The sequence below is a fragment of the Nocardiopsis potens DSM 45234 genome (genome assembly GCF_000341105.1).
GTDB classification, from domain to species: Bacteria; Actinomycetota; Actinomycetes; order Streptosporangiales; family Streptosporangiaceae; genus Nocardiopsis_A; species Nocardiopsis_A potens.
This window is the reverse complement of the sequence record NZ_ANBB01000071.1, coordinates 1-47,222: the sequence shown is the minus strand read 5'-3', so window position 1 is coordinate 47,222 and position 47,222 is coordinate 1. Positions and strand designations below refer to the sequence as shown.

38 protein-coding genes and 1 tRNA gene are annotated in these 47,222 nt (G+C 75.5%); 15 read left to right on the top strand and 24 right to left on the bottom strand.

Features of this window, described 5'->3' with window-relative positions:
- Positions 1–123 precede the first annotated feature (123 nt).
- The 10 genes from D459_RS0127215 to D459_RS0127170 all read right to left on the bottom strand — a co-directional run bounded on the left by D459_RS0127215 (position 124) and on the right by D459_RS0127170 (position 13,119).
- Positions 124–1,752, bottom strand: a complete 1,629-nt coding sequence (locus D459_RS0127215) for an RDD family protein (protein ID WP_017596157.1) — start codon at positions 1,750–1,752, stop codon at positions 124–126.
- Positions 1,753–1,754: 2 nt separating this feature from the next.
- Positions 1,755–3,302, bottom strand: a complete 1,548-nt coding sequence (locus tag D459_RS0127210) for an ATP-binding protein (RefSeq protein ID WP_017596156.1) — start codon at positions 3,300–3,302, stop codon at positions 1,755–1,757.
- Positions 3,303–3,555: 253 nt separating this feature from the next.
- Positions 3,556–4,506 (bottom strand): phosphatidylinositol-specific phospholipase C, encoded by a 951-nt coding sequence (locus D459_RS0127205; RefSeq protein ID WP_017596155.1) that lies wholly within the window; start codon positions 4,504–4,506, stop codon positions 3,556–3,558.
- 179 nt (positions 4,507–4,685) lie between these two features.
- Positions 4,686–5,834, bottom strand: coding sequence for a zinc-binding dehydrogenase (locus D459_RS0127200; RefSeq protein ID WP_017596154.1), 1,149 nt, complete (start codon positions 5,832–5,834; stop codon positions 4,686–4,688).
- Between the two features lie 53 nt (positions 5,835–5,887).
- Entirely contained in the window at positions 5,888–6,196 is a 309-nt protein-coding gene (locus tag D459_RS0127195) for a putative quinol monooxygenase (protein WP_017596153.1), read from the bottom strand.
- A gap of 37 nt (positions 6,197–6,233) precedes the next feature.
- Positions 6,234–6,902 carry a glycerol-3-phosphate responsive antiterminator gene (locus D459_RS33030; RefSeq protein ID WP_017596152.1) on the bottom strand — a complete coding sequence of 223 codons (669 nt, stop codon included), beginning with the start codon at positions 6,900–6,902 and terminating at the stop codon, positions 6,234–6,236.
- Positions 6,903–6,927: 25 nt separating this feature from the next.
- Positions 6,928–8,463, bottom strand: coding sequence for an FAD-binding oxidoreductase (locus D459_RS0127185; RefSeq protein ID WP_017596151.1), 1,536 nt, complete (start codon positions 8,461–8,463; stop codon positions 6,928–6,930).
- Positions 8,460–10,127 (bottom strand): glycerol-3-phosphate dehydrogenase/oxidase, encoded by a 1,668-nt coding sequence (locus tag D459_RS0127180; protein WP_017596150.1) that lies wholly within the window; start codon positions 10,125–10,127, stop codon positions 8,460–8,462. Before D459_RS0127180 ends, D459_RS0127185 begins: the two co-directional genes overlap by 4 nt.
- Before the next feature lie 6 nt (positions 10,128–10,133).
- Positions 10,134–11,657 (bottom strand): FGGY family carbohydrate kinase, encoded by a 1,524-nt coding sequence (locus D459_RS0127175; protein WP_017596149.1) that lies wholly within the window; start codon positions 11,655–11,657, stop codon positions 10,134–10,136.
- A gap of 46 nt (positions 11,658–11,703) precedes the next feature.
- The gene (locus D459_RS0127170) at positions 11,704–13,119 is read right to left on the bottom strand and encodes an MFS transporter (RefSeq protein ID WP_017596148.1); all 1,416 of its coding nucleotides are present in this window, start codon (positions 13,117–13,119) and stop codon (positions 11,704–11,706) included.
- A 352-nt stretch (positions 13,120–13,471) separates the two neighbouring features.
- On the opposite strand from D459_RS0127170, the gene D459_RS0127165 reads away from it, so the two are divergent.
- Together D459_RS0127165 and D459_RS33935 are read left to right on the top strand one after the other, a co-directional pair.
- A complete protein-coding gene (locus D459_RS0127165) occupies positions 13,472–14,116 on the top strand; it encodes an RDD family protein (RefSeq protein ID WP_017596147.1) in 645 nt (214 codons plus the stop codon).
- Positions 14,117–14,156: 40 nt separating this feature from the next.
- Positions 14,157–14,744 (top strand): RDD family protein, encoded by a 588-nt coding sequence (locus tag D459_RS33935; RefSeq protein WP_017596146.1) that lies wholly within the window; start codon positions 14,157–14,159, stop codon positions 14,742–14,744.
- Between the two features lie 57 nt (positions 14,745–14,801).
- Here D459_RS33935 and D459_RS0127155 read toward each other — a convergent pair whose 3' ends face one another.
- Positions 14,802–16,007 (bottom strand): DUF418 domain-containing protein, encoded by a 1,206-nt coding sequence (locus D459_RS0127155; RefSeq protein WP_017596145.1) that lies wholly within the window; start codon positions 16,005–16,007, stop codon positions 14,802–14,804.
- Positions 16,008–16,174: 167 nt separating this feature from the next.
- Between D459_RS0127155 and D459_RS0127150 the strand changes: the two genes are divergently transcribed.
- Both D459_RS0127150 and D459_RS0127145 read left to right on the top strand, forming a co-directional pair.
- Positions 16,175–16,933, top strand: a complete 759-nt coding sequence (locus D459_RS0127150; RefSeq protein WP_017596144.1) for a TetR/AcrR family transcriptional regulator — start codon at positions 16,175–16,177, stop codon at positions 16,931–16,933.
- A 1,632-nt stretch (positions 16,934–18,565) separates the two neighbouring features.
- Positions 18,566–19,507 (top strand): AraC family transcriptional regulator, encoded by a 942-nt coding sequence (locus D459_RS0127145; RefSeq protein WP_017596143.1) that lies wholly within the window; start codon positions 18,566–18,568, stop codon positions 19,505–19,507.
- A gap of 327 nt (positions 19,508–19,834) precedes the next feature.
- On the opposite strand, the gene D459_RS0127140 is transcribed toward D459_RS0127145, so the two are convergent.
- Positions 19,835–20,683, bottom strand: a complete 849-nt coding sequence (locus D459_RS0127140) for an NAD(P)H-binding protein (protein WP_017596142.1) — start codon at positions 20,681–20,683, stop codon at positions 19,835–19,837.
- A 477-nt stretch (positions 20,684–21,160) separates the two neighbouring features.
- Here D459_RS0127140 and D459_RS0127130 point away from each other — a divergent pair, with 477 nt between their 5' ends.
- Positions 21,161–21,613 carry a hypothetical protein gene (locus tag D459_RS0127130; protein WP_017596141.1) on the top strand — a complete coding sequence of 151 codons (453 nt, stop codon included), beginning with the start codon at positions 21,161–21,163 and terminating at the stop codon, positions 21,611–21,613.
- Between the two features lie 30 nt (positions 21,614–21,643).
- On the opposite strand, the gene D459_RS0127125 is transcribed toward D459_RS0127130, so the two are convergent.
- Positions 21,644–23,065: a YcaO-like family protein gene (locus tag D459_RS0127125; RefSeq protein ID WP_017596140.1), complete on the bottom strand. Its 1,422-nt coding sequence runs from the start codon at positions 23,063–23,065 to the stop codon at positions 21,644–21,646.
- A gap of 265 nt (positions 23,066–23,330) precedes the next feature.
- Between D459_RS0127125 and D459_RS0127115 the strand changes: the two genes are divergently transcribed.
- On the top strand, positions 23,331–24,272 hold the full coding sequence (locus D459_RS0127115) for an SAM-dependent methyltransferase (RefSeq protein ID WP_017596138.1): 942 nt from the start codon (positions 23,331–23,333) through the stop codon (positions 24,270–24,272).
- Positions 24,273–24,744: 472 nt separating this feature from the next.
- On the opposite strand, the gene D459_RS0127110 is transcribed toward D459_RS0127115, so the two are convergent.
- The 3 genes from D459_RS0127110 to cysS form a co-directional block, all read right to left on the bottom strand.
- Positions 24,745–24,817 (bottom strand) — tRNA-Thr (locus tag D459_RS0127110).
- Between the two features lie 41 nt (positions 24,818–24,858).
- Positions 24,859–25,827 carry a 23S rRNA (guanosine(2251)-2'-O)-methyltransferase RlmB gene (rlmB, locus tag D459_RS0127105; protein ID WP_017596137.1) on the bottom strand — a complete coding sequence of 323 codons (969 nt, stop codon included), beginning with the start codon at positions 25,825–25,827 and terminating at the stop codon, positions 24,859–24,861.
- A gap of 167 nt (positions 25,828–25,994) precedes the next feature.
- Positions 25,995–27,395, bottom strand: coding sequence for a cysteine--tRNA ligase (gene cysS / locus D459_RS0127100; protein ID WP_026120799.1), 1,401 nt, complete (start codon positions 27,393–27,395; stop codon positions 25,995–25,997).
- 154 nt (positions 27,396–27,549) lie between these two features.
- On the opposite strand from cysS, the gene D459_RS0127095 reads away from it, so the two are divergent.
- On the top strand, positions 27,550–29,226 hold the full coding sequence (locus tag D459_RS0127095; protein ID WP_152523128.1) for a DUF2637 domain-containing protein: 1,677 nt from the start codon (positions 27,550–27,552) through the stop codon (positions 29,224–29,226).
- A gap of 206 nt (positions 29,227–29,432) precedes the next feature.
- Here D459_RS0127095 and ispF read toward each other — a convergent pair whose 3' ends face one another.
- The 3 genes from ispF to phoU form a co-directional block, all read right to left on the bottom strand.
- Positions 29,433–29,903 carry a 2-C-methyl-D-erythritol 2,4-cyclodiphosphate synthase gene (gene ispF, locus D459_RS0127090; RefSeq protein WP_193790299.1) on the bottom strand — a complete coding sequence of 157 codons (471 nt, stop codon included), beginning with the start codon at positions 29,901–29,903 and terminating at the stop codon, positions 29,433–29,435.
- A 36-nt stretch (positions 29,904–29,939) separates the two neighbouring features.
- On the bottom strand, positions 29,940–30,422 hold the full coding sequence (locus D459_RS0127085; RefSeq protein ID WP_017596134.1) for a CarD family transcriptional regulator: 483 nt from the start codon (positions 30,420–30,422) through the stop codon (positions 29,940–29,942).
- 418 nt (positions 30,423–30,840) lie between these two features.
- Positions 30,841–31,503 carry a phosphate signaling complex protein PhoU gene (gene phoU / locus D459_RS0127080; RefSeq protein WP_017596133.1) on the bottom strand — a complete coding sequence of 221 codons (663 nt, stop codon included), beginning with the start codon at positions 31,501–31,503 and terminating at the stop codon, positions 30,841–30,843.
- A gap of 123 nt (positions 31,504–31,626) precedes the next feature.
- Between phoU and D459_RS0127075 the strand changes: the two genes are divergently transcribed.
- Both D459_RS0127075 and D459_RS0127070 read left to right on the top strand, forming a co-directional pair.
- Complete coding sequence (locus D459_RS0127075; RefSeq protein ID WP_051065558.1) at positions 31,627–32,862, top strand: sensor histidine kinase; 1,236 nt, start codon at positions 31,627–31,629, stop codon at positions 32,860–32,862.
- Positions 32,859–33,551, top strand: a complete 693-nt coding sequence (locus D459_RS0127070) for a response regulator transcription factor (protein ID WP_017596131.1) — start codon at positions 32,859–32,861, stop codon at positions 33,549–33,551. Before D459_RS0127075 ends, D459_RS0127070 begins: the two co-directional genes overlap by 4 nt.
- Before the next feature lie 92 nt (positions 33,552–33,643).
- Here D459_RS0127070 and dtd read toward each other — a convergent pair whose 3' ends face one another.
- Both dtd and D459_RS0127060 read right to left on the bottom strand, forming a co-directional pair.
- Positions 33,644–34,069 carry a D-aminoacyl-tRNA deacylase gene (dtd, locus tag D459_RS0127065; protein WP_017596130.1) on the bottom strand — a complete coding sequence of 142 codons (426 nt, stop codon included), beginning with the start codon at positions 34,067–34,069 and terminating at the stop codon, positions 33,644–33,646.
- A 35-nt stretch (positions 34,070–34,104) separates the two neighbouring features.
- Complete coding sequence (locus D459_RS0127060) at positions 34,105–35,952, bottom strand: DUF2207 domain-containing protein (protein ID WP_017596129.1); 1,848 nt, start codon at positions 35,950–35,952, stop codon at positions 34,105–34,107.
- A 186-nt stretch (positions 35,953–36,138) separates the two neighbouring features.
- Here D459_RS0127060 and D459_RS0127055 point away from each other — a divergent pair, with 186 nt between their 5' ends.
- Positions 36,139–37,104: a neutral zinc metallopeptidase gene (locus D459_RS0127055; RefSeq protein WP_152523127.1), complete on the top strand. Its 966-nt coding sequence runs from the start codon at positions 36,139–36,141 to the stop codon at positions 37,102–37,104.
- A gap of 16 nt (positions 37,105–37,120) precedes the next feature.
- Entirely contained in the window at positions 37,121–38,035 is a 915-nt protein-coding gene (locus tag D459_RS0127050; protein ID WP_017596127.1) for a neutral zinc metallopeptidase, read from the top strand.
- A 2,522-nt stretch (positions 38,036–40,557) separates the two neighbouring features.
- On the opposite strand, the gene D459_RS34775 is transcribed toward D459_RS0127050, so the two are convergent.
- The 3 genes from D459_RS34775 to D459_RS0127030 all read right to left on the bottom strand — a co-directional run bounded on the left by D459_RS34775 (position 40,558) and on the right by D459_RS0127030 (position 42,278).
- Positions 40,558–40,848, bottom strand: a complete 291-nt coding sequence (locus tag D459_RS34775) for a DUF2516 family protein (protein WP_081620727.1) — start codon at positions 40,846–40,848, stop codon at positions 40,558–40,560.
- Between the two features lie 124 nt (positions 40,849–40,972).
- Positions 40,973–41,911, bottom strand: coding sequence for a M56 family metallopeptidase (locus D459_RS0127035; RefSeq protein WP_017596124.1), 939 nt, complete (start codon positions 41,909–41,911; stop codon positions 40,973–40,975).
- Positions 41,912–41,915: 4 nt separating this feature from the next.
- Positions 41,916–42,278 (bottom strand): BlaI/MecI/CopY family transcriptional regulator, encoded by a 363-nt coding sequence (locus D459_RS0127030; RefSeq protein WP_081620726.1) that lies wholly within the window; start codon positions 42,276–42,278, stop codon positions 41,916–41,918.
- Between the two features lie 294 nt (positions 42,279–42,572).
- On the opposite strand from D459_RS0127030, the gene D459_RS0127025 reads away from it, so the two are divergent.
- The 4 genes from D459_RS0127025 to D459_RS0127010 all read left to right on the top strand — a co-directional run bounded on the left by D459_RS0127025 (position 42,573) and on the right by D459_RS0127010 (position 46,365).
- A complete protein-coding gene (locus D459_RS0127025) occupies positions 42,573–43,088 on the top strand; it encodes an O-acetyl-ADP-ribose deacetylase (protein ID WP_017596122.1) in 516 nt (171 codons plus the stop codon).
- Positions 43,089–43,219: 131 nt separating this feature from the next.
- The gene (locus D459_RS0127020) at positions 43,220–44,215 is read left to right on the top strand and encodes an alpha/beta hydrolase (protein WP_020380355.1); all 996 of its coding nucleotides are present in this window, start codon (positions 43,220–43,222) and stop codon (positions 44,213–44,215) included.
- A 228-nt stretch (positions 44,216–44,443) separates the two neighbouring features.
- Positions 44,444–45,739, top strand: a complete 1,296-nt coding sequence (gene mshA, locus D459_RS0127015; protein WP_026120795.1) for a D-inositol-3-phosphate glycosyltransferase — start codon at positions 44,444–44,446, stop codon at positions 45,737–45,739.
- Positions 45,740–45,786: 47 nt separating this feature from the next.
- Positions 45,787–46,365, top strand: a complete 579-nt coding sequence (locus D459_RS0127010) for a YbjN domain-containing protein (RefSeq protein WP_081620725.1) — start codon at positions 45,787–45,789, stop codon at positions 46,363–46,365.
- Positions 46,366–47,222 lie beyond the last annotated feature (857 nt).

Sequence of the window (47,222 nt, the reverse complement as noted above, 5' to 3'; positions counted from 1 at the left end):
GCTCCGCGAGACGCCGCACCCGGGGGACCGCCTCCGCCCCGCCCCTTCCTCCGCCGTCGCCGCAGGCTTCGACCTCCTCTCCCCGGCCTCCCGGGCTGGGAGGGCGGAGTGGGGAGGGGCGGTTCAGGGGTGCCCGGGCGGCCGGTGGCCCTGCACGGGGGCCGGTGGGGAGGTGGGGTGGGCGCGGACCACCCAGGTCTTGGCCAGGTCGTCTTTGAGGCCGCGGTAGTGCGGGCGGTCGCGCTGCATGATGAGGGCCTCGGCGGCGTAGCCGAGGACGGGGATCAGGCCGAGGAGGAAGTGGAGGGCGGAGCGGGCGGCGGCGCGGCCCGGGGTCGGGGGGAGGCCGGTGGCCGGGTCGATGATCCGCAGGCCGGAGACCAGTTTGCCGGGGGTGCCGCCGAGGCGGGTGACGGGCAGCCAGTGGTAGCAGAACAGCACCGCCGCGACCAGGCCCAGCACCGTGAAGGTGCCGATCATGAAGGCGTCCATGTCGTCGCCGAGCGCGCCCAGGGTGATCACCGTGTTGACCAGCATGCCGACGAAGTAGACCGCGAAGGCGAGCATCCCGCAGACCACCGAGTCCAGCAGCAGCGCCGCCAGGCGCAGCCCCGGCCGGACCCCGGCGCGGGCGTGCGGCGGGATCGGGGCCGGGCCCGCCCGCGGAGGCCGCCCCTCCGGGTTCTCGCCCGCCTCGAACCGGGCCAGCGCGTCCTGGTCCACGATCCTGACCAGCACCGCGTGCGCGATCAGCGCCACCGGGAAGAGCAGCCCCGGGATCCACGCGTGGGAGAGCGGCGTCCAGCCGATGGCCGCCACCGACAGCGCCGTCGCGAGCAGGCTCACCGCCCACGCCCGGCCGCAGCGCCGGTTCAGCAGGAAGCCGCGGACCTGGGCCGGGACCCGCCAGGCGGTGACGAGGGCGAAGCCGAGGCCCGCCGTGGCGACCCCCGCGAAGACCATCCGCAGCACGCCCCCGGCCTCCGGCTCCGCGCCCGCGGGGGCCAGCGCGAGCAGCGAGATCAGCCCGAGGACGACCGACCCCCAGACCATCCGGGCGGTGAACAGGCGGCATTCGCCGTAGGCCGCGCGCAGCACGGTGAAGTTCCCCGGGTCCGCGGCGAGCGCGGAGCGCGCCAGGCGCAGCGCCTTGACCGGGCGGTGCCGCTGCGACTCCACCACCGCCAGCTGGGTCAGCGCCCAGCTGTAGTCCGGGGAGAGCCGGACCGCCTCGTGCAGGTGGCGCCGGGCGGCGGCGCGGTCGTTGAGCCACCGGTGGACCAGCCCGACCTGGCCCTGGACCCACGCCTCCTCGGGGGCCAGCGCGACCGCCTGCGCCGCGGCGGCGCGGGCCTCGGCGGCGGCCCGGTCGGCCTCGGGGAGCCGCCTGCGGCTCCGGTCGGCCAGGGCGAGCGCGACCAGCGCGTGCCCGCGGGCGTACTCCGGGGCGAGCCGGACCGCGGCCAGCGCCGGCTCCAGCGCCTCGTACGACCGGCCGCCCTGGGAGAGGGCGAGCGCGAGCAGGTAGTGCGGTGCGGCGCCGTCCGCCCCCGCGGCCAGCGCACGGTGCACCGCCTCCACCGCGCCGCCGGAGTCGCCGGCGCTGAGGTGGGCCTTGCCCTTGACCAGCCACAGCTCGGCGCTCTCCGGGTCGCCAGCCAGCGCCTTCCCGATGATCTCCAGGGCCTCTTCCGGCCGCTTCATCTCGATCCGGGCCTCGGCCCGCTCGACGGCCTCCGCGACCGGCCCCACCGCTACCTCCGGCTCCGCCGCTGGGCGCGCAGGTAGGCGCCGAGTTCGTCGTAGGCGCTGTCGCCGGAGAACTCCACCACGTTGCGGGCGGTCTCCAGCCAGGGCCCGGTGGACGGGCGCACCTCGGCCAGCACCGCCTGGAAGTCCTCCATGGTGATCGGGCGGACGGTGCCGGTGCGCGCGGAGTCCAGCATGGCCCGCTCCGCGGCGCTGTCCACCAGGTGGGCGACGTCGGCGCCGGAGAAGCCCTCGGTGTGCTTGGCGATCTTCCCGGGGTCGATGCCGGCGCCGGGCCGGTCCGTCATCGCCGAGGCGATCAGCGCGGCCCGCGCCTTGCGGTCCGGCGGCGGCACGAACAGCATCCGGTCCAGCCGGCCGGGCCGCTTGAGGGCGCTGTCGATGTCCCAGGGGTGGTTGGTGGCGGCGAGGAAGAACACGCCGTCGTTGTCGTCCTCCACCGAGTCCAGCTCGGTGAGGAGCTGGGTGACCAGCGGCCGCAGCATCGCCGAGGCGTTGCCGCGCCGGCCGCCCAGCGCGTCCAGCTCGTCGAGGAAGACCACCGACGGCCGGTACTGCCGGGCCTGCCGGAACAGCGCCTGGATGTTCTGCTCGGCGCGGCCCATCCGGGTGTCGGCGATGTCGGCGACCGACGCGGAGAGGAACCGGGCGCCGATCTCTCCGGCGACCGCCCTGGCCATGAAGGTCTTGCCGCACCCGGGCGGGCCGTACAGCAGCAGGCCGCCGCGGAGGCTCTTGGCGTAGGCCTTGCGCAGCCGCTCGTTGCGCATCGGCATCAGGAAGGCGGCGTTGATCCGGTCCTTGACCTTGTCCATCCCGGCGACGTCGGCGAGCGTGGTGCGCACCGGCTCCGGCGGGAAGTCCTCGGAGGCCAGCGGCGGCGCGAACCCGTCCCGCCAGGGGGCGGAGTCGGGGGCGGGGGCGCGGTCCGGGACCGGTTCCTCCCGGTCGCCGTCCCGCTCCAGCAGGGCCGTCCCGCCCCGGCCGGAGTCGGCGAAGCCGAACCCGGGCCCGGCGGCGGGCTCCGCCCCCGGCTCCTCCTCCACCGGCCGGCCCGGCGCAGCGGGGACGGGGGCGGGAGGCGCTGCCTGCTGCGCAGGTGCCACCGGCGGCTGCACGGGAGCGGGCGGCGCGGCCTGCTCCGCAGGCGCCACGGGCGGCTGCGCAGGGGCAGGCCGGCCGGCTGCGTCCGGCCGTTCCGGCTCACCCGCCGGGGCCGGAGGGGGCGCCGGGGCGGGCGCCATCGGAGGCGCCGCCGGCGGTCCGGGCCGGGCCTCGGGGGCGGCAGGGGGCGCGGGCGCAGGAGCGGCCGGGGCCGCCGCCGGGGCGCCCAGGGCGCGGCCCATCAGGGCTTTGGCCTGCTCGGACTGCGGGTCCTGCTGGAGCGAGGTGGCGATGTGCGGGATGGCGGCCGTGGTGTCCCCGGCGTCCAGCAGCAGCTCGGCCAGGTGCAGCCGGAGCACCGGATCCGAGGGGGACGCCTCGACGGCCGCGGAGATGCTTGCGATCAGCTGCGCGCGGGACGGATCCACGGACGGGCCTTTCTTCGGCGTGCGCCTTCGCCGCGTGCGGAACACCGCCGGTGCGCTCGGCGGAGGCTCACGGGGAGAGCGGGGGACGGGGGTGGCGGGGTCGCAGTCTAGCCAACCGGGCGGACAGGGCGCTCTCCGCCCGCCCCGCCCGAACCCCTCGCCAAGCCCCCCGATGATCTTGACGTTGCGGCCCTATCAGAGCGCTCTGTTAGGGCCGCAACGTCAAGATCATCGCGAGGGAAGGGGGCCGGCCTCAGCCCGGGTTGCGGGCCAGGACCTCGTCGATCAGCGGCTGGTCGGGGAAGTCCATCATCACCGTGCCCGCCCGCTCGGGGCCGGCGCCGGCGAAGTACTCCCGGGCGTGATCGTTGACGCCGCGGAAGCCCGGGCCGCCGGTGGCCACCTCGCGCGGGTTGGCCCACGGCGCCCCGCTCCCGCTCAGGTGGTTGATGTAGAGCACCCCGGGGTCCCCGCCCGCGGTCCGCTCGAAGTGCGCGCGGGCCTTCTCCCACTTGGCGGGGATGTCGAAGAGGGTGGGCACCCGGTAGTCGTCCTGGATGTCGGTGGCCGGCCCGCCCCAGCGCGGCCCGTACGCCTTGCCGGCGTCGAAGTCCTGCAGGATGACGATCTTCCCGCGCACCTCGCCCAGGTCGGGCAGGTCGGACCCGCCGTCCGGGCGCCACAGCCGCTCGCCCAGCAGCGGCGCGGTGTCCGGGTCCGACTCGATGTAGTGGTCGAGGGTCTCCTCGTAGCTGCGGGTGTTCTCCGCCGGGGTGTGCTCCTCCTTGAGCCGCATCAGCACGGTCTCGGTCGGGTGCTCCGCCAGGAACTCCGCGGTGGTGCGGACCACGTCGGTGAAGTTGAGGTGCATGTACTCGGCCCCGTGGTGGATGGGGAACGCGTCCCGGTAGTGCCGGGTCCGCACGTCCAGGGCACGCACCCCCGATTCCAGCTGGGCGCCGAGGTCCATGTCCTGGGTGCGCGACCAGACCGTCCCGCGCCACGCCCCGGTGTCGTGCGTGCCCGGGATGGACAGCTCGGAGACGCCCGCCGAGTCGGGGACCGCGGCCATCCAGTCCGCCCGCGCCGGGGCGGCCTGCTCGGCGGCGGCCGGGAGAGGTGCGCCGAGCAGCAGGACCGCGGCGGCGGCCGGCCCGGCGATCAGCGTGCGCGGGGAGAGGCTGCGCAGGGAGGGGCGGGGCATGGGGGATGTCCCTTCGACGAGCCGGGGGCGCTTGCCAGGGCAGTGCGATCCTGGCACACCCGGCGACCCCGGGTAAGGCCCAGACCCCGGCCCTCCTGGTGCGGTGCACACCGCCGGCCCGGGGTGAGACCCATCCCCCGGCCCTCCCCCGGCCCTCCCCCGGCCCCTCCCGGGCGCCGCTACATCAGCACGACCTGGCGGACCGCCTCGCCGGAGGCCAGCCGGTCGAACCCGGCGTTGACCTCGTCCAGGGCGAGCCGGCCGGACAGCAGCTCGGTGACGGGCAGCAGCCCCCGGCGGTACAGCGCGATGTAGGCCGGTATGTCGCGCGCGGGGACGCCGGACCCCAGGTAGCTGCCGCGCAGGGTGCGCTCCTGGGCGGCCAGGGTCACCGCGGGGATGGACAGCGTCCGGTCCGGGTGCGGGAGGCCGACGGTGACCGTGGTGCCGCCCGGCCGGGTGGCCGCGTACGCCTGGGCGAGCACGGCCGCGCTGCCGGTGGTGTCGATGACCTTGTCCGCGCCGCCGCCGGTGAGCTCGCGGACCGCCTCCACCGCGCCGTCGCCGCCGGCGAGCACGTCGGTCGCGCCGATCCGGCCGGCCAGCCCGCGCTTGCCCGGCACCGGGTCGACCCCGACGATCTGCGCCGCCCCGGCGACCTTCCCCCCCAGCAGCGCGGAGAGGCCGACGCCGCCGAGGCCGAACACCGCGACCCGCTCCCCCGGGCGCACCTCGGCCGAGCGGAGCGCCGCGCCGACGCCGGTGAGCACCGCGCACCCGAACAGCGCAGCCGTCTCGAACGGCAGGTCGGCGTCGACCCGCACCGCGGAGTCGGCGGAGACCACGGTGTACTCGGCGAACGCCGACACCCCCAGGTGGTGGGCGGGTTCGGCGCCCGCCCCGTCCACCCAGCGGCGCCCGCCGCCGACCAGGTCGCCGGCGGCGTTCGCGGCGGCGGCCCGCTCGCACAGCGCGGCCCGCCCCTCCGTGCACCGGGGGCACGCGCCGCACGGCGCCACGAAGAACAGCACCACCCGGTCGCCCTCGGCGAACCTGCCGGAGGTCCCCGGCCCCAGGGCGGCGACCTCCCCGGCCGCCTCGTGCCCCAGCACCATCGGCACCGGGCGGGGGCGCGCCCCGTCGATCACCGACAGGTCCGAGTGGCACAGGCCCGCCGCCCGCACCCGGACCAGCAGTTCGCCCGGACCGGGGGCGCGCAGCCCCACCTCGCGGACGCTGATCGGCCGCGTCTCCGCGTAGGGCCCCTCGGCGCCGCAGCGCTCCAGGACCGCGGCCCGCACGGTGCGCTCCGCCGCTCCGCCGCTCATCGGCGCCTCCCCTTCTCCTTCTCCTCGTTCCGTTCCGCGCGGGCCCGCACCGGTCAGACCGGGCCCTCGTAGGCGGTGACCGTCCGGTCGGCCAGCAGCGGGAGGATCCGCCCGGCGCCGATCCTGCGGAAGTGCTCGCTGTCCCGGTGCGCCTGGAACGCGGCGGCGTCGGTGTAGTGCTCGACGATGAGGATGCGGTCGGGCCGCTCCGCGTCGCGGTGGAACCGGTAACCCAGGTTCCCGGGTTCGGCCCGGGAGGCCTCGGCCAGTTCGGCGAGGAGCGCGAGGACCTCTTCGGTCCGGCCCTCCTCGGGGAGGTACTCGGCCAGGACCAGGTGGTGGCGGCCGGGGGTGTCGTTCATCGGTGTCCTCTGTCCGATCGGTGGTCCGGGGTGCCGGTCAGGCCCCCTGCTCGCGGTGGTTCGCCGCCTGGGCGGCCCGGGCCGCGGCCGCCCTGATCTCCGCGGCCGGCGCGTCCCACAGCGGCCGGTCGCTGGTGGCGGCGGCCTTCGCGCCCAGTGACAGGGCGAGGCTGACGTCCGCGGCGCGCTGCACGAAGCCGGCCGCGATGAACGGCGACAGCTCGGCCCGGGCGGCCCGGTCGATGCGGGGCAGCACCGGCCAGGGCATCAGCTCGTGCAGGTCGGGTTTGCTCATCGCGGTCGAGGTGAGGCTGCGCGGCAGGTTGGACCGGTCGGTGACGAACACCTTCTGCATGGTCACCTGCCCCAGCGCCTTGGCCCGCTCCACCAGCGAGGTGCGGGTGCTGACGATGCCGGGGACCCGCAGCGCGCCCAGGTACTCCAGGGCGCCCTTGTCCTGGGCGAGCCCCCGGCAGGAGTCGACGTTGAGGAAGAAGAACTTGCCGCCGCCGAGGAGTTCGGCGACGACGCCGGCGAGGTCCTTGAGCTCGACGGAGGCGACGATGGCGACCTGGGAGGCCGCCGCGTTGAACGCGGGGACCGGTTCGGCCCCCACCACCGAGGCGACCACCGGGCTGCGCTGCAGCGCCTCGCGCAGCCGGGCGATGTTGGCGGCGCGGGTGCGCCGCCCGGACGTGTCGGCCATGGTTCCTCTTCCCCGTTCACACTGGTTACAGGCCGAGTTTGCCCGGGTTGAGCAGGTCGTGCGGGTCCAGGGCCCGCTTGACCGCCTGGAGCACCCCGAACCCGCCGCCCAGCGCCTCGGCCATGTAGGGGGAGCGGAGCAGGCCGACGCCGTGGTGGTGGCTGAGCCCGGCGCCGGCGTCCAGCAGCACCCGGTTGGCGGCGTCCCAGGCGGCGCGGTACCACTCGGCGCGGTCCTCCGGCCGCACGTCGCCGCGGAGCGAGAAGTACAGGCAGGCGCCGTCGAGGTAGGCGTGCGACTGGTGCGCGGAGGCGGCGAGGGTGCCGGGGACGGCGTCGATGGCTGCGACCACGTCGTCGTAGATCTTCGGCAGGTCGCGCCAGCGGCCGACCATCTCCAGGGTGTCGGCGACGAACCCGGGGCCGTGGGTGAAGCCCTCGCCGCTCTTCCCGGTGAGGTAGCGGGTGTCCAGCCAGCGCTCCAGGCAGGCGTCGCCGTCCAGGGCGGTGCCGAGCCCGGCGCAGGCCCGCTCGCTCACCGCGATGCCGGCGTCCACCAGCTCCGGGGCGCCCTCGTCCGCGATGAGCAGCACGTTGGTGTCGGGGAGGTCGAACTGGACGCCGCTCTCCAGCCGGTCGTAGAGGCGGAGCACCGCCGGGGAGGCCCCGGACTGCAGGATGCGGCGGCAGGCCTCCAGACCGTCGGCGAAGGTCGCGAACCCGTAGGCGGCGGCCCGGCCGTACTCGGGCAGCCGGTGCACCCGGAGCCGGGCGCGGGTGATCACGCCGAGGGTGCCCTCCGAGCCGATGAGCAGCTGCATCAGGTCGGGGCCGAGCGCGGACCGGACGTGCCCGCCGAGGGAGACCTCGCGCCCGTCGGGCAGCACCGCGTCCAGGCCCAGGACCATGTCCTCGATCTTGCCGTAGCGGGTGGACAGCTGGCCGGCGCCGCGGCAGGCGATCCAGCCGCCGACGGTGCTGATCGCGTACGAGGACGGCCAGTGCCCGAGGGTGACGCCGTACCGCTGCTGGATCGCCGCTTCGAAGACGTCGCCGAACACCCCGGCCTCCACCTCGACGACCTGGGACTCCTCGTCGTAGTCGAGGATCCGGTCCAGGCCGCACAGGTCCAGGACGATGCCGCCGCGCACCGGCAGGGCGGCGCCGGTGACGTTGCTCCGCCCCGCCGAGGGGGTCACCGGGACGCGGTGCGCGGCCGCGATCCGCACCACTTCGGCGACCTGGGCGGCCTCGGTGGCCTTGACGATGACGGCGTCCGGGGTGGCGGGCCGGCCGCCGGTCTCGCCGATCATGCTGCCGGCCCACCAGTCGCGGGTGTTGAGCACCGCGTCGTCCCGGCCGGTGAGCACCTCGGCGCCGGTGGCGCGGAGTTCGGCGACGGCCTCGCCGGGGACCTCGGCCGGCGCGGTCTGGAAGTAGGCCTCCCCCTCGGCGGGGGCGAGGCCCCGGCCGTAGCGCGGCGGGGTGGGCGCCCCCACCGTGTAGTCGCCCCGGTTGAACGGGCGGGCGGCTGCGTCTCTGCTGAGCATCTGCTCGGTCACTCTCCCATCAGGATGCGGCGCTCTCTGGCGACCGCGGACGTGTACTGCTCGACCTGTGCGGCGGCCTCCTCCTCGGTGAGGCCCAGTTCGCGCCGGCAGATCCGGCCGACCTCCGCGGCGGCGTCCGCGGAGGCGTCCCGGGCCATCAGCCGGGCCCGGGTGCGGCGGGACAGCACGTCGTCCACGCTCCGGGCCATCTCGTGCCGGAGCGCGTGGACGACCTCGGCCTTGAGGTAGGGCAGGCCCTCGACGACCGGTTCGCCCAGGGCGGGGTCCTCGGCGATGAGGTCGGTGACGAACCGGGCCTCGGTGCCGTAGCGCTCGCCGAGGTGGGCGGCGAGGCCGCCGGAGGCGACCACGGCCTCGGCGTCGTAGCCGGCGGCGCCCAGCAGGCTGAGGTCCCGGGTGCGGCAGCGCCCTTTCCGGCCGAGGACCCGCTCGACCCGGTCCACGGTCTGCTCGGCCATGTGCCGGGCGGTGGTGAGCTTGCCGCCGACGACGGTGACCAGGCCGTCCCGGTCGACCCGGATCTCGTGGTTCCGCTTGACCTCGACGGTCTTGCCGCCGGGCGGCGCGACCAGCGGGCGCAGGCCGGCGTAGCTGCCCACCACGTCCTCGGCCTCCAGGTCGGTGTCGAGCGCCGACCGCGCCCCCTCCAGCAGGAAGTCCAGCTCCTCCCGGGTGCAGTGCACGTCGTCGAGGTCGCCGTCGTAGTCCTCGTCGGTGGTGCCCAGGTAGGAGACGTTCCCCCAGCGGGTGATGGTGGCGCGGCGGCTGCGCCCGGGGACCGGGATGGTCACCGTGCAGTCGTTGCGGATCTTCGACCAGGGCACCACCACGTGCACGCCCTTGGCCGGGCGGATCGCGGGCACCGCGGTGCCCGCGCCCGCCCCGGACCAGTCGCGCAGCCACACGCCGGTGGCGTTGACCACCGCCTTGGCGCGCACCTCGACCTCGTCGCCGCCGATGTGCGCGATCACCCCGCGGGCGCGGCCGCCGGAGCGGGTCACCTCGGTGACCCGGGCGCCGTTGAGCACGGTGGCGCCGTAGAAGGCGGCGGTGCGGACCACGCCGAGGGTGAGCCGGGCGTCGTCGGCGCGGGCGTCGAAGTAGAGCAGGCCGCCGCGGACCTCGGCGGGTTTGAAGGTGGGGCAGTGCGCCAGCACCTCGCCGCGGCTCAGCTTCTGGTGCAGCACCCCCTCGCGCCAGCCGCCGGCCAGGTCGTAGGTCCACAGCAGGCTCTCGAAGGCGGTGGCGAGCCGCTTGTCGAAGACCCCGTCGCGCTCCAGCACCGGGAAGAGGAACGGCAGCCGCTGCACGAGATGGCCCGCGTTGCGGCGGAGCCGCTGGCGCTCCAGCAGCGAGTGCCGGACCAGCGGCAGGTTGCCCTGCTCGATGTAGCGCAGGCCGCCGTGGATCATCTTGGAGGACTTGGAGGAGGTGCCGGCGGCGAAGTCGTCCTTCTCCAGCAGGGCGGTGCGCAGGCCCCGGGTGGCGGCGTCCAGCGCGGTGTAGGCGCCGGTGACGCCGCCGCCGACCACGACCACGTCGTAGGCGGTGTCCCGGAGCGCGGCCGCCTGGTCGGCGCGGTCCAGCCGGGGCGGCCTGCCGTAGGAGAGCCGGCTGCGCTGGGCCTTCGGCTTTCGGGCGGGGAAGCGGAGCATCGTGGGTCATCGTCCAATCTGATGGCGGTCCAGCAGGTCCAGCTCGGCGCGGATGCGCCGGGTCCAGGCGGCTCTGCGCCCGGCCCGCTCGTCGGCGCCGATGCCGGGCTCGAAGAGTTCGCCCTCGCCGCGGGCGGCGGCGGCCTGCGTCAGGGAGTCCCAGAACAGCCCGCGCGAGCCCGCCAGGTAGGCGGCCCCGCGCAGGCTCGCGGTGCCGGCGTCGCGGGCCCGCTCCATGGGGGCGCCGACCAGGTCGGCCTGCATCTGCAGCAGCGGCCGGCTCGCCGACAGCCCGCCGCCGACCCGCATCGCGGTGATCGGGGCGCCGGCCGTCTCCGCGACCGCCGCCGCGCTGTCCGCGACGGAGTGCGCGATGCCCTCCAGGAGGGCGCGGGCGATGTGCGCCGGGGTGGTGGAGATGGTCAGCCCGGTGAGGGCCGCCCCCAGCCCGGGCGCCATGACGGGGGTGCGCAGCCCGGCCAGGGTGGGCCGGAAGGCCGCCCCTCCGGTGTCGGGGACGGTCTCCGCCAGCTCGCTGACCTCGCGGGCCGAGGAGAACCCGGCGAAGGTGGAGCAGGCCCAGTCCAGTGCCGACCCGGAGGTGGCCGAGAACGACTCGACGGTGTAGACCGAGCGCCCCCGGGTCCGCCACCCGACCAGGGTGAGGGCGCCGTCGACCCGCCCGGTGCCGGCCGGGACCTCCTCGCCCGCGGCCACGTCGACGAAGCTGCCGGTGCCGTGCACGCACATCGCCCGCCCGGCCTCCAGGCAGCCCAGGCCGATCATCGCGGCGTGCTGGTCGCCGAGGACCGCGAGGACCGGGACCTCCCCGGTGCCGTCGCCGAGGAGGCCGGGGAGGACGGTGCCGAGTTCGTCGCCGTCCTCCCGCAGTTCCGGCAGGAGGTCCGCGGGGAACCCCAGCGTGTCGATCCATTCCCGCAGGTAGGAGTGGTCGGCGAGGGTGTAGGCGCCGGAGGAGCAGACGTTGGTGGGGGTGGTGGCGTACACCGCGCCGCCGGTGAGGTTCCACAGCAGCCAGGTGTCGACGGTGCCGAAGCGCAGCGCCCCGGCCCGGTGGGCCGCCCGCACCTCGGGCGTCCGCTCCAGGTGGCGGGCGGCCCACAGGTAGGGGGAGCGCACCCCGGTGGGCCGCCCGGTGGCGGCGGTGAGCCGGGCGTCCCAGGCGCCGGCGAGCGCGGCGAGCTCCCCGGCGTGCCGGGTGTCCTGCCAGACCATGGCGGGCACCAGCGCCCTGCCGGTGCGGGCGTCCCACAGCACGCCGGTGGCGCGCTGGACGGCCACGGCGACGGCGGCGGGCGCGGCCCCGCCGCCGGCGGCGACCGCGGCGCGGCACACCTCCAGGGTGGACGCCCAGATCTCGTCGGCGTCCTGCTCGACCACGCCCGGCCGGGGGCTGTCCACGCCCAGCCGCCGGTAGGCCGGTTCGGACACGGCCCCGTCCGGCGACACCAGGGCCGCGCGGGTGCCGGTGGTCCCCTCGTCCACGGCGAGGATCACCCTGTCGTCCACGGTCCGCTTCCTCCTCTCGCTCTCCGCCCTGCCGGTCCGCGCCCGCTCACCGGGCGAACTGGGGGGCGTCGAGCTCCTCGTCGGGGTTGACCGCGGCGCGGGTCGGCTCCCACTTCACGGCGGAGCAGATGACGCAGCACACCAGCGGGACGACCGACACCAGCAGGAAGGTGGTCGGCAGGCCGACGGCCTCCTGCACCAGCGGGAACAGGAACAGGCCGAGCACGGTGCCGAGGCTGCCCAGGGCGCCGATGACGCCGTTGGCGGTGGCGCGCAGCTCGCTGCGGAAGGAGAGCGCCGAGACGCTCTTGCCGTTGGCCCCCGGGCCGCCGGAGTGGGCGAGGATGAACACCGACGGCAGCAGGAACGCCGCCCACAGCGGCAGCCGGTCGAAGGTCAGCCCCATGAGCAGCAGGATCACGAAGACGACGCCGAACCCGATGGCGGAGGCCCGGCGCAGGCCGAGGCGCTTGCCGACGGCCGGGGCGCTGAACCCGCCGACGATGCCGAACAGGTTGAAGACCAGGGTGCCCAGGGTCGCGAAGACGAAGTCGGCGCCGAACATCTGCAGGCTGATGATCGGCAGGTACCAGCCGACCGCGAAGTACTGCAGCGCCTGGCCCACCGAGATGGTGCCGGCCAGCACGGTGCGCGGCAGGTAGGTGCCGCGGAACAGCAGCGCGACGTTGGCCATCCCCCGGTCGGCGGCGGCGGGCACGCCGCGGGTGTCGGGTTCGGCGGCTTCGAAGGACCCGCCGTAGATGCGGCCCATCCGCTCGGCGGCCTCGGGGAGCCGCCCCTTGCGCGCGAGCCAGCTGGGGCTCTCCACCATCAGGGCGAGCTGGAGCACGAGCAGCACGGCGGCGATCACCCCGGCCGAGCCGAGCGAGAACCGCCAGATGTCCAGGCCCGCGCCGAGCTCGTGGAAGGCGATGGCCAGCAGCAGGTTGGCGGAGACCGCCGTGTACCAGACGCCCTGCCACACGTTGAGCCGGTTCTTGAACCTCGCCGGGGTCATCTCGGCGAGGACCGCCATGGCGATGGCGAAGTCGATGCCGTAGGCGGCACCGACCAGGACCCGTCCGGCCACGACGATCTCGTAGGCCGGGGCGAGGGCGGCGACGGCGCCGCCGGCGAGGGCCAGGACCTTCGCGGCGATCAGCGGGGGGATGCGGCCGTAGCGGTCGGCGAGCCAGCCGCCGATCGGGTTGAACAGCAGGGAGAAGACCGAGGCGGAGGCGGTGAGGAGCGCGGTCTGGCCGGCGGCCAGTCCGAGGTCCTCGTTGAGCGAGGCCAGGCCCGCGCTGAGCGCGGAGTTGGCGTAGGCGTCGAGGAAGAGCCCGCCGAGGGCGAGCCACCAGATGACGAGCGCGCGCCCCTTGATCGCGGGGCGGGAGTCGATGTAGGCGACGACGTCGCTGACCGATGCGATGGGATGCGGACGGGTTCGGACTTCGGTCATAACCGCACACTCACAGCCGGGAGGGTTCCCGCCGGCCGATGAATGGGGGTGTGAAACGCAAAGAAGGCAAGACGAAGGCCGACAGGCGGTCTCTCGTCTTACCCTGTGGCGTGAACCATAGGGAGCCGCTCACCTGCGTGTCAACCCCGTGTCGGCAGGGTGAACACGGGGTCGCGCAGGGTCCGGCGGCCCGCCCGCGCGGACCGGCCCCGCCCGGGAAACCGCTGGACAGGCCCCTCCCGCCGGCGGCGGGCCCGCGGTCGACGGGGGTCGGGGGAGAAGAGAGAATGGGGCGGCCGCGCGCCCCGGCACGGGGCCGGTACCGCGATCGATCCACAGGGGAAGCTCTTCGATGGACCCGTCCTACCAGAACCAGCCCGGCGGCCAGGGGTGGCCGCAGCAGGGGCACGGCCAGTACCCGCAGGACCATGCGCAGCAGGGCTACGGCCAGTACCAGCAGGGCCAGTACCAGCAGGGGTACGGCCAGTACCAGCAGGGATACGGCTACGCCCACCAGCCGCAGGAGCAGCTGCCGCCGGGCCTGTACGCCGCCGAGGCCGACAAGCGGCTCTTCGCCGCCCTCATCGACGCCGCGATCATGATGGTGATCCTCTTCCTCGCCATCGGGGTGACCCTCGGCCTGACCATGGCGCTGACCTTCGCCATGGCCGGCGACAGCCAGGAGCTCACCGGCGGGGCGGCCGTGGTGCTGGTGGTCGGCATCGTGCTCACCTACGCGGTCGCCTTCCTCGCCCCGTTCCTGTACCGCTGGCTGTCGCACACCCGCAAGGGCCGGACGCTCGGCAAGCGGATGCTGGGCCTGCGCGTCGTCAACCTGGAGACCGGCGGCGGCCTCCCGGCCAAGGGCCGGACGTTCGTCCGCGAGCTGGTCTACTGCCTGCTCGGCTGGATCAGCTGCCTGTGGATCCTGTGGGACCCGCGCAAGCAGGCGCTGCACGACAAGGTCGGCAGCACCGCCGTCGTCGTCTCCGACTGACGCCGCCCCCGGGCCCCTCCCCCCGACCCCGGAGAGACCGATGACCCACCCGCCCTCCCCCTACGGCTCCCCCGGCCACCCGCAGGGGCACCCGCCCCCGGGGTACGGCCACCCGCCCGCCGCGCCGCCGTACCCGGGCCCGCCGCCCTTCACCGCCCCGAACGGGGCGCCGCTGGCCGGCTACGGGCGCCGCGTCGGCGCCTACATCATCGACCGGCTGGTGATCGTCTTCGGCGGGATCGCCGTCGGCGCCGCGGTCGTCGGCGCCTTCTTCGGCCTCGCCTACCTCACCGACCCGGCCGGGTACGAGGAGGGGTCGTCGCCGCTGATGGTCGTCGGCATGGTCATCGGCATTGCGTGCTGGCTCCTCTTCGGCCTGGTGTACCGGGTCGGCTGCCACTCCCGCTCCGGCCGCACCCTCGGCAAGCGGCTGTGCCGGAGCAGGCTGGTGGTCTGGGAGACCTGCGAGCCGCCTTCGGCCGGCGCCGCGCTCGGCCGCGAGCTGATCCTCGTCCTGTTCGGCTTCACCTACATCGGCCTGCTGATCGACCTGCTCTGGCCGCTGTGGGACGACCGCCGGCAGACCGTGCACGACAAGGTCGTGCGCACCGTCGTCGTCCGCCTCTGAGACCGCGCCGCGCCGCCCCGGCCCCGGACCCCGGCACGGCGCGCGGCGGGGCGGGGCTCAGCGCCTCCCGTAGGAGAGCCGGCGCAGCAGCACCTCGGCCGGCCCGCGGAGCGACCTCCGCTGCATCGCGTACGCCGCGGCCAGGGTGGCCGACCAGACTCCGACCGCCCAGCCGAGCGAGGCCAGAGCCGGGCTGGAGGAGCGCTCGCCCAGCGCGAGCAGGTACGGGGCGGTCAGCACCAGCCAGGCCGCCGACTGGACCAGGTAGCCGCTGAGCGACCGTCGGCCCAGCGCGGTGAGCGCCTGGACCGCGACCCCGCGGCGGCGCCCCTCCAGGGCCAGGGCGGCCAGCCCGAACAGCGCGGCGTAGCCCACTCCGCCGAACATGCCGGAGACCTGGTAGAGCTGCTTGAGCAGCGCGGCGGTGCCGGCGTCGGCGTCCAGCCATCCGGCGGCGTACAGGCCCATCGGCAGGCCGCCGGCGATGCCGATCGCCAGGCCGCCCGCGGCCGCGGTGCGGAGCAGGCGCACGTGCCGGGCCGGCTCTTCCAGGACGCGCCGCCGGGCGGCCCACGCCCCCAGCCAGACCACCAGCACGAACCCGGACATGTACAGGGTGTGCAGCGGCCACTCGCTCAGCCGCGCGGCGACCGAGGAGAGGTAGTCCGGTGCGGTGTCGGAGCCCGATCCCAGCAGCGGCAGCGGCGCCCGCTCGCCGCTCCCCGCCGCCAGGCCGTGCACCGCGAGCCCGAGCAGGACCGCGCTGTAGACCGCGGAGAGGCCCCAGTACCAGAGCACGATCCGGTACACCCGGTCGCTGCGGTGCAGCAGCAGGAGGGTGAAGGCGATCCCGGCGACCCCGTAGGCGCCCAGCACGTCGCCGGCGAACAGCAGGGCCGCGTGGACCAGCCCGAAGAGCAGCAGCCAGGCGTTGCGGCGGAGCAGCACCGCCCGCGCGGCGGCGGGCGACCCGGTCGCCGCCTCCAGCCTGCGGGCCAGCTGGACCACCCCGTAGCCGAACATGAGCGCGAACAGCGGGTAGGCCCGCGCGTGCACCAGGGCGATCATGAGCAGGTTGAACACCCGCTCGGCCCCCTCGGGGTCCCGCTCCACCCCGGGCGCCGCGCCGAGGAAGAGCCCCGCCGCGTTGGCCACCGCGATGAGCAGCAGCATCGCCCCGCGCGCCAGGTCGGGGGCGAGCGCCCGCTCCCCCTCCGGCACCGGGCCGGGCCTCCGCTCCCCGATCCTGTCCGTTCCGGCCATCCCGATCTCCTCGCCCTCGTTGGACCCGACTTAGTTTATCGGCAAAACTATATGCAATAAACTAACACGGAGCGAGTGGGTCTCCAGAGCGGACGGCCCCCGGGACAGACGGACCCCTGGGGCAGGCGGGACCCCGGGGCCGCCGCGGACGGCGGTATCTTTCAGGCATGGCCGACCAGGAAGTACCTCCGGAGCTGGGCCGACTGTGGCGGGTGCCGACGGCGGCGCGGCTCGGCCGGCCCGCCGCGCTGGACGTCGACCGGATCGTGCGCACCGCCGTCGGGCTGGCCGACCGGGACGGCCTGGCCGGGGTGACCCTGGCCAAGGTCGCCAAGGAGCTGGGCTTCACCGCGATGTCGCTCTACCGGCACGTCGGCTCCAAGGACGAGCTGTTCGCGCTGATGCAGGACCACGTCGGCGCCCCCGCCCCGGACATCGACCCGCCCCCGGAGCAGTGGCGCGACGGGGTCCGCCAATGGGCGCTGGCCCTGCGCACGCTCTGCGAGGAGCACCCCTGGCTGGCCGAGATCCCGGTCAGCGGGCCGCCCACCGGCCCGAACATGGTCGGCTGGATGGACGCGCTGCTCCGCGCCCTGCGCGGCACCGGCCTGGACTGGGGCGCCAAGGTCGGCGTCCTGCTGCTGGTCTCCGGGTACGTGCAGCAGACCGGCTCCACCGCCCGGCAGATGGCCGAGGGCCGCCACGCCTCCGGCCTGGACCAGGCCGAGGCCGAACGGGCCTACGGCCGCGCCCTGGCCGGCCTGGTCGACCCCGCCCGCTACCCCGAGGCCGCGAAGCTCTTCGCCTCCGACGTGTTCGAGCACCCCGCCGACCCCGCCGAGGACCACGACTTCGCCTTCGGCCTGGAACTCATCCTGGACGGCATCGCCGCAGCGGTCGACACGGCCGCCCGCGCGGACCACTGACCCCCTCCGGCCGATCGGTCCAGCGCGGCGCCCCGCGGAGCGAAGGTCCAAGCAGGCAGCGACGGCAGCGGCAGGGACAGGGCCAGGCGTCCCAGCCGAGCGCGGCACCCCACGGGGCCAAGCTTCAAACGGGCGGCGAGGGCGGGAGCGGGACCGGCCGATCGGTCCAGCGCGGCGCCTCACGGGGTGACGGCTCAGACCGGCAGCGACGGCGAAGACAGGGGCGGGGCACAGGCCTCACCCGAGTGCGGCGCCCCACGGGGCCGGGGTCCAAGCGGGCAGCGAGGGCGGGAGGGGGACCGGCCGGTCGGTCGGGTGCGGCCGGTCGCGGGGTGCAGGTTCAGACCAGCGGCGACGGCAGCGGTGGGCACCGGCCGGTCGGTCGGGTGCGGCGCCCCACGGAGCGAAGGTCAAGACGGGCGGCGACGGCGGAGGTAGGGGCGGGGCGGAGATGGTCGCCCGGGTACCGGGCCCCACGGGGTCGGGGTTCAGGCCGGCGGCGAGGGCGGGAGCGGGCCGGGCGCCGAGTTCACCGGCCGGGCCCGGCGCGCGTGCTCCCGGCGAGGGGAGGCGGCGCCCCGGCGCAGGGAGCCGGCTCGCCTGCCCGCGCCCGCCAGGGAGCCTTATCCCTGTATGCCGGGTTTGCGGCGGGGATCGGGCGGGGGTGGGGGCGCCCTGCGCACCTCCGCAGCACCCCGATTACATCTACCAGCGAGTAGTAAGCCCCAGGGCCCCCACCACCCCCTCTCCGATCACCCAGAGTGGCCAAGGCGGGCCCTCCCGGGAGAACAAAAGCGGCATCTCGCCCCCGCCCCTGCTCTTCCCGGGTTCCGGCCCCCTGCATCCCGGCCTTGCGGGCGCCTCGAACCCCCGATCGCCGGCCCGATCAGAGCGATTCGGGCCTTCTGGGGCCTGTTCCGGGCCGGGATGCGCGCCCGGGAATCAACCGGGGTGCTCTCGCGGTGCGCAGGGCGCCCCTCCTCGCCATCACCGTGCGTATTCACCCAGGTCGGAGAGGGGCAGCGGTTTCGGAGGCGGCCGACCTCGGCGCCCGGGCGACGCGGGCACGGCGAACCCGCCACCCCGGCCCACCCCGACCACTCCCGCCCCGCTCTGCCGCACCCGACCGACCAGCCGGTCCCTACCGCCGCCCTCGCCGCCAGCCTTAACCCCCGCCCCGTGGGGCACCGTGCCCGGGCGACCACCTGCACCCCGCCCCCACCTCTGCCGTCGCCGCCCGTCTTGACCTTCGCTCTGCGGGGCGCCGCACCGGACCGACCGGCCGGTCCCCCTCCCTGCCGTCGCTGCCCGCTTGAGCCCCCGCCCCGCGAGATGCCGCGCCCGGGCGATCGCCTCCGCCCCGCCCCTACCGCTGCCGTCGCCGCTGCTTGGACCTCCGCTCTGCGAGGCGCCGCACCCGACCGACCGGCCGGTGCCCCACCCCGCCCTCGCCGCCTGCTTGAACCCTCACCCCGCGAGATGCCGCGCCCGGCCGGGACGCCCGGCCCCGCCCCTTCCTTGGCCGTCGCCGCCGGTCTTGACCTCGACCCCGTGGGGTCCGCGCCCGACCGACCAGCCGGTCCCCCCTCCCGCCCTCGGTGGCCGGTGTCCGGGCCGCCTATCGTTGCCGGCATGGACGTCTTCGACGAACTGCTGCGGAACGTGCGCGGCCGGAGCTCGGTCTTCGGTCGGTCGGTGCTGTACCCGCCCTGGTCGCTGCGGTTCACCGACGGGGCCTACCTGACGCTGTGCGCGCCGCTGCGCGGCGGCGGGTGGATCGTGCCCGAGGGCGGCGAACCGGTCCGGCTCGACCTGGGCGAGGCCGCCATCGTGCGCGGCCCCGAGCCGTTCGCGTTCACCGACGACCCGGACCCCCGGCACCTCGCGCCGGTCCGGGAGGTGCGCTGCGGCGAGGTCTTCGGCAGCCCGGACGCCCCCACCGGGGCCGAGGTCGCCGCGCCGACCGTGCTGATGGCCGGCGCCTACGACGTCCGGGCCGAGGTCCCGCAGCGCCTGCTGCGGGTGCTGCCCCGGGTGGCCGTCGTCCCCGACGAGGAGGACTGCTCCGGGATGCGCGACTACCTGGAGGCGCAGCTCCGCGCGGAGCGCCCCGGCCGGCAGATCGTGCTCGACCGGCTGCTCGACTGGCTGCTGGTGTGCAGCCTGCGCGACTGGTTCGACCGGCCGGAGTCCGCCCCGCCCTCCTGGTACCGGGCGCTCGCCGACGACGTGGTCGGCCCGGCGCTGCACGCGGTGCACGAGGAGCCGGCCCGGCCATGGACGACGGCGGCGCTGGCCGCCCGCGCCGGGGTCTCCCGCACCACCCTCGCCAAGCGCTTCACCGAGCTGGTCGGCCAGGGCCCGGTGGCCTACCTGACCGAGTGGCGGATGACGCTCGCCGCGGACCTGCTCTCCCGCCCGGACATGACGGTCGCCGCCGTCGCCCGCCGGGTGGGCTACGCCGACGCGTTCGGCTTCTCCGCCGCCTTCAAACGGGTCCAGGGCACCAGCCCCACCGCCTACCGCCGCGCCTCGGCCCCCGCCCCCGAACAGGCCGGCGCCCCGACCGGCTGACCAGCGGACCGGCGGCCCCGGCCCCGGACCCGGCCGGCGCGGTCGGCCCAGCCGCCCGGACGGCAAGCGGCCACCCGGACGCGGGCGCCCGTCAGGACCGCGGGCAGCCCCCCGGACGGCAAGTTGCCACCCGGACCGCGGGCGTGCTGCCCCTGCTTCGCGCCGGCCCCGGGGGCGGGGCGGCCCCGGCCTTCACTGCGGTCCCGAAGGCGAGGGGGCCTTGACGGCCTTCGCAGTGGCCCCGGGCGAGGCGGCCTTCCCAGGCCTGTCCGCCGCCCGACTCCTCCGGCCTCCTGCCTCCGCCCCGCTTCCCGCGCCCGGCCGGGGTCAGCTCCGCCAGGCGGCGGCCCCGTCCCGGGCGAACTCCGCGAAGTCGCGCGGCTCCCGCCCCAGGGCGCGCCGGACCCCGTCGGCGACGGGGGCCTCCGCGCGGGTCCGGATCGGGGTGAGCGCGGCCGCCCACAGCTCCGCCTCCTCCCGGGACACCCCCTGCGCCACCAGGCCCCCGGCGAACTCCTCGACGCCGATCGGCAGGTAGCGGGCGGCCCGGCCGGAGGCCGCGGCGATCTCCTCCAGCGCCTCCGCGATGCCCAGCGGCCGCGGCCCGGTCAGCTCGTACTCCTGCCCCGCGTGCCCCTCCCCGGTGAGCGCGGCGGCCGCCACCGCGGCGATGTCCTCGGCGTCGACGAACGCCGACGCCCCGTCCTCCCCCGCGGGCAGCGCCAGCTCCCCGGCGCGGACCCCGGCGAGGAACTCCCCCTCGGAGAAGTTCTGCATGAACCACCCGGGCCGCAGCACCGTCCACTGCACGCCCGAGGCGCGGACCGCCTCCTCTCCGGCCAGGTGCACCTCGCCGGAGGGCCCGTCGCCGAAGTAGCCGGGGACGCCCGTTCCGCGCGCCGACAGCAGCACCAGGCGCTCCACCCCGGCGGCCACCGCCTCCGCCGTGAACGCGGGCGTCGGCGAGGGGACGACGTCCAGCGGCGTGATGAAGACCCGGTCCACTCCTTCCAGTGCGGGCTTCCAGGTCCCGGGGTCGTTCCAGTCGAACCGCACCTCCCCGGACCGGGACGCGGCCCGCGCCTCGACCCCCTGCTCCCGCAGCCGCGCGACGACCCGCCGCCCGACCTTTCCGCCGCCGCCGATGACCAGTACCGTTCCGCTCTCGTTCGCCATGGCACCGATCCTCGCCCGCGGGGACCCTTGCGGCCATGTCCGGCAGTACGGGAAGGATGTCCGTCAGCACAGGGGCCGCGCGGAGCCGAACCCGCCGGTGCGGCGCGCGGTCCCACCGGTACCGCCCCCGACCGCGAAAGCCCGGCCATGAGCGAAGAGAATCCCCTCGGCCCCGCCCCTGACCAGGACCGGCCCGAGACCGCCCGAGGCACCGTCGCCTACGGCACCGTCCTCCGGGACGGCGGCATCGGGGGCCTCCGACTGGGCCCTCCGCCCCCGCCAGACGCGCCCCCCGACGGTGCGGCACCGCCCCTGCGGGGGGCGGGGGCTCCCCTGCCGCAGGCCGGGGCGCCTCCCTCCGGGCCAGGGGCGCCTTATGCCGGGGACCCTCTGCTCGCCCGCCGGTGGCCGATCGGCGAAGAGCGCGCCGGAAAGCGGAAGAGCCCCGGCGGGCGGCGCCAGGACTTCCTGTTCAAGGTGTACGAGCAGGCGCTCCGCCACTCCGAGGCGACCTTCCGCGCCGGCATGCTCCTGGCGGTCCTGGGTGCGTCCGTCATCGCGGTGAGCGTCCTCGTCGGCCTCACCGGGGTCGGCGGGACCGGCGGGGCCTACGGCGCGCTCGCCTCCGGGGCCACCGGCGGGGCGATCACCTCGATGAGCGCGGCCTTCGCCGTGCACGCCAACCGCTACCGACGGCACCTCGCCGAGCAGGCGGCGGCCGTGCACGAGGAGGTCAAGGCGGACAGGGCCGTGGAGCGGGTGCTGGAGCTCGTCGACACCCTGGAGTCCCCGGAGGAGCGGGACCGGCTGCGCAGGGCCGCCGCCGTGCGGATCCTCGGCCTGCACACCGACCCCGACGCGTTCATGCCGCTCATCCTGGACCGCCCCGTCCGAGACACACCCGATGAACTGGAGGACAGGAAGCCCTGACCGGCCGGCCCCCTCAGGACGCGCGGGCGGTCAGGACGCGCGGGCGGCCCGGTGGCGGCGGCCGCGCGCTCCGGGGAGCGCCAGGTGGCCCTTGGTGACCAGGTGGAACCGCTCCAGGCCGGGGCACTGCACCTGGACGACGGTGGTGCCGTGCTCCAGCACCGCCAGCTCCCGGGCGACGGCGCGGTGCCCGGCCGCGGCCAGGCGTTCGACCACCGCCGCGCGCTGCGCCGCCACCCCGGTCCCCTCCGGGACGGTCTCCGGCGGCGGGCCGACGTCCGGCGCCTCGGCGAGCCGGTCCGCGAAGTCCAGGTGGGCGCAGGCCAGCAGGCGCGGGTGGGCGGCGAGCCTGCGGCGCACGCCCGCGGCGACGTCGTGCTCGGCCACCAGCCGGTCGAAGGTGGGGTGCTCGGCGGGGCGGCCGTCGTCCTCGGCCCCCTCCCGGTGCGCCTCCACCACCCGGGCCAGCAGCTCGCCCTGGACGAACTCGGTCAGCGCCCGGTCCACCGCGGTCTCCCCGGAGAGCGAGGCGCCCATGCCGTGGTAGCGGGCGGCGCCGCCGGCCAGGGCGGGGGCGTAGGCCATGGCCACCGGGATCCCCAGGTCGGTGGTGAGGTCCAGGACGACCACCCGCGCGCCGACCGTCTCCTCGGCGGCCCGCAGCCGCGCCCGGAGCAGCGGGGGCAGCGACTCGGGGCGCACCGCCCCGGGCATCGGGCCGCCGTCGTAGACGGTGCCCAGCAGGAAGAGCGAGAGGGCGTCGCGCTCCACCCACTCGTTGAGCGCGTGCAGCGCGGCCTCCTCGAAGGTCGCCCCGATCGCGCAGCCGCTGTTGACGCTGTAGGACATGGCGTGGGTGTAGTCGGCGGTGTCGCCGAACTCGGCGCGGAACCGCAGCATGCCCTCGGTCGGCACCGGGTACCAGGGCGCCCACAGGTAGAGCGGGACGTCGACCGGCGGCCCGCCGTCGAGGCCGCGGTAGGGCAGCACCGCGATGCGGGCGCCGTCCTGGCGGGCGACGTCGCGCACCGCCCTGTCGGCCGCGAACGGGCCGTCCAGCAGGGCGGCGGCCGGCGCGGCGGCCAGCGGGAGCGCGTCCAGCCGGCCGGGGCCGGTCAGGGCGTGCTCGACCGCCTCGTACTCCGCTCCGACCAGGGCCGGGGCGTGCGTCCCCTTGCCGCTGCCGAGCCCGTAGGGGACCTCGGTTCCGTCGGGGCCCCACAGCTCGCACTGGGCGGCGGCGGGCTCCCCGAGGTTCCCGGAGCCGAGGAACCGGTACCGCGCCCGCCACCCCTGGGCGGCGATGTCGGCCCGGATGCGCCGGTCCGCCTCGGCGAGGGGGAGTTCCCGCTCTCGGGCGCCCGGCCACGCACCGGCCTGCGGCCGGAGTGCGGCCGGGGGCGGGGCCGGGCCGGTCCCGCCCCCGGCCAGGGGGATCCACTCAGACCTCAACGGACTCCGCTGCGGTCGCCTCGTCCAGCTCGTCGACCAGCAGTTCGACGTCCTCCACGTGGTCCACCGAAACCGTCAGGTCGTACCCGGCGCATGCCATGGGAACCTCCTTCGCGCAGGAGAGCGGGCGTGCGGCGGGCGCCGCACCCGAGCCTTTCTACAGCAGGCCTCCGGGGACTGTCACCGGGTCCGGCGCGGGGAATACGCCGGGTGCCCGCCCGCTCACCGCCGTGCCTTTCCGCCCCCGGCCTGGCAGACTCGCGCCATGGCGACCCCCGGAACCGACCTGTTCTCCCGGATCGACGCGCTGGTCGGCGAGGCGTGGACGCTGGCGGCCCTGGCCTCCGCGGTCTCCGCCGAGCGCTCCGGCGCCGGCCTCTCCGAGGAGCACGGCGCGCTGCTCGGCGCCGCCGGCTTCGCCGAGCGGACCGCGTCCGGGTGGCGGCTGCGGGACGAGTACCGCGCGGCGCTGCGCGCCCGGCCCGACGCGGGGGCGCTCCCCGGCCGCACCGCCCGGTTGCTCCGGCTGGCCGCGGACGCCGCCGAGGGCGCCGTCGAGGAGCCGGCCGACGGCGACGAGGTGCTGCTCGCCGAAGGGAGGGCGTCCGGCGAGCGGGTGAGCGGCCTGCTGGACCTCGCCGCCCGGCACGACCCGGGCCTCGCCGACCTGCTGCTCCGCCCCGGTGCGGTGCTGCTCGACGTCGGGACCGGGGTGGGCGGCGTCGCGGCCGCGCTGGTGGAGCGGGTCCCCGGCGGCCGGGCCGTCGGCCTCGACACCGACCCGCGGATGCTCCGGCTGGCCGAGCGGCACCTGGCCGAGCGGGGGGTGCGCGACCGGGTCGAACCGCGCCTGCAGGACGTCGCCGACCTCATCGAGGAGGACGCCTACGACCTGGTGTGGCTGCCGCTGGCGGTGCTCTCCCCGGAGGCCGCCGCGGCCGCCCTGCCCCGGGTCGCGGCGGCGCTGCGCCCCGGCGGCAGGCTGATCGCGGCCACCGCGCTGCGCTCCGCCCCGCAGCTCGCCCCCGAGGACACCGGCCCCCGCGCGGTGCGGGACGCCGTGCTCCGCTGGCGGATGTCCCGCCGCAACGTCACCCCCTGGCCCCCGGAGGAGCTGGCCGAACGGCTCACCGCCGCCGGCCTGCGCTCCGCCCGCGAGATCCCGACCCCGGACCGCTCGGTCGCCGTGGTGCTCGCCGCCGCGTGATCCGCGCCCGCGGACCCGCCGTCCGGGAGTGCACAGCGGCCCGACCGGAGCGGATCCGGCTCCCACGGAACTCGAAAAGCGGAACCGCCGGGGCCGCCTCAATGGCCGGGCATCCGAGCCGGCCGCGAATCCGCATTCGAAGATCCGAGGGAATTCGGCTTTTCCTTCAGAGCACCGGGAGGACGCGGAATGCGGATTCCCGGGACGGCCGGGAGCGGCGATCGCAGCACGGCTCCGTCCACTGCGGGAGAAGCACTCACCCGGAAACCGGGAGAGACCCTCGCGCTAAATCGCCACCGGGCGCCCGGAGGTCCGGCGTGAACGGGTCGGTGAGGGGACACCGGGGCCCGACGTCGAATGCGCGCGGGCCCCTGCGGACTCCCTTGGACGGCATGGGCGATACCTCTGGAAGCGCTCCCGCCGACGGATTCCATCTGCCGCCAGAGCGTTTTCCCAGGTCAGCCTTGCTGAGAGCCGGTGAGGGGACTTGAACCCCTAACCTATCGCTTACAAGGCGATTGCTCTGCCAATTGAGCTACACCGGCCGGTGTCCGGGGGACACCCAGTCGCATGGTACCGGTTCCGGCTACCGTGCGGGTGTGCGGCGGCGGGCCACCTCGTAGAGGGAGACGCCGGCGGCGACCGAGGCGTTCAGGGACTCGGCGCCGCTGATCGGGATGGAGGCGATGCTGTCGCAGGCCTCGCGGACCAGGCGGGACAGGCCCTTGCCCTCGGAGCCGACCACCACGACCAGGGGGTCGGAGGCGAAGGCGATCTCGTCCAGGCGGGTGTCGCCGCCGGCGTCCAGGCCGACGGTGAACAGGCCCTCCTGCTTGTAGGCCTCCAGCGCCCGGGTGAGGTTGACGGCCTGGGCGACCGGGAGGCGGGCCAGGGTGCCGGCCGAGGTCTTCCAGGCGGCCATGGTGACGCCGGCGGAGCGGCGCTCCGGGATGAGGATGCCGTGCGCGCCGAACGCCGCCGCGGAGCGGGCGATGGCGCCCAGGTTGTGCGGGTCGGTGACGCCGTCCAGGGCGACGATGAGCGGGGTCGTCTCGGACCGCTTCGCCGCGTCGAGCAGGTCCTCGGCGCTCCAGTACCGGTACGGCCGCACCTGCAGGGCGATGCCCTGGTGGGCGGCGCCGGGCAGGCCGTTGCTGTCGCAGCGGCGGTCCAGCTCGGCCCGGGGGACCTCGCTGATCTCCAGGCCGGCGTCGCCGGCCAGCTTCGCCGCCTCGTTCACCCGGACGTCCTGCTCCAGGCTGTTGGCGAGGAACAGCCGGGTGGCCGGCATGCCGGCGCGCAGCGCCTCCAGCACCGGGTTGCGGCCGACGAGCAGCTCGCCGCGGCCGCGCGGGCTCTCCCCGGTGCGGCCGGAGGACGCGCGCTCGGGCCGCTGCTGCTGCGGGGCCTCGCCCCGGTCGGCGGTCCTGCGCTTCTTGTCCGAGTACCAGTGCCGCTCGGACGCCGGCAGGGTGCCCTTCTTGCCTTCGAGCGAGCGGCGGTTCTTGCCCCCGCTGCCCTTGGTCGGGCCCTTCTTGTTCTTCTTCGCCGGCATGACCGCCGTCCCTCCCCCGTTGGTCCCGTGCGCGCATGCCTGCGGCGAATCCGCGTTGATCTCGGGAACGATACGTATTCCAGACTGCGATGATAGGCGCCCCGGAGGACCCGGTGCGCCGGTGCCGGCGCGGGCCCGCCCGCGCGGGTGCGGGCGGGCCCGGGCGGTCAGTCGCGGCGCAGCTCCCAGCGGGGCCCGTTCGGGGTGTCCTCCACGGTGATCCCCGCCGCGGTGAGCCGGTCGCGGATCCGGTCGGCGGCGGCGTAGTCCTTCCGGCCGCGGGCGGACTGGCGCTCCTCCAGGGCGACCGAGACCAGCGCGTCGACCACGTCGCGCAGGCCCGCCCCGTCGCCCTCGGCGGCCCACTGCTCGGACCCCGGGTCGAGGCCGAGCACCGCCAGCATGGCGCGGAGCTCGGCGGCGAGCTCGGCGGCGCGCTCCTTGCGCCCCTCGCTCAGGGCGGTGTTGCCGTCCCGGACGTGGCCGTGCACGACCGCCAGCCCCTGGGCGACGCCGAGGTCGTCGTCGAGGGCGGAGGCGAACGCGTCCGGCACCCGGGGCGCCGGCCGGACCGGGCCGGTGAGCTCCGCCGCGCGGGTGAGGAACCCCTCGATCCGCTGGTAGGCCGAGGCCGCCTCGCGCAGCGCCTCCTCGGAGTAGTCCAGCGCGGAGCGGTAGTGCGCCTGCCCCAGGTAGTAGCGGAGCTCCACCGGGCGGACCCGGCGCACCATCTCGCTGATCAGCAGCGAGTTGCCCAGGGACTTGCTCATCTTCTCGCCGCCGAGGGTGAGCAGCCCGTTGTGCATCCAGTACCGGGCGAAGCCGTCGCCGGCCGCCCTGGACTGGGCGAGCTCGTTCTCGTGGTGCGGGAAGACGAGGTCCAGTCCGCCGCCGTGGACGTCGAAGGAGGAGCCGAGGTACTTGGTGGCCATGGCCGAGCACTCCAGGTGCCAGCCCGGCCGGCCCCGCCCCCACGGCGTCTCCCAGCTGGGCTCCCCCGGCTTGGCGCCCTTCCACAGGGCGAAGTCGCGGGGGTCGCGCTTGGCGCCGTCGGCGTCCTTGGGGTCGCGCATCTGGTCGACGCGCTGCCCGGACAGCTCCCCGTAGGCGGGGTGCGAGAGCACGTCGAAGTAGACGTCGCCGGAGCCGTCCCCGGCCGGGTAGGCGTGGCCGCGGTCGATCAGGCGGCGCATCAGCTCCACCATCTCCGGGACGTGCCCGGTGGCGCGCGGCTCCACCGACGGCGGCAGGCAGCCCAGCGCGTCGTAGGCGGAGGTGAACGCGCGCTGGTTGCGCTCGGCCACCGCCCACCAGTGCACGTTCTCGGCGCGGGCGACGTTGATGATCTTGTCGTCGATATCGGTGACGTTGCGGCAGAGCGTGACCTCGTACCCCCGGTAGGTGAGCCACCTGCGGAGGATGTCGAAGTTCACACCGGACCTGATGTGGCCGATATGCGGCGGAGCCTGCACCGTGGCACCACACAGGTACAGCGAGGCACACCCTTCGGTGAGCGGGGTGAAATCGCTGACCTGCCTGGACCTGGTGTCGTAAAAGCGCAGACTCACGTCCCCCAGGGTAGCCGTTTCCCGCTCCCCCGGGGCCGCTTGGAAAAGGTCGTCCGGAATCACTTCCGTATTCCGCGCGGCCACGGCGGGTTACGGCCGTTTTCGCGTCGTTCCTCGTGTTCGCCGCCTTTGCTGGGCTACGCTTCCGACCACCATGGCCGTGAAACCCTCCTCCTCTCCTCCGCGCACCGGGACGCGACCCGCCCGCGAGGGCGGCGGGTCCAGGGCGGTAGCGATCCTGCTGTCCGGAGTCGGCGTCCTGGTGATCGCCGCGTGCGCCGTCGTCCTCTCCTACAACGGCATCTACCAGATCGCCGTGCAGGGCGGGGCGGAGGATCCGTACGCGCACCTGTACCCGGCGGTCTTCACCCTCCTGCTGCTGCTCGCGTTCTGGGCGAGCTTCGTGCTGCGCGCCGCCCCGAGAGTGCACCGGCTGCAGGTCGACGGCCTGATCCTGGTGCTGATCCTGATCGCCGCGGGCGCGAGCGCGCTGCGCGCCAGCGACCAGCGGCTGGTGGACGCCGTCGCCCTGGTGGTGGTCGCCGCCGCCCCGTGGATCGCCCTGCTCTTCGCGTTCCTGCTGTTCGTCCGGGTCTGGCGGCACCTCCACGGCGAGCTGCCCGAGCGGCGCCGCGCACCGCGCCCGGCCCCCCGCCCCGAGGAGCGGACCGCCCCGCTGCCCGCGGGCACCGCGGTCCGCGCCGAGGAGCGCACCGGCGCCGGGCCCGAATCGGGGCCCGAAGCCGGACCCGAGGCCGCGGAGCCCGCCCCGGAGCCGCCGGCGGAGAAGACCGCCACGCTGCTGTGGCCGCGCGCCGGCGCGCGGCCGCTCCCCTCCGAGCCCCCGGAGGAGGAGCCGGACACCGACCCGGTGCCCACCGTCCGGGTGCTGCACCCGGCCGAGGCGCCGCCCGCCCCCCGCGAGGAGCCCGCCGCCCCCGCCGGGGAGGACCGGGAGGACGCCGGGGCTCGCGCGGAGGCGCCCGGCGCCGGACACCCGAGCGGGGCGGAGGAACCGGCCCGCACCGGGTCCGAGCCCCGCAGGGCGGAGTCCCGTGAGACGGAGCCCCGGGAGGAGGCGGAGGAGCCGGCCCCGGTTCCGGAGGCCGAACCGCTCCCGGAGCCGGAGGAGCCTGTCGGCGGGCCGGACCGCGCCGAGGGCGCCGAGGAAGCGGCCGCAGCGGCCGCAGAGCCGGAGGAGGGCGACCGGGGCGGGGAGGACCGCGAGGACCGGGCCGCACCGGTCCCCGGCGGCGAGGCGGCCGAGGCGGCCGCCGGGCCGTCGGTGATCACCGCGCCGACCGTACCGCTCCGCCCGCCGTCCGCCGAAGAAGAGGAAGAAGGGGCGGAGGAGGAAGGCGCGGAGCCGGAGCCCGCCGCGTCCCCCGAGGGAGAGCGGCCGCCGCTGCCCCGCCGCGACCCGGAGACCGGCGAGAGCGCGATCCGGCTGGCCGCGGAGAGCCTCGGCCCGCCCCCGGTCCCCGCCTCGGCCGAGGCGGGCGGCCCGTCCGAGGACGGAGCGGACGACGGCTTCGTGCACCTGCTCGCCGAGGACGACCCGACCAGCGACGAGGCCGCCGCGGGCGGCCGGGAGGCCGCTGAGGGGGCCGGACCGGTGCAGGCCGAGGCGGCCGCGCCGCCGCCCCCGGACGCCTCGACCCGGGTGGTCGCCGACCCCCCGCAGGCCCGCAGGCTGCCCAAGCGGCCGATGGTCCTCAAGCCGCGCCGGCCGCCGATGCGCGGCTTCCCGCCGGCGCCGGAGGCCCCGCCCAACAGCCGCGTCCGCAGCGGCCCCACGCCGCCCGACGCCCCCGAGGACGACCGCGCCTGACCCGCGCGCCGCTCGGTACTGCGGCCCCACCGGAGCGCTCCGGTGGGGCCGCAGTACCGAGCAGTGCCTTCCGCTGCGCGCGGAGCAGCGTCTTCCGCTACGCGCGGAGCTTTACCGATGGCTCCTCGCGCCGGTCTCTCCGCCGGAACGGGGCTCGACGACGGGCCGGTGCCGCCGACCTCCGAACGGGGCGGCCGGCCCTCCGGCTAGTCCAGGGGGACGCAGAGGGCGGTGGCCACCGCGGCGATGCCCTCTCCGCGGCCGGTGAGGCCGAGCCCGTCGGTGGTGGTCGCCGAGACGGTCACCGGTGCCCCGGCCGCCTCGGAGAGGGCCTTCTCCGCCTCGGCCCGGCGCGGGGCGAACTTCGGCCGGTTGCCGATCACCTGGACCGCGATGTTGCCGATCTCGAACCCGGCGGCGCGGACCCGCACCGCGGACTCGGTCAGCAGCGCGATACCGGACGCGCCCTTCCATCTCGGGTCGGCCGTCCCGAACTGGGCGCCGAGGTCACCCAGCGCGCACGCGGAGAAAAGGGCGTCGCAAGCGGCGTGCGCCGCGACGTCGCCGTCGGAGTGGCCGCTCACCCCGGTCTCCCCCGGCCATTCCAGCCCGGCGAGAAAGAGGGTGCGGCCCGACATGAAAGGGTGGACGTCGGTACCGACGCCCACCCGTGGCATTTTCAGCATGAATGCAGTTGCTCTTCGTGGCTTATGTCAGTTCGCGAGGACTTCATCGAGGAGGGCCTCGGCCTTGTCCTCATTCGTCTTTTCCGCGAGAGCGAGTTCACTCACCAGGATCTGCCGCGCCTTGGCGAGCATCCGCTTCTCGCCCGCGGAAAGACCGCGTTCCTTATCCCGCCGCCAAAGGTCACGGACGACCTCGGCGACCTTGTTCACGTCGCCGGAGGCGAGCTTCTCGACGTTCGCCTTGTACCGCCGCGACCAGTTCGTGGGCTCCTCGGTGTGCGGGGCGCGCAGCACCTCGAAGACCCGCTCCAGCCCGTCCTGGCCCACCACGTCGCGGACGCCGACCTCTTCGGCGTTCGCGGCGGGCACGCGTACCGTAAGATCACCCTTGTCGACCCGGAGGACGAGGTACGACCTTTCCTCGCCCTTAATGGTTCGAGTTTCGATCGCCTCGATACGAGCAGCCCCGTGATGGGGATAGACAACGGTGTCGCCGACCTTGAAAGTCATGTGACAAGTACCCCTTCCGCTACCACAAGGGTACCACGAATCTGTGACTTAACGTACCTATTCGGTTTACGTACGCGCAGGTCAGCGCCGGATTCCAGGTCTTGACAAAGGCGCATGGACCTGTCCGCGCCCCCTCTCGAAAGCCCGGTGAAGACGAGTTCTTGCCGGTAGGAGGCGGGGTCTCCGACACCCCGCGTGACGCCCCGGACGGGGAATCGGCCCCGCGATCCAGGGCCCGACACGCCGGGCGACACTCCGCCCCGCACAAGGAAGAACGCCCCGGACCGCCCGATCAAGGCCGCTCCGGAGCGTGACGTACATCACATTTTTTCGGGGCGGCCCGCGTGCGGTCCGGGGCGCTTCAGGGAAGGGGTCCGGGCCGGCGCCCGGGAGCGGGCGCCGGCCGGGGCGGGCCCGGTCAGGCCTCGGGCTCGAAGTCCTTGGGCTTCTCCCCGGTGACCATGTAGACGAGGTTGTCCGCGACGTGCACCGCGTGGTCGCCGAACCGCTCGTAGAAGCGGCCGGCCAGGGTCACGTCCATGGTCGCCTCGACGCCGTGCTCCCAGTTCGGGTCGAGGATCCGGCGGAGCAGCTTGCGCCGCAGCTTGTCCATCCGGTCGTCGTCCGCGTCGAGCTCCAGGGCGGTCTCGGCGTCCCGGTTGGCCACCACCTCGCCGGCCTTGATCACCAGCAGCTCCGCCTGGTGGCCCATCTCCAGGACGATGGAGCGCAGCTCCGCGGGGATGGCCGAGTCCGGGTGGCGGCGGCGGGCGATCTTGGCGATGTGCACCGCGTGGTCGCCCATCCGCTCCAGGTCGCCCGCCATGTGCAGCGAGGTGATGATGGCGCGCAGGTCGGTGGCGACCGGCTGCTGCCGGGCCATCAGGTCGAACGCGCTCACCTCGATCTCCTCGTCCAGGCGGTTGATCTCCTCGTCACCGGAGATCACCTCCTGGGCGGCGGAGAGGTCCGCGTCGAGCAGCGCCGTCGTCGCGCGGGCGATGGCGTGCCGGGCCAGCCTGGTCATCTCGATCAGGCGGTCGCTGAGGGCGTCGAGCTCCTCGTGGTAGGTGTCGCGCATGGTCTCAATCGTCCCAGCCGGTCATTGAAGGAATCCGTAAGTGTCGGTGAATATTCGCGGAACCTCGGTTGTAACACATGGTCAAAGGGGTAGTCCCGACCTCCGTCCGCTTACGATCGAACTGTGCAAGGCGAAATCCTGACCGTGGTCGCCGCCCTCGCCGGCCTGGCGATCGGACTCGGCGCCGGGCTGGCGATCCCGTGGGGCCGCCGCCGGCGGTCCCCCGTCCCCCCGTCCCCTCCCGCCGCAGAGCTGCCCGCGGGCACCGCCGAGGTGCTCGCCGCCCTTCCCTCCTCCGCCGTCGTCCTGGACCCGGCCGACCGGGTGCTGCGGGCCAGCTCCGCGGCGCGCGCCTACGGCATCGTCCGCGGCGACGAGATGGTCATCGGCGACCTGCTCGCGCTCGCCCGGCAGGTGCGCCGGGACGGCGTGATCCGGGAGACCGAGATCGAGGTGGAGATGCGCCGGTTCGGCCCGGACGCCGCGACCTTCGCGGTGCGGGTCGCCCCGCTCGGCGGCACCGGCCTGGTGCTGGTGCTCGCCGAGGACCAGACCGAGCGGCTCCGGGTGGACGCGGTCCGCCGCGACTTCGTCGCCAACATCAGCCACGAGCTCAAGACCCCGGTCGGGGCGCTGTCGCTGCTCGCCGAGACGATCGCCGACGCCAGCGACGACCCGGACGCGGTGCGCAGGTTCACCGGACGGATGCAGCAGGAGGCCTCCCGGCTCACCAACGTGATCCAGGACCTGATCACCCTCTCCCGGATCCAGGGCGCCGAGCCGCTGGCCGAGCCCGCCGAGGTCGACGTGGACGAGGTGGTCGAGGAGGCGCTGGACACGGTGCGCATGGCCGCCGACGCCAAGGGCATCGAGCTGGCCTCCGGCGGGACCTCGGGCCTGGTCGTGATGGGCGACGAGGGGCTGCTCGCCACCGCGCTGCGCAACCTGGTCTCCAACGCGGTCGCCTACAGCCCGCAGCGGACCCGGGTGTCGGTGAGCGCCGAGGCGACCGAGCAGGCCGTCGAGATCAGCGTGGCCGACCAGGGCATCGGCATCCCGCCGCAGGACCTGGAGCGGGTCTTCGAGCGGTTCTACCGGGTGGACGCGGCGCGCAGCCGGGCCACCGGCGGCACCGGCCTGGGACTGGCCATCGTGAAGCACATCATGACGCACCACCGCGGTGAAGTGACCGTGTGGAGCAAGGAGGGGTCCGGCTCGACGTTCACCCTGCGCCTGCCCCTCGAAGAGGGCGCGGAGCACGCCGAGGACGCCGAACCGGCCCCGACCACCACCACCGCCGGCGACGGCGGCCCTCCCCCCAACGAACGACCCAAGCCGATCGGGAGGCAGCGAAAGTGACGCGCGTACTCGTCGTCGAGGACGAGGAATCCTACAGCGACGCCTTGTCGTACATGCTCCGCAAGGAAGGTTTCGAGGTCAACGTCGCGGAGACGGGAACCGTCGCCCTGGAGCAGTTCGACCGGAGCGGAGCCGACCTGGTCCTGCTCGACCTGATGCTCCCCGGGCTGTCCGGCACCGAGGTCTGCCGGACCCTGCGGCAGAAGTCGAACGTGCCGGTGATCATGCTCACCGCCAAGGACAGCGAGATCGACAAGGTCGTCGGCCTGGAGCTGGGCGCGGACGACTACGTCACCAAGCCGTTCTCGTCCCGGGAGCTCGTGGCGCGGATCCGCGCCGTGCTGCGCCGCCAGGGCGAGGAGGGCGACGCCGCGCTCCCCTCCGCGCTGGAGGCGGGGCCGGTCCGGATGGACGTGGAGCGGCACGTGGTGACCGTCCGCGGCGAGCAGGTGCAGCTCCCCCTGAAGGAGTTCGAGCTGCTGGAGGTGCTGCTGCGCAACGCCGGGCGGGTGCTGACCCGGATGCAGCTCATCGACCGGGTCTGGGGCGCCGACTATGTGGGCGACACCAAGACCCTGGACGTGCACGTCAAGCGGCTGCGGGCGAAGATCGAGAGCGACCCGGGGGCGCCGCGGTTCATCGTCACCGTGCGCGGCCTCGGCTACAAGTTCGAGCCCACCGAGGAGTAGGGCCGCACCGCCCTGCCGCCGGCCCCGGCGTCCCGGCCCCGTCCCGCCCCGGGAGGGGGCCGGGACGCCGGGGCCGGCGCCGTGCCCGCGGCTCAGACCTCCAGCAGGACGGTGAACGGGCCGTCGTTGGTCAGCCCGACCGACATCTTCGCGCCGAACACCCCGGTCTCCACCTGCGCGCCGAGGCCGCGCAGCTCCTTGACCACGGTGTCGACCAGCGGTTCGGCCACCGGCCCGGGGGCCGCCGCCTGCCAGGTGGGGCGGCGCCCCTTGCGCGCGTCCCCGTACAGGGTGAACTGGCTGACCACCAGGAGCGGCGCGCCGGCGTCGGCGCACGAGCGCTCCCCCTCCAGGATGCGCAGCCGCCACATCTTCTCCGCCAGCCGGCGCGCCTGCGCCTCGGTGTCGTCGTGGGTGACCCCGACCAGGGCCAGCAGCCCCTCCCCGGGGACCGACCCGACGACCTCTCCGTCGACGGTGACCGACGCCCCGTCGACGCGCTGCAGTACCGCCCGCATGGGCCCGTCTCCTTCCGTCCGGCCGCGCCCGCCGGTCAGCCCAGGGCGCGGAGCTGGCGGGCGCTGGAGATCACGCCGGCCAGGGTGAGCACGAACGCCCTGATCGACTCGGCGAAGTCCTCGACCTGCCATTCGTCGGGTCCTTCGTACCAGGGCAGCCGCTTGTTCGCGCTCTCCTCGGTGGCGCCGGCGGCGGCCAGCACCGTGGCCCACCGGTCCACGTTGTCGAAGATGATCGCGTAGGGCAGGTAGCGGGAGAACAGGTCGACCCGGCGGCCCTCGGGCACGTGCTCGGCCTCGGCGCTCATCAGGAACGCCCGGAAGCCCAGGGTGTGCGCGAGGACGCTGCTGCCCTTGGCGGTGCGGGCCGGCATGTACTGGGCGCCCACGGTCAGCGCCGCGCCGGCGATGACCACCGCCAGCCCGGTGAACGCGGCCTGGGTGAAGGCGGCGAGCAGCACGGTGAGCAGCACGCCGCCGACGGTGAGCCCGATCCCGGCGCTGGCCCAGCTGTTCCGCTCCACGTTGGGCCGGTTGGCGAACCACTTGAGCCGGACCATGTCCCGGTAGAGCTCGTCCCGGACACCGGCCAGCCGCTGGGCGAAGCCGCCCCGGCGCAGCTGGGACAGGCGGACCCGGACCCGGCGGTCGAACAGCGCGTCGATCAGCATCCGCTCGTAGGGCAGCAGCTCCTCGTCGGCGGGCGGGACGCGCTTGCTGAGCATCCAGTCCACCGAGGCGCCGCTCTCGTGCGGCAGCTCCTCGATGCTGAAGTGGCCGCGGACCGCCAGGTCGACCACGGTGCCCGCGATGTCCACCACGTCGGCCTGGCCGTCGATGAGGGTGCCGATCTGGCCCGGGTGCACCCCGTCCGGCGGGCGGAAGCGCAGGCCGTCGTCGGGGCCGGCCTCCAGCGGGGCGTTGGTGGCCGCGCCGGACTCGGCGCGCAGCGCCCGCTCGTCCTGGCCGCGCAGCCGGATCAGCGCGATGAGGCCGCCGATCAGGCCGAGCAGCAGCAGCCCGAAGACCGAGGCGGTCTTGGGGGTGATGGCGAAGGCGGAGGTGAGCGACCAGGTGCGGTCCAGCACGGGGTCGGCCGAGGCGGTGCCCTCGGGGTAGGCGACGACGATGGAGAGCCGCTCCCCCGGCGCCATGTCGGCCTGGAGGAAGCGCGCCACGAGCCCCTCGTGCCCGCCCATGTCGGAGGAGGTGCAGTAGATCGAGCTGCGCGGCACCCCGGCCGAGCAGGACAGGGCGCGCGGCGGCTGCGGGGCGTCCACCCGGACCGTGGTCTCGGCCACCCGCTCGCTGTACCCGGCGATCGGCGCCCACTCCAGTTCGACGCCGTCGGCGGTCTGCTCCATGGCCCCGGTCACCGTGTAGGACAGCACCACGGTCTCGGCCCCGCCGCGCTCCAGCACCAGGTCGACCATGTCGTCGTACTCTTCGGTGCGGACCGGCACCTCGGCGCCGCCGGCGGCCTGCGCGGAGACGCCGGAGACCCGGTAGAGGCGGTCGTGGTCGGCGTCGTAGGGCTCCCGGGCGAGCAGGGTGCGGGTGAACTCTGCCGCACCGCCCCCGCCGAAGGCGAGGGTCTCCTCGACGTGCAGCACGCCGTCCTGGCCCAGCAGCACGTTCACGTCGTTGGTGATGCCGTCGCTCTCGCCGCCCTGCGGGACGGTGTGCGTCTCCGGGGCGGTGTCCGGGATCGCGTCGGGGGTGGCTCCGGGCCCCTGGTCCGCGGCGGCCGCGGGGGCGCCGGCCAGCGCCAGGGGGGCCGCGAGCGCGGCGCACAGCACCGCCGCGCGCACCCGGGGCAGGGCGGGGGCGGTGCGCGCCGCGAAGCGCGCCGCGGCCGCCCGGACCGTCGCAGCGGTGCGCACCCGTTCACCTCGTTCGTCTCGTCTCCGGTCGACGTCGGGGGTGAGCCTATCCGCTCCGGCGGCGCGCCCCTGCGGACCGGTGCCGGCCGCGCACCCGTGCACCGGAACACCCCCATACCCGCCATAATCGTCAAGGGCCGAAGGTCAGTGGTTCCAATCGGGCTCCGAAGGAGGTGGGCCGGTCCCATGCGCGACTGGGCTTCCCGTTTTCCGAGCAGGGACCGGGGACGGGGGAAGGGCGGTCCGGCCCGCCCCGGTGCGCCGCACGCGCTGCGCGGGGACCGCCCGCGGCCGAGCGCCGCGGTGACCCTGGTGCTGCTCACCGGTCTGGCCGCAGTGGGCCTGGCCGGTTTCATGACCTTCTCCGCGCTGTTCGGCGGGGAGAGCCCGGCCGTCGCGTCGCAGGGGCCCGGCGCCGTACCGACCCCGGACCCGGCCGGCGACGCCTCGGTGCTCACCGCCAACCCGCTGTACGCCACCGGGGAGATGACCGAGGTCACCTGCCCGGCGCCGGAGGTGGACGTGGAGGACGAGGCCTCGATGGAGGCGTTCCTGCACGAGATCACCGACTGCCTGGACGAGGCGTGGAGCGCGCAGTTCGCCGAGGGCGGCATGGAGTTCGAGAAGCCCAACCGGATCTTCTGGTACGCCTCCGGGCAGAGCCCGTGCGGCAACTTCCCCACCGAGGGCACCGCCGCCTTCTACTGCCAGGCCAACAAGGGCCTCTACCTGGGCGTGGAGGACATCGTGGCCAACTCCAACGAGACCGAGCACCCGGAGGCCTACACCTTCCTGCTCAGCCACGAGTACGGCCACCACGTGCAGGGCGAGGCGGGCATCCTCGGCTACTTCCACACCGAGCGCGGCTCTCTGGCCGACCCCGGGGAGCGGAGCCTGCTCACCCGCCGCAGCGAGCTGCAGGCCAACTGCCTGGGCGGCACCTTCCTCGGGTCGGTGGAGAAGAGCCTCCCCATCGGCTCGGAGCAGGAGGCGAATATCCTCGAAGACGCCGAGCGCCGGGGCGACTTCGACCCCGACAAGCGGACGCACGGCTCCCCGGAGAACGGGGCCATGTGGACCGCGCACGGCATGGACCGCGGCGATCCCGCCGCGTGCAACACCTGGAGCGCGGGCGAGAACGTGGTCGGCTGAGGCGGATCGGGGGAGTGTGGAGCCGGGGATCGGCGCAGGGGCACGGCGGCCCCGCAGGGGGCGCGGCGCGCTCTACGCGGCGGTGGCCGCGCTCGTCGTCGCGCTGACCGTGCTGCTGTGGACCGCGATCGGCCCGGGCGGTGCGGTGCCGCCCGGCACCCCGGAGACCGACGCCGACGCGGCCGGCGCGCCGGCCGCCGCGCAGCGGCCCAGCGGCCGGGACGCGCTGGTGGACAACCCGCTGTACCGGACCGGGCGGCTCTCCCCGCTGCCCTGCCCGGCGCCCGCGCTCGACGTGGAGGACCCGGACTCGGTCGAGCGGTTCCTGGACACCCTGGCCGACTGCCTCGACTACGCCTGGCAGACCCAGTTCGCCGAGGCGGACCTGCCCTACCGGCCGCCGTCCCGGGTCTTCTGGCGGGAGCCGGGGAGCAGCCCCTGCCGGGACTACCCCTCCGAGGCGGGGGCCTTCTACTGCCGGACCAGCACCAGCATCTACATCGGCACCGAGGACGTGGTGCGCAAGTGGAAGGGCGAGCCCAACGGGGTGGTCTACGCCTCGCTGCTCGCCCACGAGTACGCCCACCACGTGCAGGGCGAGTCCGGGCTGCTGGAGTACTACCACCGGCGGCGCGGCGACGAGGCGGACCGCGGCGCGCAGAACGCCTGGACCCGCCGGGCCGAGCTGCAGGCCAACTGCCTCGCCGGGGCGTTCCTCGGCTCGATCCGGGTCTCCTACGGCCTCACCTCCGCCGACACCGACCTGATGCTGGACGACGCCGAGGCGACCGCGGACCGCCCCGACGGCCCGGAGAGCGACCGCACGCACGGCTCGGCCCGGAACAGCCGGACGTGGCTGCGGCACGGCTTCGAGGAGCAGACCCCGGGCGCCTGCAACACCTGGGTGGCCGACACCGACCTGGTGTCCTGATCCCGGACCCGCCTCTTCCCCGGAGCGCCGGCCGGAACGCCCGCCCCGGCCCTGCGGCGGCGCCCCGCACTCCCGCCCCCGGCCGCCCGGCGGCGCCCCGCACCACCCGCCCGACCTGCGAGGACACCGCTTCGGGCGAGGGCTCCGGCGGGCGGGACCGCGGCGGTCCGGGCGGTGCGGGGCGGGGGGCGCTCCGGCGGCCTTCCGGGAAGGGCCGCCCGGGGCCCGTTCCATCGGCGGCGCCGCGTGCGACAATCCCTGCCATGCCGGACGTTCGGGTGGTGGAGCTGAGGATCCACGGGGTGAGCGGCGGGCAGGCCGAGGAGCTGCTCGATGTGGAGCCGGCGATGCGGGTGGGGGGCGACCGGCTCTCCGGGTTCTTCCGCCGCCGCCGCGCCTCCGACACCGAGGTGGTGCCGGGCGTCCCCCGGGAGATCTTCGCCTGGGGCAACCTGACATCCGGGCGCGCCTCCCGCGCCCTGTGGCTGCTGCTCCTGCCGTTCATGCTGGTCAACATCGCCTACTGGATGCGGCCGGGCGAGCCGGGCGCCCCCCCGCCGGCGGCACGGGCGCCCCTCGTCGCCGACTCCGTCTACGGCTCGGCGGTGCGGCTGCTCGCGCTCTGCCTGACCGTGCTGCTCACCCTGGCCGCGGCCGGGATCGGGATGGACCTGGTGGGCTGGCAGTGCGCCGGCCACTACGGGGAGCGCTGCGCCGAGCTCCGCCCGCTGCTCGGGGTGGTGTCGGCGCCCGGCGGGCTGCTGGCCGAGCCGGGCCGCGCCGTGCTGGCCGGGGCGGTGCTGCCGCTGGCGGTGGTGGCGCTGCTGTGGCGGCTGTCCCGGCGCACCTCCAGCGTCTACGAGGCGGAGGCCGGCGGCGCGGCCCCCGCGCCGTCCGGCAGCGCGACGCTGAGCAGCCCGGAGTTCTGGCAGAACAGCCTGGTGATGGGGCGGCTCCGGTCGGCGCACATCGCGGTGGCGGTCGGAACGGTGGCGCTGCTGCTGGTCACCGCGGCGCTGGGGCACGACCGGGGTACCGGGGGCGCGCTGCACGCCGCGGGCGCCGCGGTGGCGGCGGGGGCCGCGCTGGCGGTCGCCGCCGCGGCGCTGATGGTGCTGGTGCCGGGGACCGCGCGGCGCTGGAACGACCGCGCCGACGCGGTGTGCGCGCGGCTGCGCGACGCCTCCCTGGTGCTGCTGGCGGCGGCCGCCGCCTACCTGCTGTGGCCGCGCCCGGGCTGGGAGGCGCAGGGGCGGCTGCCCGGCCTGGCGCCCGCGCTCAACTCGCTGCTCGCGCTGGAGTGCGCGCTGCTGCTGGTGCTGTTCGGCGCGGCCGCGGTGCTGTACCGGCGGACCCCCGGCGGGGGCGGTGCGGCGATGCGGGGCCTGGCCGGGCCGGCCGCGTCCGCGGTCGGCCTGCTGCTGGGCGGGGTGTTCACCGCCGCCGTCGTCTACCAGAGCGCCGGGCTGCTCGGCGGCTGCTACTACCCCGGCGCCGAGCGGGCCGGCTGCCTGCCGCTGCACGTCCCCGGCGCCTACCACTGGCTCCAGCTGGCCTTCGCGATGGAAACGGTGATCGCGGTGGCGGTGGCGGCGGTGCTCGCGGCGCGGCTGCGGCGGCGCCGGAGCGCCGAGGCGGAGGCGGTGGCCGCGCTGTACGGCCGGCCCCGCGAGGCGCGGCGCACCCGGGAGATCGCCGCGGCGCGCGCCCTCGGCGGGATGACCGAGGCCCTGCCGGCCTGCCTGGCCGCGTTCCTGCTGCCCGGCGGGGCGCTGATGGTGCTGGCGGCGGTGGCGCTGGGCACCGGCCGGCTCACCGCCGGCCCGCCGGGCGGCCCGGCCGCGTTCGCGGGCGGAGCGACAGAGTGGGTGCAGGGCGCGGTCTCCTTCGGCGTGACCGTCGGCTCCTGGCTGGGCGGGCTGCTGCTGGCCGCGCTGGTGCTGGTCGGGCAGAGCGCCTACCGGAACCGGCCGATGCGCCAGGCGGTCGGGGTGCTGTGGGACATCGGCACGTTCTGGCCCCGCGCCGCGCACCCGCTGGCCCCGCCGTCCTACGCCGAGCGGGCCGTCCCGCAGCTGGTGGCGCGGGTGGTGCGGGAGGCCGACGAGGGGCGGGCGGTGCTGCTGTCCGGCCACTCGCAGGGGTCGGTGCTGGCGGCGGCGACGGTGTGGCTGCTCCCGCCGCGCTGCCGGCCGCGGGTGGCGCTGATCACCCACGGCTCCCCGCTGCACCGGCTGTACGCGCGGTACTTCCCGGCGCACTTCGGCCCGGCGGCCCTGGCCGACGTGGAGCGCCGGGTGGTGCACTGGCGGAACCTGTGGCGGTGCACCGACGCGATCGGGGGGCCGGTGCACACCGCGCCGGGCGGCGGAGGGACGGTCGGCTTCGCCGACCCGCTGCCCGACCCGCGCAGCTACGACGTGCCGCCGGGCGAGGCCCTCTACCCGGAGGTGCTGGGCCACTCCTTCTACGTGCTCGACCCGGCCTACGCCGCGGCGGCCGAGCGCGCGGTGCGGCTGCTGCTACCAGGGACCGTAGGGGCCGTCGCTGCGGCCGACGCCGCGCACGGCGGGGCGCACGTCGAGGATGAAGATGAGCGCCGCGACCAGGGCGAGGAAGGTGAACATCCCGCCTCCGCTCAGCGCGGCCAGGAGTGACAGGCCGGTGCCGACGCCGAGGATCGCCACCCACATGCCCTTGGTCTGCTTGTCCATCGCGGGGAACGCCTGGGAGGGCGTGCGCACCGCCTCGACCAGGGCGAACAGTGACGTCACGAAGATGGCGATGTAGATGGCCTGCCAGATCAAACCCATAACCGAGACCCCGCACTCGTAGCGCCGTAACCGTGCCCGCCGGCCCGAAGCCGCCGGTCCCAGGGTAAACGCGCGAAGCGCCGGATTCGTGCCCTGCCCGGCCGGCACACCCCGAAGGGGGCGGTCAGACCGGGACGTGCCAGAGCAGGACGGTGACCGCCATCAGCAGGGCCGCGCCGCAGAGCACCGCGGCGCTCTGCGCGCGGGTCAGCGCGCGGACGGGGGTGAGCAGCCGCTTCACCCGGGCCAGCACCTCGGTCTGCTCGGAGGTGGCGGCCAGCGCCCCGATCGGGGTGTGCGCGTTGTTGGCGCCGAACCGCATCAGCGCGGTGGCCAGCTCCTTGGGCGAGCGCTCCCGGCGCGCCTGGTCGTCGGCGCACATCTCGATGAGCAGCGCCACGGTGCGGTAGTAGCCCTCCATGATCCGCACCCGGGGGAAGGCCCGCTTCAGCGAGGAGAACGGGAGCAGCACCAGGTCGTGCCGCTGGCGCAGGTGCGCGTGCTCGTGCGCGATGACCGCGGCCAGCTCCCGCTCGTCCAGCACCTTCAGCGCGCCGGCGCTGATCACCACCTCGGAGCGGAGCACCCCGGGCAGGCAGTAGGCGGCGGCCGCCGGGTGGTCCAGGATGCGCGCGCCGGGCACGCCCGGGTCGTCCCGGCCGACCAGTTCCAGCAGGTCGTGGTGGCGGCGCCGGGTCCGCACCACCTGGACGAAGGAGGCGGTCAGGCCGCAGAACAGCACCAGGGTGAGGCCGAGCGCGACCAGGATCGCGGCGACCTGCACCGGTGCGAACGGGCTCTTCGCGGCGCCGGTGAGGTAGAAGCCGTGCGCGGACGCGTCGCCGATCAGCGCGAGCAGCCCGCCGAACACGCCCTGCCCGTAGACGGACAGGCCGAAGGCGAGCAGCGCGCCGATGGTGGAGATCCCCCAGGCGAGTCCGAGCGCCTGCCAGGCGATGACGGCCACATAGGGGCCGCGGTAGGGCCAGGAAGCCCGTCGCAGGCGTGCCGCGGCCACGAAGCAACCGACCGCGATCGCGGCGAGCAGAGCGGCACTGACCATCGGGCTACGTCCTTGGCTCGTCGATTTCCCCCAGGGCGCGGCGCAGCGCCTCGGCCTCGTCCTCGCTCATGGAGCGGACGAAGGCCGCGAGCGCCGCGTCGCGGTCTCCGGTCTGCCCGAGCGCGTCGAACATCAGCTCGGATACGTAGGACTCCCGGCTGGCCGCCGGACGGTACCTCCACGCTCGACCTTCACGAGCCCGATCGACGACGCCCTTCTTGGCCAGGCGGTCGAGGACCGTCATGACGGTCGTGTGCGCGAGGTCGCGCTCATGCAGGGCGCGCCCCACCTCGCGTACCGTCATTGGCTCGCTTCGCTGCCACAGTACCTCCATAACCGCGCGTTCAAGGTCGCCGAGCCGATTCATGCAGATGAGTCTACGCCCGGTAGTACTACACCCTGTGGCACCCCCGGGTTAGCCTCTGCTTCCCCTGCAGGGCAAGGGGTCCGGCGAGGAGATTCCGCACACGGCGGAGCGCCCGGCGGAGGGTCCGGCGGGGGCCGCCGGGGGCGGTGCGCGGCGGCCGGACGGCCGGGGCGGACCGGCCGCGGGCGCCGCCCGTCCGCCCGCCCCGGGCCGCGCCCGCTCGACCCCGCCCCCCTCAGCGGGTAGGCAGGGGAGAACGTCCGGAGCACGGGGCAAGCGGAAGGGAGCGGGCGGATGGACGTCTCACTGGTCCAGGGCGACATCACCGAGGAGCGGGTGGACGCGGTGGTGAACGCGGCCAACTCCGGCCTGCTCGGCGGCGGCGGGGTGGACGGCGCGATCCACCGCAGGGGCGGCCCGGAGATCCTGGCCGAGTGCCGGCGGCTGCGTGCCTCCTCCTACGGGCGCGGCCTGCCCGCCGGCCGGGCGGTGGCGACGACCGCCGGGCGGCTGCCGGCCCGCTGGGTGATCCACACCGTCGGCCCGGTGTACAGCGCCGAGCAGGACCGGTCCGAGGTGCTGGCCTCCTGCTACCGCTCCTCCCTGGCGGTCGCCGAGGAGCTGGGCGCGCGCAGCGTCGCCTTCCCCGCGGTCTCCACCGGGGTCTACCGGTGGCCGCTGGAGTCCGCGGCCCGGATCGCGGTGCGCAAGGTGCGCGCGCACCCGGCGGGCTCCGTCCGCGAGGTCCGGTTCGTGCTGTTCACCCCGGACGCCTACGCCGCCTTCCAGGAGGCACTGGACCACTCCTGACAGAATGCTGCCAACCGACTACACTGTGCGAGATCCCGCCGCTCCGCTCCTCGCGCGGCACACGCGCCGCCCCCGCCCGGGGCCGCCCCGCGGGACCCGCCCCATCCGCTCCGGACCATAGGATCGCGGTCGTGTTCAGCTCGCTATCCCGCAGAGCCACCGTCCTGGTGTCGTCCTCGCTCGTCGTGGCCGCCGCGGCCACCCTGGCCGCGATGCAGGACGCCGGCCGGCCGACCGAGGCCGCCCCGCAGGCCGGCGCCGAGAGCGTGCCGAACGGCGGCCCGGCCGGCCGCGGTCCGGCGGCCGCCGGGGTGCACCCCCGCCCGGGCTCCGTCGCCGTGTGCGACCAGCCCGGTGAGGACGAGGTGCTCCGCGTCCCCGACGCCGCCGCGCCGGAGGGCGGCCGCCCGATCTGGGTGCACCGGCCGCCCGGCCCGGACAGCGCCGACCTCCCCGTGCTCTACCTGCTGCACGGCTCCACCGGGACGCACCGCGACATCATCGAATCCGGCGTCGGCGAGGCGATGGACGAGCAGATGTGCCGCACCGGCGTCGAGTTCGTCATCGCCGCGCCGTTCGGCCAGGAGGTCGGCGGCGCCGACACCGAGTGGGGCGACGCGGTCAACGACGACTACCGGATCGAGACCTTCGTCACCGAGAAGGCGATCGAGGCCGTCGAGGGCGAGAACCGCCGCCCCCGGGCGCTCCGCGCCATCGGCGGGTTCTCCATGGGCGGCTACGCCGCGGCCGCCATCCCGCTGCGCCACCCCGACCTGTACGCGCAGGCCATCAGCTGGGCCGGGTACTTCAAGGTGGACGACCCCAGCGGCACCTTCGGCCGGGACACCGACGCGCACGCGCCGGACCGGCTCCTCGGCGACCCCGACGTGCGCGACATCCGGTTCATGCTGGTCGAGGGCACCGAGGACCGCACCCCGCTGCAGGAGGGCAGCATCCACGGCGAGGCGGAGCGGTTCGCCGGGCTGCTCCGCGCGCACGGCATGTCGGTGCGGACGCTCTTCCCCTCCGGCGGCCACACCTACTCCGCGTGGGAGCCCACCTACCCCGAGGCCGCGGCCTTCCTCACCGAGGGCTGGTCGGCCGGGCCCGCCCCGGCCGCCGACTGAGGCGCCCCCTCACCGACGATCTCGGCGTTTCGGGCCTTGCCGGCACGGTTCGGCAGGCCCGCGACGCCGAGATCATCGATGAGGCGCTGAGGCCACCCCGGCTCCCACCGCCCCCTCCCGCCTCCGCCATGATCGGGAACACGCCGTGTGCCCTCCCTGTTGTGCGGAGGGGTTCCGCGGAGCGCGGGACACGGAGCGGGAAGGGGACGACGACCAGTGGAGCCGGACATGCCGGAGCCGCGCGGGCGGGCCGAGGGCCTGCGCGTGGCCATGCTGAGCATGCACACCTCCCCCCTCGACCAGCCGGGAACCGGCGACGCGGGCGGCATGAACGTCTACATCGTCGAGGTGGCCCGGCGGCTGGCCGAGCGCGGCGCCGCCGTCGACGTCTTCACCCGCGCGACCCGCCCCGGGCAGCCGCCCGCGGTGGAGCTCGCCCCGGGCGCCACCGTGCGGCACATCGCGGCCGGGCCCTACGGGCCGCTGGACAAGGTCGGACTGGCCCGGTACCTGTGCCCGTTCACCTTCGGTGTGCTGCGCACCGAGGCCGGGCACGGCCCCGGCCACTACGACCTGGTGCACGGCCACTACTGGCTCTCCGGGCGGGCCGGGATGGCCGTCGCGCAGCGCTGGGGCGTGCCGCTGGTGCAGTCGATGCACACCCTGGCCCGGGTGAAGAACCACTCGCTGGCCGAGGGCGACGCCCCCGAGCCGGAGCTCCGGGTGCGCGGCGAGGACCAGCTGGTCCGCCAGGCCGACCTGCTGGTCGCCAACACCGACGACGAGGCCCGCCAGCTCGACCTGCACTACGGCGCCGACCCGGCGCGGGTGGGGATCGTCCCGCCCGGCGTCGACCTGGACGTGTTCACCCCCGGCCCGCGCATCGAGGCGCTGCGCCGGATCGGCCTGCCCGACGACGCCGAGCTGCTGCTCTTCGTCGGCCGGGTGCAGCGCCTCAAGGCCCCCGACGTGCTGCTGCGCGCCGCCGCCCTGCTGCTGGAGAAGGACCCCTCGCTCCGCGGCCGGCTGGTGGTGGCGGTGGTCGGCGGGCTGTCCGGAAGCGCCGACGAGCCGCGCCGGCTCTCCGAGCTGGCCCGGTCGCTGGGCATCGCGGGCATCGTCCGGCTGGAGCCGCCGGCGCCCCGCGCCGAGCTGGCCGACTACTACCGGGCGGCCGCGGCGACCGTGGTCCCCTCGCACTCGGAGTCCTTCGGCCTGGTCGCGGTGGAGTCGCAGGCCTGCGGGACGCCGGTGGTGGCGGCGCGGGTCGGCGGGCTGCCCACGGCGGTGCACGACGGCGCCTCGGGGGTGCTGATCGACGGGCACGACCCGCTCGACTACGCCCGCGCCCTGCACGAGATCATCCGCAAGCCCCGGCTGCGCGCCGCGATGGGCGAGGCGGGCATCGCGCACGCCGCCGGGCTGAGCTGGTCGGCCACGGCCGACGGGCTGCTCGGCGCCTACCGCGGGCTGGTGTCGGAGGGCTCCGGCGCGGAGCCGCTGGCCGAGGTGCGCGCCTGTTGAGCGCGCCCGGACGCGCGCCGGCCGAACCGGCACGGCACCATGGGGGCATGACGTTGGCGACTGACCCGACCGAGCGGCCGGACGGCGGCCCGCACGCGGACGCCCTGCCGGACGGCCCGCGCGCCGCCGCGGCGGCGGCCATCGAGGCGGCCCTGGCCGAGGCCGGGGTGGAGTACGAGCGGCCCCGCCCGGGCGCGTTCCTGGTGACGCTGCCCGGGCAGCGGAAGCTCAAGACCCTGGTCTGGCTGGACGTGGGCGAGCACAGCCTGCTGGTCAAGTCGTTCTTCTGCCGCCGCCCGGACGAGAACGAGGGCGGCTTCTACCGCTGGCTGCTGCAGAAGAACGAGGCCGCCTACGGGATGGCGTTCTCCGCCGACGAGGTGGGCGACGTCTACATCACCGGCCGGCTGCCGCTGTCCGCGGCCGTCCCGGACGAGGTGGACCGGCTGCTGGGCTGCGTGCTCACCTACTCCGACGAGAACTTCAACACCGCCCTGGAGCTGGGCTTCGCCTCCTCCATCCGCAAAGAGTGGGCCTGGCGCGAGAAGGGCGGGTACAGCCTGCGCAACCTGGAGTCCTTCCGGCACCTGGTCGAGTCCGCCCAGGACGGCACCGCCGAGCACTGACCCACGTCCCCGCCCCCTCCCTCCCCTTGATCTCGGCGCCGCTGCCGTCTCAACCGGCTTCCCGTCAAGCGCCCGTCGCAACCAGGACCCCGGGGAACCTCGGGGAAGGTCGGGGAAGGCCGAGGGACGTGAGGTGCCCCACCGGGCGCGGCGCCCCACGGGGCGAGGGTTCAAGCAGGCGGCAAAGGCAGCGGTGGGGACCGGCCGGCCGGTCGGGCGCGGCACCTCGCGAAGCGAAGGTTCAGGCCGGCAGCGACGGCGTAGGTAGGGCCGGGGCCGGGCACCCCAGCCGGGCGCGGCACCCCAGCCGGGCGCGGCGCCCCACGGAGCGAAGGTCCAAACAAGCGGCGAAGGCGGGAAGGGGCGGAGCGGAGGCGGTCGCCCGAGCGCGGCGCCCCACGGGGCAAGGGTTCAAGCAGGCGGCGAAGGCGGGAAGGGCACCGGCCGGCCGGTCGGGCGCGGCACCTCGCGAAGCAGGGGTTCAAACAGGCGGCGAAGGCGGGAAGGGGCCGGGCGCCGCGTCCACCGGCCCGGCCCGCCTGGGCCCGCCAGGGGCCTTATCCCTGTATGCCCGGTTCGCGGCGGGGATCGGGCGGGCGCGGGAGCGCCCTGCGCACCCCGGCAGCACCCCGATTACATCTACCAGCGAGTAGTAAGCCCCGAAGCCCCCACCACCCCCTCACCGATCACCCAGAGTGGCCAAGGCGGGCCCTTCCGGCAGGGCAAAAGCGACATCTAGTCCGCACTCCTGCTCTTCCCGGGTTCCGGCCCCCTGCTTCCCGGCCTTCCGGGCCGCTCGAACCCCCCAACACCGGCCCGATCAAGGCGATTCGGGGCTTCCGGGGGCCGATCCGGGC

What these genes read in the sequence shown, in the direction of transcription:
- D459_RS0127205 (WP_017596155.1), bottom strand. Translation starts at nt 4,506, where the DNA reads ATGCCCCGCCCCTCCCTGCGCAGCCTCTCCCCGCGCACGCTGATCGCC.
- D459_RS0127200 (WP_017596154.1), bottom strand. Translation starts at nt 5,834, where the DNA reads ATGAGCGGCGGAGCGGCGGAGCGCACCGTGCGGGCCGCGGTCCTGGAG.
- D459_RS0127195 (WP_017596153.1), bottom strand. Translation starts at nt 6,196, where the DNA reads ATGAACGACACCCCCGGCCGCCACCACCTGGTCCTGGCCGAGTACCTC.
- D459_RS33030 (WP_017596152.1), bottom strand. Translation starts at nt 6,902, where the DNA reads ATGGCCGACACGTCCGGGCGGCGCACCCGCGCCGCCAACATCGCCCGG.
- D459_RS0127180 (WP_017596150.1), bottom strand. Translation starts at nt 10,127, where the DNA reads ATGCTCCGCTTCCCCGCCCGAAAGCCGAAGGCCCAGCGCAGCCGGCTC.
- D459_RS0127170 (WP_017596148.1), bottom strand. Translation starts at nt 13,119, where the DNA reads ATGACCGAAGTCCGAACCCGTCCGCATCCCATCGCATCGGTCAGCGAC.
- D459_RS0127165 (WP_017596147.1), top strand. Translation starts at nt 13,472, where the DNA reads ATGGACCCGTCCTACCAGAACCAGCCCGGCGGCCAGGGGTGGCCGCAG.
- D459_RS33935 (WP_017596146.1), top strand. Translation starts at nt 14,157, where the DNA reads ATGACCCACCCGCCCTCCCCCTACGGCTCCCCCGGCCACCCGCAGGGG.
- D459_RS0127155 (WP_017596145.1), bottom strand. Translation starts at nt 16,007, where the DNA reads ATGGCCGGAACGGACAGGATCGGGGAGCGGAGGCCCGGCCCGGTGCCG.
- D459_RS0127150 (WP_017596144.1), top strand. Translation starts at nt 16,175, where the DNA reads ATGGCCGACCAGGAAGTACCTCCGGAGCTGGGCCGACTGTGGCGGGTG.
- D459_RS0127145 (WP_017596143.1), top strand. Translation starts at nt 18,566, where the DNA reads ATGGACGTCTTCGACGAACTGCTGCGGAACGTGCGCGGCCGGAGCTCG.
- D459_RS0127140 (WP_017596142.1), bottom strand. Translation starts at nt 20,683, where the DNA reads ATGGCGAACGAGAGCGGAACGGTACTGGTCATCGGCGGCGGCGGAAAG.
- D459_RS0127115 (WP_017596138.1), top strand. Translation starts at nt 23,331, where the DNA reads ATGGCGACCCCCGGAACCGACCTGTTCTCCCGGATCGACGCGCTGGTC.
- rlmB (WP_017596137.1), bottom strand. Translation starts at nt 25,827, where the DNA reads ATGCCGGCGAAGAAGAACAAGAAGGGCCCGACCAAGGGCAGCGGGGGC.
- D459_RS0127095 (WP_152523128.1), top strand. Translation starts at nt 27,550, where the DNA reads ATGGCCGTGAAACCCTCCTCCTCTCCTCCGCGCACCGGGACGCGACCC.
- ispF (WP_193790299.1), bottom strand. Translation starts at nt 29,903, where the DNA reads ATGCCACGGGTGGGCGTCGGTACCGACGTCCACCCTTTCATGTCGGGC.
- D459_RS0127085 (WP_017596134.1), bottom strand. Translation starts at nt 30,422, where the DNA reads ATGACTTTCAAGGTCGGCGACACCGTTGTCTATCCCCATCACGGGGCT.
- phoU (WP_017596133.1), bottom strand. Translation starts at nt 31,503, where the DNA reads ATGCGCGACACCTACCACGAGGAGCTCGACGCCCTCAGCGACCGCCTG.
- dtd (WP_017596130.1), bottom strand. Translation starts at nt 34,069, where the DNA reads ATGCGGGCGGTACTGCAGCGCGTCGACGGGGCGTCGGTCACCGTCGAC.
- D459_RS0127055 (WP_152523127.1), top strand. Translation starts at nt 36,139, where the DNA reads ATGCGCGACTGGGCTTCCCGTTTTCCGAGCAGGGACCGGGGACGGGGG.
- D459_RS34775 (WP_081620727.1), bottom strand. Translation starts at nt 40,848, where the DNA reads ATGGGTTTGATCTGGCAGGCCATCTACATCGCCATCTTCGTGACGTCA.
- D459_RS0127035 (WP_017596124.1), bottom strand. Translation starts at nt 41,911, where the DNA reads ATGGTCAGTGCCGCTCTGCTCGCCGCGATCGCGGTCGGTTGCTTCGTG.
- D459_RS0127030 (WP_081620726.1), bottom strand. Translation starts at nt 42,278, where the DNA reads ATGAATCGGCTCGGCGACCTTGAACGCGCGGTTATGGAGGTACTGTGG.
- D459_RS0127025 (WP_017596122.1), top strand. Translation starts at nt 42,573, where the DNA reads ATGGACGTCTCACTGGTCCAGGGCGACATCACCGAGGAGCGGGTGGAC.
- mshA (WP_026120795.1), top strand. Translation starts at nt 44,444, where the DNA reads ATGCCGGAGCCGCGCGGGCGGGCCGAGGGCCTGCGCGTGGCCATGCTG.
- D459_RS0127010 (WP_081620725.1), top strand. Translation starts at nt 45,787, where the DNA reads ATGACGTTGGCGACTGACCCGACCGAGCGGCCGGACGGCGGCCCGCAC.